The sequence below is a fragment of the Aeromonas enteropelogenes genome, assembly GCF_000819845.1.
Lineage (GTDB): Bacteria > Pseudomonadota > Gammaproteobacteria > Enterobacterales > Aeromonadaceae > Aeromonas > Aeromonas enteropelogenes.
The window spans coordinates 1,079-56,103 of record NZ_CDCG01000032.1 but is presented as its reverse complement, the minus strand read 5'-3'; the positions used below and the strand labels follow the sequence as shown (position 1 = coordinate 56,103).

Below are 55,025 nucleotides of genomic sequence, written 5' to 3'. Positions count from 1 at the left end.
TTCTGGGTATCAGCACCATTTTCAAGTTAGTTTTAAAAGATTTTGCCTGGCGGCCATAGCGCCGTGGAACCACCTGATCCCATGCCGAACTCAGAAGTGAAACGCGGTAGCGCCGATGGTAGTGTGGCATTCGCCATGCGAGAGTAGGACACTGCCAGGCACCTATTCAGAAGAGGCCTCCCAATCGGGAGGCCTTTTTGCATTTCCGGCTCGCAAAAATCACAATCCGCCACCGACATTTTAGTAAAAATGCTGGGCTATCAAGGAATTGCTCGTTACTCTTTAGCCGTTGTCGATTAACAGTTGATGCTGCCAGAGAGGTATTGATGGCCACGTTGAAGGAAATTGCACAGGAGGCGGGAGTCTCTCTCGCCACGGTATCCCGGGTATTGAACGAGGATCCCAGCCTGAGCGTCAAGGAAGAGACCAAGCAGCGGATCTTCGAGATTGCCGAGCGGCTGGAGTACAAGACCAGCAGCGCCCGCAAGGGCGTCCACAAGAGCAAGCTGCACTTCCTGGTGGTCTATGCCTATCCCCAGAGTACCGAGGTCAATGACCCTTACTATCTCGCCATCCGTTATGGTATCGAGACCCAGAGTGCCCGCCTCAACATCGAGCTGACCCATCTCTACAACTGTGCTGAAGGACGCGATCTGACCGCTGTAGATGGCATCCTTGTAGTGGGAAGTCTCACTCCCGAGCGCCTGGCTCAGTTGCAGCAGTGCTCAAGCCAGTTGGTCTTCATCGATTGTCGCTCCCAGGGGGAGTTTGACTCGGTCGACGTGGATCTGGCCCTGATCAGCCAGCAGGTCGTTGACTACTTCATCGCGCAGGGGCACAAGCGCATCGGCTATATCGGGGGCCAGGACGATAGCCCGGATCTGCGCGAGCTCGCCTTTCTCGATTACGGTCAGCGGTTGGGGGTCGTGCAAGAGGGCGATCTCCATCGTGGGGATTTCTCCAGTGCCTCCGGCTATCGGCTGGCGAAGGAGATGCTGGCCGGGGATTGGCCCAAAGCGCTGTTCGTCGCCTCCGACTCCATTGCCATCGGCGTGTTGCGGGCCATTCACGAGAAGGGGTTGGCCATTCCCCAGCAGATCGAGCTTATCAGCGTCAACGATATCCCGACCGCCAAGTTCACCTTCCCACCCCTCTCCACGGTGCGCATTCACTCCGAGCTGATGGGGTCCCAGGGGGTCAACCTGCTGGTTGAGCGGCTGCGTGACGAGCGGGATATTCCATTGCGGGTGTTGGTGCCGAGCCGGTTGACCCTGCGTGGTACAACACGCTAATTTTAGTAAAATATATTTTTGTTTTAGTCGCGTCATACCCTTATGGCGCGACAACATCGATCCCTTCAGATCTTTCTCCATTTAAGGATGATTCATATCTCTGTTTTATAGAGATATAGTTCATTCCCTTGATTTTCATATCAACATCCATGCCATTCGGATGGACTAGTTCATCCTTTCTCCGCCACATCTGATCTCGCTCACAAAACAGACTCTTCTGTGTGATCGGGTTAAAACTTTACCGATCTCAAACTGATATTTAGTAAATGTTTATCTAAAGTTTACCCAGTCTATGTTGTCTTGTTCCGGGAGGACATGTGAATAACTGGGAAAACGTCCACTTCGTTGGTGAAAACAGGCTGGCCCCGCGCGCCTACTTCTTCTCTTATTCCGACCACGCGCTGGCGGCCACCATGCAGCGCGAGCTGAGCCGCCGTTTTCTGAGCCTGAGCGGCCAGTGGCAGTTCCACTACTTCGACCACCCCCTGCAGGTGCCGGAGGCCTTCTATCACAGCCTCATGAGCGAGTGGGGCCAGATCACCGTGCCCAACATGTGGCAGATGGAAGGGCATGGCCAGCTGCAGTACACCGACGAAGGTTTTCCCTTCCCCATCGACGTGCCCTTCGTGCCGACCAACAACCCCACCGGCGCCTATCAGCGCAGCTTCGTGCTGAGCCCGGCCTGGGACGGCGAGCAGGTGATCATCAAGTTTGACGGGGTGGAGACCTACTTCGAGGTCTATGTAAACGGCCACTACGTTGGCTTCAGCAAGGGGAGCCGCCTCACCGCTGAATTCGACATCAGCGCCTATGCCAAAACCGGCGAGAACCTGCTCTCGGTGCGGGTGATGCAGTGGGCCGACTCCACTTACATCGAAGATCAGGACATGTGGTGGATGGCGGGGATCTTCCGCGACGTCTACCTGGTGGGCAAACCGGCGGTCCATGTGCAGGACTTCTTCATCCAGACCGCGCTGGCTGACGACAACCAGAGCGCTACCCTGAGCTGCGATATCCAGCTCGAAAACCTGGGCGAGTCGGCCCGAGATCACCGTCTGGTCTGGTCGCTGCTGGATCAGGGCAGCGAGATCGCCAGCGGCTCTCTCGACCATCTCGCCATCGACGGCAAGTGTGATTGCCGCTTCACGCTGGATCTGGCCAACCCCCATCTGTGGAGCGCCGAGGATCCCTACCTCTATCAGTTGATGCTCTCCCTCTACAGCGGTCAGGGCGAGCTGCTGGAGGTGATCCCGCAGCGGGTCGGGGTGCGCGAGATCAAGGTCAAGGACGGCCTCTTCTACGTCAACGGCCGCTATCTCAAGCTGCACGGGGTGAACCGTCACGACAACGACCACCTCAAGAGCCGCGCCGTCGGCATGGACCGGGTGGAGCGTGACATCGTGCTGATGAAGCAGCACAACCTCAACTCGGTGCGCACCGCCCACTACCCGAACGACCCGCGCTTCTACGAGCTGTGCGACCAGTACGGTCTGTTCGTGATGGCGGAGACTGACGTGGAGACTCACGGCTTTGCCAACGTCGGCGACCTCAGCCGCATCACCGACGATCCCTTCTGGGAGCCGGTGTTCGTGGATCGCATCGAACGCCACGTTCATGCCCAGAAGAACCACCCCTCCATCATCATCTGGTCGCTGGGCAACGAGTCCGGCTACGGCTGCAACATCAGGGCCATGTACCGGCGCTGCAAGGCGATCGACCCGACCCGTCTGGTGCACTACGAAGAGGATCGCGATGCCGAGGTGGTGGATGTGGTGAGCACCATGTACTCCCGCGTCTCCCAGATGAACTGCTTCGGCGAGTTCCCTATGACCAAGCCGCGCATCCTCTGCGAATACGCCCACGCCATGGGCAACGGCCCGGGTGGCCTCAGCGAATATCAGCAGGTGTTCGACCACCATCCCCATATTCAGGGCCATTACATCTGGGAGTGGTGCGATCACGGCATCCTGGATCAGGACGAGCAGGGACGCCCCGTCTACAAGTACGGCGGCGACTACGGCGACTATCCCAACAACTACAACTTCTGCATGGATGGCCTCATCTACCCGGATCAGACTCCGGGTCCTGGCCTGCGCGAATACAAGCAGGTGCTCTGCCCGGTCAAGGTGCGTGCTCTGGATCTGGCGAGCGGCCGGCTTGAGCTGGAAAACCGCTACTGGTTCTCCAACCTGGACGACATCCGCCTGCTGGTCGAGGTGAAGGCGGAAGGCGAACTGCTGGCGAGCCAGCAACTGCGGGTGGAGGGTATTGCCCCCGGCGCCACCGCAGAGTTGCAACTGGCGCTGCCGACCCTCGATGGGCGGGAAACTTTCGTCCAGCTGCGGATCATCAAGGCCAGCGCGACCCGCTACAGCGCGGCGGAGCACGAGCTGGGCCAGTACCAGTTCCAGCTCAAAGAGTCGACCCGTCAGCTGCAACCCTTTGCCAATCCCAACGCCACACCGTTGCAGATCGCCGACGAGCGGCTCGCGCTGACCTTGAGCGGTAGCGGCTTTGCCCTGCGCTTCTCGCGCCTCGACGGCAAGCTGGTGAGCTGGCAGCAGGATGGCATCGAGCTCATCGAGCGGGCGCCGCGCCTCACCTTCTTCAAGCCGATGATCGACAACCACAAGCAGGAGTACGAGAGCCTGTGGCACCCGAACCACCTGCAGATCATGCAGGAGCACTTCCGTACTCTGAGCTGGCGCCAGCTCGGTGAGGCGGTGGAGGTGACGGTGGAAAGCCTGATCGCCCCGCCGGTGTTCGACTTCGGTATGCGTTGCCGCTACGTCTACACCCTGAGCCAGAACGGCCAGCTGCACGTGGCCCTCTCTGGCCAGCCCTACGGCAGCTATGACGACATCATTCCAAAGATCGGTTTCGAGCTGGGTATTCGCCAGGATCTCGATCGGGTGCACTACTACGGTATGGGTCCGGGCGAGAACTATCTGGACAGCCGCCAGAGCAACTGGATCGACTGCTTCCAGAGCACGGTGGGCGAGATGTGGGAGCACTACCCCTTCCCGCAGGACAACGGCAACCGTCAGCAGGTGCGCTGGGCAACCCTGACCAACCGTCACGGCGCCGGTCTCTACGTGCGGCCCGATGCCCCCATCAACCTGAGCGTCTGGCCCTACAGCTGGGAGCACATCCACGCGGCGCAGCACATCAACGAGCTGGAGCCGAGTGGTTATCTCACCCTCAATCTGGATCACAAAGTGCTGGGGCTCGGCTCCAACTCCTGGGGCTCCGAGGTGCTGGACTCCTGGCGGGTACGTTTCGAGCCGTTCAGCTTCGGCCTGACCCTGCTGCCCATCGCCCGTGGCAACCTCAATCCGGCTGCGCTGGCCGGGCTCGATCTCACCATCAACGGCGGGAGGAACCTCGCATGATCACCCTGGACAACCTGACCCTGTTCAAAAACATCTACCGGGAGGGCAAGAAGTGGGGCCGCTGCGTGGAGGCCATCAACAACGTTGGCAACCTCAAGCCGGGGATCTGTCACTCCATCGGTGACTCCCTCACCTACCGCTTGCAGGAGGGGGCCAGCCCGGCCACCTCATTGTTCGAGGGGCAACGTCGTTACTTCGACGTCCACTACTACCTGGAAGGGGAAGAGACGGTGGAGTGGGCTGCCAAGAATGAGCTGCGGGTCGAACAGGCTTACGACGACACCACAGACCGCGAGTGGCTGGCCGGCGAGGTGCGCGAGCGCCAGAAGGTGGGCAACGGCCAGGTGGTGATCTTCGAGAACGATGAGGCCTATCGCTTCGCAGGCGACGCGCCGGTGCGCAAGGTGATCATCAAGGTCACCGTCGAAGGCGGCTACTTCAAAAACAAATAACAAGCCGCTGATTTTGTACTGATAAAAAGCCGGAAGGCGCGGGGCTCACCCTACAGCTCAGGCCCCGCTCTTTCGCAGACAACTACTACAGGTCTGGAGATGCACCATGTCTGATTCCAAACGGAATACGATAGGCAAGTTCGGTTTGCTGTCGCTCACCTTTGCGGCGGTATTCAGTTTCAACAACGTCATCAACAACAACATCGAGATCGGTCTGGCGTCAGCCCCGATGTTCTTTCTGGCCACCATTTTTTACTTCATTCCGTTTTGCCTGATCATTGCGGAATTTGTGTCACTGAATAAGAACTCCGAAGCGGGGGTTTATGCCTGGGTGAAGAGTTCCCTCGGCGGTCGCTGGGCCTTCATCTCCGCCTACACCTACTGGTTCGTGAACCTCTTCTTCTTCACATCCTTGCTGCCGCGGGTCATCGCCTACGCCTCTTACGCCTTCCTGGGTTACGAGTACATCCTCACTCCGCTGGCCACCACGGGCCTGAGCATGATCCTGTTCGCCTTTGCCACCTATGTCTCTACCAACGGCGCCAAAATGCTGGGCCCCATCACCTCGGTGACCTCGTCCCTGATGCTGCTGCTGACACTCTCCTACATTCTGCTGGCGGGCGCGGCCCTGATCGGCGGCGTGCAGCCGGCCGACTCCATCACGGTGGAAGCCATGGTTCCCGATTTCAGCTGGGCCTTCCTGGGTATTACCACCTGGATCTTTATGGCGGCCGGTGGCGCCGAGTCGGTGGCGGTCTACGTCAACGACGTCAAGGGCGGCTCCAAATCCTTCGTGAAGGTGATCATCGTCGCCGGCATCTTCATCGGCGTGCTCTACTCCATCGCCTCCCTGCTGATCAACGTGTTTGTCCCGAGCGATACCCTGAAATACACCGGCGGCTCGGTGCAGGTGTTCGAGGGGCTGGCCTACTACTTCGGTCTGCCTGAAATCCTGGTGAACCGTTTCGTGGGTCTGGTCTCCTTCACCGCCATGTTCGGCTCCCTGCTGATGTGGACTGCCACTCCGGTGAAGATCTTCTTCTCCGAGATCCCGGCCGGCATCTTCGGCAAGAAGACGGTCGAGCTGAACGAGAACGGCGTGCCGGCTCGTGCGGCCTGGATCCAGTACCTGATCGTGCTGCCGTTGATGGTGGTGCCGACCCTGGGCTCCAACACCGCGCAGGATCTGATGAATACCGTGATCAATATGACCGCCGCCGCCTCCATGCTGCCGCCCCTGTTCATCATGCTGGCCTACCTGAATCTGCGCCTGAAGCTGGATCACCTGCCGCGGGACTTCAAGATGGGCTCACGCACCACCGGCATCGCCGTGGTCTCGGTGCTGATCGCCATCTTTGCGGTGGGCTTCCTGGCCTCCACCTTCCCGACCGGCGCCGACATCATGACCATCATCTTCTACAACGTGGGCGGGATTGTGATTTTCCTCGGCTTCGCCTGGTGGAAATACAACAAATACGAAGCCTCCCTGAGTGATGAAGCGCGCGCCAAAGAGGCCCAGCCGGCCGCGCAGGTGTCGCTCCAGGCGTCATGAGCCGCGTCCCTGAACAGACAGGCCCGAGGGGCCAACACAAGCAAAGCGGGTGGCCGATGGCCACCCGTACCCCGTTAAACCCAACAAGAAAAGGAAGAGCACAATGAGCGATGTGATCGAGTTTGCCGAATTCAAGCGAGTCGAGATGAAGGTGGGCAAGGTGCTGGAGGTGGTGCGCCACCCAGGCGCCGACAAGCTCTATATCGTCCAGATCGATGTGGGTGGCGAGCGCCCCCTGCAGACCGTCACCAGCCTGGTGCCCTACTACAGCGAAGCTGAGCTGCTGGGCAGCCAGGTGGTGGTGCTGACCAATCTCAAACCTACCAAGATGCGCGGAGAGCGCTCCGAGTGCATGCTGCTCTGCGCCGAGACCCCGGACGAGAGCCAGAGCGTGCTGCTGCAGCCCCGGGTGCCGATGGCGCCGGGTACCCCGATTGTATGAGTGATTGACGGCGCCGGCGCGACCACTGCGCGCCGGCTTGCCGCAAGGCCGCCACAGACGGCCAGTTTGACCATAACAAGAGAGTAAAGGGCGGGGCCGACAGACCCTTGCCGAACACATTCAGAGTCATCAGCGCCTCACAGAGGAGGCGCGATTCCATTGGAGGACATCATGTCTGAATCCGTACGCGGTACCATAGGCAAGTTTGCCCTGTTGTCGATGACCTTTGCCGCCGTGTTCAACGTGCGCAACATCGTCAACAACAACATCGAGTTGGGGCTGAGCTCCGCGCCCATCTTCCTGCTGGCGACCATCGTCTACTTCATCCCTTTTGTTTTCATCATCGCCGAGTTCGTCTCGGCCAACAAAAACTCCGAGTCGGGGATGTATGACTGGTTGAAAAAGCCGCTCGGCACCCGGATGGCCTATCTGGGCTCGTTTCTCTACTGGTTCGTGAACCTGTTCTGGTTCGTCTCCCTGTTGCCCAACGTCATCGCCTACGCCTCCTACGCCATGCTGGGGTATGAGTACAACTTCTCACCCATGGTCACTTCGATCATCTCCATCGTCCTGTTCGCAGCGGCGACCCACATCTCCACCAAGGGGGCGAGCTGGCTGGGCAAGATTGCCGAGCTGGTAGCCTACGGCGTGTTTGCCCTGTTCGCCATCTATGTGCTGGGGGCCCTGATGGCGCTCGGCGGTGACCATGTGCCGGCCCAGCCCATCACCCTGGAGGCCATGACCCCCACCGTCAACTGGGCAACCCTCGGTATCATGTGCTGGATCTTCCAGGCGGCCGGTGGCGCCGAGACGGCGGCGGCCTACCTCAATGACGTGAAGGGCGGCCAGAAGTCTTTCATCAAGGTGATCATCAGCGCAGGTATCGTGATCGGTGCCATGTATGCCCTCGGTTCCCTTTTGGTGAACGTGTTCGTGCCGCGCGAGAGCCTCACCTATGCCGGCGGCATGGTGGAGATCTTCACCGGCATGGCCCAGTACTTCCAGATCTCCGAGACCCTGGTGGGCCGCTTCGTCGGTGTCGTGCTGTTCATCGCCATGTTCGGTTCCATGATGATGTGGACCTCGGCCCCGGTGAAGATCCACTTCTCCGAGATCCCCAAGGGGGTCTATGGCGAGAAGACCACCGAGCTCAACCAGCACGGGGTGCCGGTGCGCGCCGCCTGGTGGCAGTTTGTCTTCGTGTTCGCGATGCTGGTGGTCAACGGTTTCGGTTCAGAGTCGGTGCAGCAGATGATGAACACCGCCATCAATCTCACTGCAGGGACTGCCATGTTGCCGCCGATTTTCATCATGGTGGCCTACTTCGTGTTCCGCTGGAAACATGACGACACTCCCCGCGAGTTCCGCATGGGATCGCGCAAGTTCGGCATGGGCGTGGTGTCGGTGCTGATCGCCATCTTCGTGGTGAGCATGAGTGCCTCCGCCTTCCCGACCGGGGTGGATCTGGTGCGCGCCTTCTTCATCAACGTCTTCATGACTGCTGTCTTCTCGGCGCTGGCCTACTGGTGGATCTCCCGCTTCGAGAAGCGCCAGGCGAGCAAACTGGCGGCCGGCACTGCCGGCGGCAAGCTGGCCAAGCAGAGTTGAAGCATCGGGCTGGCCGGATCCGGTGGCCAGCCGGGCTTGCTTAATTTCCGGCAGATAAAGGGGCGTCGCTCAACTTTGCGCCTCCCGCTTATCGGGGTAAGCTGGGGATCCGTTTCAACAGGAGCTGTGCCACAGCTCCTGTTGTGTTTCCTGTCGTCCCCGATCACCGGCCCTGCGCGGGGACGGGATCTGCTTTCACCGGAGACCGCTCGTGCGTCTGGATCCCTTTACCTCTGTGCTGATCCTGGTGGTCGCCCTAGCCTCCTTCTTCCCCTGCGAGGGGCAGGTGGCCGTCTGGTTTGGCTGGCTGACCAAGCTGGCGGTAGCGCTGCTCTTCTTCATGCATGGCGCCAAGCTGTCGCGCCAGAACCTGCTGGCGGGGCTGGGCCACTGGCGGCTGCACCTGGTGGTGATGCTCAGCACCTTCCTGCTGTTCCCGCTGCTGGGGCTGCTGCTCACTCCGCTGGTACCCCAATGGCTGAGCCCGGCCATCTACCTCGGCTTCCTTTACCTTTGCACCCTGCCCGCGACTGTGCAGTCGGCCATCGCCTTCACCTCCATGGCGGGGGGCAATGTGGCAGCGGCGGTGTGCAGCGCCTCGGCCTCCAGCATCCTTGGCATCTTCCTCTCCCCCGTGCTGGTGGGGCTGATGATCCAGGTTCAGGGGGAGGGGATCGACACCTGGCACTCGATCCAGGCCATCATGGTGCAGTTGATGCTGCCGTTCGTGGTGGGCCACCTGTCGCGCCCGATCATCGGTCGCTGGGTCGACAGCCACAGGCCGCTCATCGGCAAGCTGGATCAGAGCTCCATCCTGCTGGTGGTTTATGTGGCCTTCAGCGAGGCGGTGGTGCAGGGGATTTGGCATAAAGTAGGTTGGTACGATCTGGCCAGCATAGTGTTGCTGAGCTGTGTGCTGCTGGCGCTGGTGCTGGGCTGGAACGTCTGGATCAGCCGCCGCCTCGGCTTCAACAGGGCGGACGAGATCACCATCGTATTCTGCGGTTCCAAGAAGAGCCTGGCTAACGGGGTGCCCATGGCCAACGTCATGTTCCCGGCTGCCAGCGTCGGGATTATGGTGCTGCCGCTGATGATCTTCCACCAGATCCAGCTGATGGTCTGTGCCGTGCTGGCCCGTCGCTACCACGAGCAGGGCGCCGAGTCCCGGGTCTCACATCAGGCGGGATAAGCCGTTCTGGCAGTGCAAAAGAGAGGGAGGCCAGTGGGCCTCCCTTTTCGTTTGCTGCCGCGTCAGCGTTTGCGCCACACGGTGAGCTGGGCCACCGTGTGCTGGTGCTTGCGGGCGGTCTCGCGGATGACGAAGGGCACCTCTCGCGGCGCAATATGCTCCTCGAACTCCGCCGTCAACAGCCGCTGCAGCGCCTGATAGGTGGTGAGCGCCTCGCCGTTTTCGCGGATGCCGCCGAGCCAGTTGGCCTTGGGGGTGTACTCCGTCAGCCAGGTGTAGGGGCTGGTGAGCACCAGCAGGCCGCCGCTGCGCAGCCTGGGAGCAATGTCCCGCAGGAAGCGGGCGGGTTCCCGCAGCCGGTCGATGAGGTTGGAGGCGAGCACCAGATCGTAGTGGTCATATTTGGGCTTGAGGTTGCAGGCATCCCCCTGGCTGAAGTGGATACGTTCCACCTGCTCGCGGCCCAGATCGTGGCTGGATAGCCGCGCCTCGCAATACTCCACCAGATCCCCCTCCAGCGGCATGGCGTAGCGGAAGCTGTCCTGGCTGGCCAGCGCCAGTGCCACGTCGATGAAGCGGGCCGAGTAGTCCACCCCGTCTACATGCTGGAAGTGGCGGGCCAGCTCGAAGCTGGCGCGGCCGGTGGCGCAGCCGATATCCAGTGCCCGCTGGTGGTTGCTGCATAGCTCACTGGCCAGATCGGCCAGAGTCTTGGCGTAGTTGGCTACCCCGAAGCGGGTCGGCCCGTACTGGAAGTCGAGGTATTGCGCGACGAGGGTGTCGGTTTCGTAAGGGTTCACAATGACGGGTTCCTGATAACGGGAGACCAGATAGCGGAAGCCCGCATGCTGGAAGAAGTGGCGGCGGAAGGCGTAGCGGGAGGACTTGAGCGCCTCGTTGCCGGTGCTGATCCAGCTGCCGCCCTTGATCAGGGTGTGTTTGCCATCGAAGGTGGGGGTGGAGAAGTCGTCGTAGAGTGGGTGCACCTTGAACCCCTCGAAGCCGTCGATGGCGGTGCCGGTCCACTGCCAGACGTTGCCCACCAGATCGAAAAAGTTGCCCTGCGGGCAGGCATCCACCGGACAGGAGGAGGCGAAGCGGGCGAGATTGATATTGCCGGGGGCCTCCACCCAGTCCGGCTGATCCCCAGGCACCCGCTCGCGCAGCAACATCCACTCCGCCTCGCTCGGTAGCTGGACGGGCAGCCCGGTCTGAGCCGCTTTCCAGCGGCAGAAGGCGGCGGCCTCCAGCTGGTTGACCTCCACCGGCCAGTCCCAGGGCATGGCAACCTGTTCCGCCATCAGCCGCAGTTGCAGTTGGCCGGGGTTGGCCGGGTCGCCGACCCAGAAGGTGGGCATGCGGGCCCTGGCATACTGGCACCAGCCCCAACCCTCCTCATCCCACCAGGTTTGTGTGTCATAGCCACCCGCCTGCACGAAGTCGAAATATTCGGCGTTGCTCACCAGCATGCGGCTGGCCTGGAAGGGGGCCAGCTCGATGTGGCGCTCGCCATATTCGTTGTCCCAGCCGTAGGTGGCATCTTGCTTGCCGAGTTTCACCCGGCCGCCAGCCACCGGCAGCAGGCTGTTGGCGGGCACCTCGTTACGGCGATGGCGCGCCTCGGCGCAGACCGGCCAGTGGGGCCGGGGTCGCACCCAGGCCAGCGGCAGCTGGCGGATCAGCACGCTGGAGGTCTCGAGGTGGATGCGCTCGTGCTCTATCCCCATCAGGATGACCCAGGCCGGGCTCTGCCAGTCGATGGGCAGTTCGAGCGGCATCTTCTCGATAAAGTTGACCACCAGGGCCCGCACGCGGGCGCGATAGGTGCGCAGCTCGCCGATAGCAGGCCAGTCGTAGTGGGTCTCGTCGAGATCGTCCCAGCTCATCTCGTCCACTCCGATGGCGACCATGGCCTCGATGCGGGCGTCGAGCCTGCTCTCGATGAGACGGGCCGCCAGCAGCTTGTTGATGAAGAAGGCGGCGGTGTGGCCGTAGTAGAAGATGAGCGGGTGGCGCAGGGGGATCGCCTTGTTGAACCAGGCGCGCTCGTCGGCCAGGTAGTCGAACAGGGAGTCGTAGAGATCGAAGGTCTGGCAGAAGTAGGCGAGCAGCTCGCGGCGCTTGTGCTCGGGATCGCTGCCGGTCAGCAGCGGAGTACGGGTTGGCGCGGGCAGACAGACATCGGTGGAAAACAGGGGGCTGGCTTGGGTCACGCTTTGACTCCTTGTTGGCAGTGAAGACTGACAAGGCGGTGGTAAATCCATTACCGCGCTGGCGAGCTCTGTGGGCACAAAGTATCACTATTGGCTCAACAGACCGGCGCAGCAACCAAAAACTTGCACGGGTCGTCAGCCTCGCGCGTTCCGGCGCCGTGAGTCGGCAGGGCAGTTGCCCGGCGTGATGACAGATGACAAAAGGCCCCGCAGGGGCCTTTTGTCATGTTGGGCTGTCGGGGTCTGCAGCCTTAGGCGAGCGGGATTGCGAGACGCAGATCCGCATTCAGGCGCATCAGCAGCCACTGCATGCCGGCGAGATGCTGATGGTCGTGGCTGACGAGCAGACGTACCAGGCCATCCAGGGTTACCTCGCCATAACCGCCATAGCGGGCGCGCCGCTGCCAGGCCGGGGAGGGCAGGGCCTTAAGCCAGTCGACCGTCTCGCTGCGGGCGCTGCGAAAGCGTGCCAGTTGCACGGCGGGATCCTGCTGCCGGTACTGGTTGTCCTGCGCCAGTTGATAGCCATCGAGGGAGGCAAGCGCAGGCAGGCTCTCCTCCAAAGTGCGGCGAAAGCGCACCTGATAGCCCAGGGTTTCGATGTCCAGCAGGTGGCAGAGGTGCCCCCGGGCGCTGAAGCGCTCGGAGGGGATGCCGGCCCAGTTGGCCGGCTCCCAGTCCAGATGGTCGGCTGGAACTTGTGCCAGCAGTTGCTCAAATTGATCCGGCATGGCCAGCAGGGTAGTGAAGAGAGGTATCCTTGTTTCTCGTTCCTTGTGTATCAGGGCCGCCGAATCACGGCGGCCACTGGGTATGTGTCTAATGGCGAGTCGTCACTCCTGGGCCGGCTCACCCAGATGGCGGGCATGGAAGCGCAGGTGCGCCTCGATAAAGCTCGCCACGAAGTAGTAGCTGTGGTCGTAGCCGGGGTGGCGGTTGAGCTCCAGCGGCCACCCCTTGCCGGCGGCGGCATCGGCTAGGGCATCGATATGCAGCTGCTCGGCCAGGAAGGGATCGTCCAGCCCGACATCGACCCGGGTCGGCAGTGGCTTGACCGGCTCATTGCGCAGCAGCAGGCAGGTATCCCACTCCTGCCACAGCAGGGGGTTGTTGCCGAGGTAGGCGCCGAGTGCCTTCTGGCCCCAGGGGCATCGGCTCGGATGACTGATGGGGCTGAAGGCCGATACAGAGCGGTAGCGGCCAGGCTCGCGCAGGGCGGCGATAAGCGCCCCGTGGCCCCCCATGGAGTGGCCGCTGATGGCGCGTTTCGTCGAGACCGGGAAGTGGGTCTCGATGATTTCGGGCAGCTCGCGGGTGACGTAGTCGTACATCTGGTAGTGATCGCGCCAGGGGGTCTGGCTGGCGTTGACGTAGAAACCGGCACCCATGCCAAGGTCATAACCGGGATCGTCCGCTACCCCTTCGCCGCGAGGACTGGTGTCCGGCGCCACCAGGGCGATGCCGAGCTCGGCGGCGATGCGCTGGGCGCCCGCCTTCTGCATGAAGTTTTCATCGGTGCAGGTGAGGCCGGAGAGCCAGTAGAGCACGGGCACCTTCTGGCCGGTGAGGGCCTGGGGTGGCAGGTAGATGGCAAACTGCATGTCGCAGCCGAGCACGGTGGAGCTGTGGCGGTAGCGCTTGTGCCAGCCATCGAAGCTCTTGTTGCTGCTGATAATGTCCAGATTCATCGAGGTACTCCTGCACCCCGCCCGCAGTGGCGGGCGGGGCGATCATGCTCAGTAGTGGATGACGGTGCGGATGCTCTTGCCTTCGTGCATCAGATCGAACGCCTCGTTGATCTGCTCAAGCGGCATAGTGTGGGTGATGAAGTCGTCCAGCTTGAATTCACCCTGCATGTAGCGCTGCACGTAGCTCGGCAGCTCGCTGCGACCGCGCACTCCGCCGAAGGCGCTGCCGCGCCAGACCCGGCCGGTGACCAGCTGGAACGGACGGGTGCTGATCTCCTGGCCCGCACCGGCCACGCCGATGATGACGGATTCGCCCCAGCCCTTGTGGCAGCACTCCAGCGCCGCGCGCATCACCTTGACGTTGCCGATGCACTCGAACGAGAAGTCGACGCCGCCGTCGGTCATCTCGACGATCACCTCCTGAATCGGCTTGTCGAAGTCGTTCGGGTTGATGCAGTCGGTGGCCCCCAGCTTGCGGGCCAGCTCGAATTTGCTCTCGTTGATGTCGATGGCGATGATGCGGCCGGCCTTGGCCAGGCGAGCGCCGATCACCGCGGAGAGGCCGATGCCGCCCAGCCCGAAGATGGCGACGCTCTCACCTTCCTTGACCTTGGCGGTGTTCATCACGGCGCCGATGCCGGTGGTGACGCCGCAGCCGAGCAGGCAGACCTCTTCCAGCGGGGCGGCCGGGTCCACCTTGGCGATGGAGATCTCGGGCAGGACCGTATATTCGCTGAAGGTGGAGGTGCCCATGTAGTGATAGATGGGCTGGCCATCCTTGGAGAAGCGGGTGGTGCCGTCCGGCATCAGCCCCTTGCCCTGGGTGGCGCGGATCTTCTGGCACAGGTTGGTTTTGCCGGATTTGCAGAACTTGCACTCGCCGCACTCGGGGGTGTAGAGCGGGATCACGTGATCCCCCACCTTGACGCTGGTGACGCCCTCGCCGACCGACTCGACGATGCCGCCCCCCTCGTGACCGAGAATGCAGGGGAAGACCCCTTCCGGATCCTCACCTGAGAGGGTGAAGGCGTCAGTGTGGCAGACGCCGGTGGCGACGATGCGCACTCGTACCTCGCCAGCCTGGGGCGGCATGACCTCGACTTCTTCGATGGAGAGGGGCTGGCCCGGGCCCCAGGCGATGGCGGCCTTACATTTGATGCTTTGAACCTGTGCCATGAATGATGTCCTTATGGTTGAGCAGGGTGAACGGAATTGGGTTCGGACATCCAGTGTAGTTTCCCGTCGATTTAGTGATAATAAGGCGAAATCTCAAATCACTTTTACACATAGGTAATAATGTTCGGCTGGGAAGGGATCTGTGAATTTGTCAGCGTGGCGGAGCAGGGGGGCTTTACCCCGGCCGCTCGCAAGCTGGGGGTGTCGGTTGCTCAGGTCAGCCGCCAGGTGGCGCAGCTGGAAGACAGGCTGCAGGCCAAGCTGCTGCTGCGCACCACCCGTCAGGTGCGACTCACCGAGCTCGGCGAGATCTATTACCGCCACTGCCGCCAGCTGCTGGACAACCTCTACGAGGCGGAGCTGGCGGTGGGGCGCCATCAGGCGGTGCCGAATGGCACCCTGCGCATCACGGCCCCCGTCTCCTACGGCGAGAGTCGGGTCGCGCCGCTGGTGAACGACTTCATGGTGCGTTACCCCCAGCTGGAGGTGACCCTCAACCTCACCAACCAGCTGCTGGACCTGGTGCACGAGGGTTACGATCTGGCACTGCGGCTCGGCCACCTCAAGGACTCCAGCCTGGTGGCGCGCAAGCTGGCGCAGCGGGTGCCCTATGTCTGTGCCTCGCCGGCCTACACAGCCCGCTACGGCATGCCCAACAGTCTCTCGGAGCTTGCCCGTCACACCTGTCTGGTGGGCAACAGCGACGAGTGGTATTTCACCCTGGATGGCCGCTCCCACAGTGTGCGGGTGCACGGCCTGCTGCAGTGCAACAGCGGCCACGCCCTGCTCGATGCGGCGCTCAAGGGGATCGGCATCATCCAGCTGCCGGACTACTACGTCAGCGACCATCTGGCCAGCGGCGAGCTTATCGAGCTGCTGCCCGAGCTGCGAGCGCCGGCGGAGGGGATCTGGGCCCTCTATCCCCACAACCGCCACCTCTCTCCCAAGGTGCGGCTGCTGGTGGACTATCTCGCCGAGCGGCTCGGCGCCCCCCAGCAACCGGCCCTGACCCGGCCGATAGGCTAGGGGGAGGCCGCCAGGAGCTTGCTCTTGGGCCGCGCTGGCCGGACAAATAAAAAGCCCTTGAAATTCAAGGGCTCTCTCACTCGATTACTGCGGCGACAGGCTCGCCTTGCGAGGCATCACTCGATGTTCTGGATCTGCTCGCGCATCTGCTCGATGAGGACCTTCAGCTCGACGGCGGACTGGGTCACTTCGGCGTTGATGGACTTGGAGCCGAGGGTGTTCGATTCGCGGTTGAACTCCTGCATCATGAAGTCGAGACGACGGCCACAGGCGCCACCCTTCTTCATGATCTTGTTGGTCTCGCTGATGTGCATCTCCAGACGATCCAGCTCTTCGGCCACGTCGATCTTCTGGGCCAGCAGCACGATCTCCTGCTCGATGCGAGCCGGATCCAGCTCGACTTTGGCTTCGGCCAGCCGGTCGGTGAGCTTTTGGCGCTGCCACTCGATGATCTGCGGCAGGTGGGCGCGAACCTTGGTCACTTCCACCTGGATGCCGGCCAGACGCTGCTCGATCAGTGCCTTGAGGTTGGCCCCTTCACTGGCGCGGGAGGCGAGGAAGTCGTCCAGGGTCAGGTCGAAACCGCCCATCAGTTCGGTGGCGACCGCATCCATGTCTTGCTCGGCGGCGGCCATCACGCCCGGCCAGCGCAGTACGTCGACTGGGTTGAGCTGGCCCTGGCCTGCTTCTTTCATTACCCAGCTGGCGCTGTCGATGATGAGCTTGGCCAGCTCTTCATTGATATGAAGCTGGCTGGCGGCGGCCTGAGCGGCCTCGAAACGCAGGTTGCACTCCACCTTGCCACGCTGCAGTTTGGCGCGGAAACGCTCACGCAGTACCGGCTCCAGGCTGCGCAGTTGTTCCGGCAGGCGAATGTAGGTTTCCAGATAGCGCTGGTTGACCGAACGAATTTCCCAAACGGCTGTGCCCCAGTCGCCCTTGAATTCCTTGCGGGCGTAGGCGGTCATGCTGTGAATCATTGATTGTTCCGGGCTTGATGAAGTGTGGGGGCAGTATACCCAGCCAGGCTGGTGCCGTCAGCCGCTGCCTTGGTTTTAGCGGCTGATATTTGGGGCAGGATCACTTATACTCCTGCGCCAATTCAGCCAGCCCAGAGGTCCGTCCCATGCCACGTCCCAGCGATCGCACCGCCGCGCAAGTTCGCCCGGTTACCATCACCCGTCATTTCACCAAGCATGCGGAAGGCTCGGTGCTGGTGGAGTTCGGTAATACCCGCGTGCTCTGCACCGCCAGCGTCGACACCAGCGTGCCGCGCTTCCTGAAGGGCAAGGGCCAGGGCTGGGTGACCGCCGAGTACGGTATGCTGCCGCGCTCCACCCACTCCCGGATGAACCGCGAGGCAGCCTCCGGCAAACAGAGTGGCCGCACCCTGGAGATCTCCCGTCTGATCGCCCGCTCCCTGCGCGCCGCCGTGGATCTGACCGCGCTCGGCGAGCACACCATCACGGTGGACTGTGACGTGTTGCAGGCCGATGGCGGCACCCGCACTGCTTCCATTACCGGTGCCTGCGTGGCCCTGGTGGATGCCCTGAACTGGATGGTGGAGAAGGGGCTGATCAAGCAGAGCCCGCTCAAACAGATGATCGCCGCCGTCTCCGTCGGCATGTTCGAAGGGGAAGCCATCTGCGATCTGGAGTACATAGAAGATTCCGCCGCCGAGACCGACATGAACGTGGTAATGACCGAGGATGGTCGCATCATCGAGGTGCAGGGCACTGCGGAGGCCGAGCCATTCACCCATGAGGAGTTGCTGGCCATGCTGGCGCTCGCCAAGGGCGGCATCGAAGAGATTATCGCGCTGCAGAAGCAGTCGCTCTCCTGATTTCTGTTTTGAAAAACGCGGCATTGGCCGCGTTTTTTATACCCGAGACTTACCCCCACATACGCAAGCCAAGCAAGGAGCCAGAATGAAAGCCTACCAGCGTCAATTTATCGAGTTCGCCCTGGAGAAACAGGTCCTCAAATTCGGTGAATTTACCCTGAAATCCGGTCGCAAGAGCCCCTACTTCTTCAACGCCGGCCTGTTCAACAGTGGTCGCGATCTGGCCCGCCTCGGCCGTTTCTACGCCGCCGCCCTGATGGATGCCGGCATCGAGTTCGATGTGCTGTTTGGCCCGGCCTACAAGGGGATCCCCATCGCCTCCGCCACTGCGGTACAACTGGTGGAGCAGCACGACGTGGACGTGCCCTGGTGCTTCAACCGCAAGGAGGCCAAGGATCACGGCGAGGGCGGCAACCTGGTGGGCAGCCCGCTCAAGGGGCGCATCATGCTGGTGGATGACGTCATCACCGCCGGTACCGCCATTCGCGAATCCATGGACCTGATCCAGGCCAACGGCGCTTCCCTGGCTGGCGTGCTGATCGCGCTGGACCGCCAGGAGAAGGGCAAGGGCGAGCTCTCCGCCATTCAGGAGGTGGAGCGTGACTACGGTGCCCACATCATCGCCATCATCCAGATGAGCGATCTCATCGCCTATCTGGAAGAGAAACAGGCAGAGCAGCCGGAACTGGTTACGCAACTGACTGCCATGAAAGCCTATCGCGCCCAGTACGGCATCTGAGCTGCCGTTCATCCCGCGCAATAGCTGAATGTGGCGCCCATTTGCTCCTGGGTAGCAAACGGGCGCCGTTTTTTCATCTGCAAAAAGTGGATCATGTGGCTTGAGTTTACCCTTACAGTAAAGGTTAGGGTTTGGTCATCGGCGCCATTTTGGCCGATTGGTTCCGGGGAGGAACAAGATGACCACTCATATTCAATTACCCATCCATCTGCAGCTGCCGCTCACAGGCATGAGCTGTGCCAATTGTGCCAGCCGCATCTCCGCCGCCCTTAATCAGCTTGAAGGGGTGACGGCTTCCGTCAACTTTGCGCTGGAACAGGCCGCCATCGAGCTGGACGATCCGGGCCGGCTGTCCGCAGTGCTGGAGAGCATCAAGGGGCAGGGCTACGACTACGGCAGTGAATCCTTTACCTTCCAGATCAGCGGCATGACCTGCGCAGGCTGCTCGGCCCGCCTCGAACGGATGCTGACAGCCCTGCCCGGCGTGCTCTCGGCCGAGGTCAATTTCTCCATCGAACAGGCCCGCATCACCCAGGTGCCCGGTATCCAGACCCCAGCCTCCCTGCGCGAGCAGATCGAGGCGCTCGGGTTTGGTGCCCAGCTGGCGCAAGGATCGGCCAGTGCCCGCCGCCAGCAGTTGCTGGAGCGAGAGGCGCAGGAGTCTGCCGCCGCCCACCAGGCTCTGATCCAGGTTATCGTCTCGGCGCTGCTGACCCTGCCGCTGCTGGTGGGCATGCTCGCCATGGCTGGCCTGCTGCCCTGGCATCTGCCCGCCTGGCTGGAGCTGGTGCTCGCCACGCCGGTGCAGTTCTGGGTAGGCAGACGCTTCTATCGTGGCGCCTGGCTCGCCATCAAGAATCGCTCCGCCAATATGGACGTGCTGGTGGCGACCGGTACCAGCGCCGCCTATTTCTACAGCCTCTATCTGTTGCTGACGCTGGGGATGGCCGCCAGCGGCAAGCTCTATTTCGAGGCAAGCGCCATCATCATCACCCTGATCTCCCTCGGAAAATTGCTGGAGGCCAGGGCCAAGCGCAGCACCCGCTCCGCCATTCGCGAGCTGATGGCGCTGCGCCCGGATACTGCTACCGTCTGGCGCGGCGAGAGCTGGCAGAGCGTGGCCATCGATGATGTGCTGCGCGGCGATCGGCTGCGAGTGCTGGTGGGTGAGCGGGTACCGGTGGACGGCAAGATCCTGAGCGGCGAGAGCGAGCTGGATGAGTCGATCCTCACCGGCGAGAGCCTGCCGGTGCCGCGGGGACTGGGGGAGTGCGTGCTGGGCGGGGCCATCAACCGCTCCGGCGTGCTGGAGATCGAAGCCACGACCGTGGGGGAGGACTCCAGCCTCAGCAAGATCATTGCCCTGGTGGAAAATGCCCAGATGGGCAAGGCGCCGCTGCAACAACTGGTGGACAAGGTTTCCGCCGTGTTCGTGCCGGTGGTGATGGCCATCGCCCTGTTCACCCTGCTGGCCTGGTATGCCTATAGCGGTGACTTCGGTCAGGCGCTGCTGGCTGCGGTGGCCGTGCTGGTGATTGCCTGCCCCTGCGCCCTGGGTCTGGCCACGCCGGCGGCCATAGTGACCGGCACCGGGGTGGCAGCGCGCCACGGTATTCTGATAAAAGATGTGGACACCCTGCAGAAGGCTCACGCCATCAAGGCGCTTATCTTCGACAAGACCGGCACGCTTACTCAGGGTCGGCCTGTGTTGGCGAGCTGGAGCGGCACCGATGAGCAGCTGCGCCTGGCCGCGGCCCTGCAGCAGGCGAGCGAGCACCCGCTGGCGCAAGCCATGCGCGAGGCGGTCGGTCAGGACGCCGTGTTGCCCCAACCGGAAGCGGTGGAGGTGCGGGTTGGCGCTGGCATCATGGGTCAGGTGGCGGGCCATACGGTCGCCATCGGCAACACCAGCCTGTTGGCTCAGCTTGGCATTGCACAGCCGCAGCAGGATGAACAGCCCGCTGACGGGGCAACCCGGGTCTGGGTCGCCATCGATGGAGTGGCGGTGGGCATCGCCGCCCTGGCCGATACCCTGCGACCGGAGAGCCCAGCCGCCATCGCCACCTTGCGCCAGCGCGGCATCGCCAGCTGGCTGGTGAGCGGCGATGCGCCGGCGCCGGTGGCCCATATCGCCGCCAAGCTGGGGCTGGACGGGGCGTTTGACTCAGTGCTGCCAGCCGGCAAGGTGGAGAAAGTCGAGGCGCTGCGGGCGCGTACCCAGGGGTTGGTAGCCATGGTGGGGGACGGGGTGAACGATGCCCCAGCGCTGGCCGCGGCGGACGTGGGGATCGCCATGGGCTCCGGCTCCGACGTGGCGATGGAGACTGCCGCCATCACGCTCATGCGAGCTGACCCGCGGCTGGTGGCCGATGCCATCGACATCTCGGCGGCCACCTGGCGCACCATACAGCAGAATCTGTTCTGGGCCTTCGTGTTCAACATCATCGGTATTCCGCTGGCGGCGCTGGGCTACCTCAGCCCCGAGCTGGCGGGGGCTGCCATGGCCCTGAGCAGCATCACGGTATTGAGCAATTCCCTGTTATTGAAACGCTGGCAGCCCAAGGCGGGCAACCATGCTGGCACTCGAACAGACATGTAAGGAGTCATCCATGAACATCAGCAAGGTAGCCAAAGCCACTGGGCTGACCGCCAAGACCATCCGTTACTACGAGAGCATCGGCCTGATTTCGGCGCCGATCCGCAGCGACAACGGCTATCGCAGCTATACCGAGGGATCGCTGCGGGAGCTGCGTTTCGTCAAGCGGGCACGGGAGACCGGGTTCAATCTGGAGGAGTGTCAGGAGCTGCTGGCGCTCTATCGGGATGAGCACAGATCCAGTGCCCAGGTGAAGAAACTGGCCCAGGAGAAGATCGTCGATCTGCGCGCTCGCATTGCCGGGCTGCAGGCCATGCTCAGCTCCCTCGAGGGGCTGGTCGGTTGCTGTCACGGGGATGAAAATCCTGAATGCCCGATCCTCGACGAGCTGGAAAAAGGCTGAAATCCGGCCCGGCAGACGCCGGCGTCATGATGGAAAAAAGAGGGAGACAGGTCGTTTGTGAACGGCTTGCCTCCCTCTTTTTGGTCGGCATCCGGCTGCGGCAAAGTTGACTAACTTCTTAATAAAAGGCGCTTTATTGTTGCTCACTGGGGGGGATGGTAGACTGTTCGGCTCTTGTACAGGAGTACTCAGTTGACCCAGAGTGTCACACACCAGGTGAAGCAGGCCATTATGGTTCAGCTTTATACTCACGCCTTGTTCAGTCTTCCCTGTCTGGGCCTGCTGGCGTTTGGCTGGAGTCTGCTGTTTCATGACTATCTGCCCGTCAGTGAGGCGCTGGGCTGGTTGGCCGCTGTGTTCCTGTTGCTGCTGTTCCGCTATTGGCATCTGCGCTGGCGTCAGCCCGCGTTGCAGCAGACTGCGGTGCCTGTCCTGGAGCGGGAGATGTTCATCGGGGTGACCGTCACCTCCATCATCTGGGCGCTCGGCGTGCTGCTCTACATGGACAAGCTGCCGGATACCTATCGTGCCGCCATGATGATGCTGACCAGCCTGATCCTCACCGGCAGCGCCATCATGCTGTTTGGCTCTCGCCGCATCGTTTATGGCGCCGTGCTGCCGCTGGGGCTCGCCATGCTGTTCGAGCTCGGAGTCGGCAACGAGCAGGAGCGGATCGTTTCCACCATGCTGGCCGGCTACCTGTTCGTCTTTTTGCCGACCCTGCTGCGCCGCCTGCGCCGGGATCAGGTGGCCTCCCTCTATCACCGTTTCTCCAACGCCGATCTGGTGGCCGAATTGAAGGCGGTGTCGGAGCATCTGCGCCTCACCTCCCGTCTCGACGGACTGACCGGTATTGCCAATCGTGCCCATCTTGATGACTGTCTCGAGCGGGCGTGGCGGCGCTGTCATCGTGCCAGGGCGCCGCTCTCGCTGGTCCTGCTGGATGTGGATTATTTCAAACAGTTCAATGACTTCTATGGTCACCAGCTGGGTGATGACTGCCTGCAGCAGGTAGGCAGACTGCTGGCCGGGGTCGAGCGGCGGGAAGATGATCTGGCGGCCCGTTATGGGGGCGAAGAGTTTGCCCTGCTGCTGCCCTGTACCGGCATGCAGGGGGCACTGCAGGTGGCGGACAGGATACGCACCGCACTCAAGGAATTAGGCATTCCCCATCAGAAGTCCCTGGTCTCGAGCCGGGTCACCTGCAGCTTTGGCGTGGCCACCCTGATCCCGGACAACAGCATGAAAATTGCCGATTTGATCCAAAAAGCGGATGCGGCCCTCTATCAGGCCAAGCATAATGGGCGGGATCGAATCGAAGTGGCCTTGATGGGTAAGGTTGCCTGAGTTTAACGTGACAGATTGAAGAGGTTGTCTATGCAATGTCATCGTATCGAAGAGCTGCTGGAGTTGTTGCAGCCTGCCTGGATCAAGGAACAGGATCTCAGCCTGGTGCAGTTTGTTGCCAAACTGGCCAAAGAAGCGGGATTTGAAGGTCCCCTGTCCGAGCTGACCGACGACATGCTGATCTATCACCTCAAGATGCGGGAATCCGACAAGCAGGCGATGATCCCCGGTCTGGCCAAGGATCATGTGCCGGATTTCAAGGAAGCCCTGCTCAAGGCACGCGGCATCAAGTGACCCCGGGCGGTGTGCTGGACACCTGGCCTGGTTTCAGTGGAATCTCTTTAAAGGCGTTTCGTCAATGGGCGAAACGCCTTTTTTGTTACCGAAATTTGCGATCGATCGCCAATATTAGATACATCTAATCCACACAATTAGCAGGTTGTTTAAGATATAATCCGCTCCATAACAAATAAGGGAGCGATGTCTTGCAATGGCCGATCATGAAAAAATCGATATCAAGGATGTCACCGACAAGAGCGTAACCGGGACTTTCAACCCCAACACGTTCAAAGCCAGCGACGACAGATTCAACCCCGGCAACCGCATCTATGTCCGGGCCCAGACCGGGTACTGGCAGCGGGTGCGCAAGGGAATGGGGTGGTTCTTCGTCGCCCTGTTCGTGCTGCTGCCCTGGCTGCGCTACGAAGGGCGCCAGGCGATACTGTTCGACCTCGCTCACCAGCAGTTCCACATCTTCGGTGCCACCATCTGGCCGCAGGACCTGACTCTGCTCGCCTGGATCTTCATGATCGCGGCCTTCGCGCTCTTTTTCGTGACCACCTTCCTTGGCCGGGTCTGGTGTGGCTATCTCTGCCCGCAGACGGTCTGGACCTTCATGTTCATCTGGTTTGAAGAGAAGCTGGAGGGACCTGCCAACAAGCGGCGCAAGCTGGATGCGGCGCCCTGGAGCGGCGAGAAGCTGGCCCGCAAGGGGGCCAAACACCTGGCCTGGCTAGTCATCTCGCTGGCGACCGGCCTTACCTTCGTCGCCTACTTCCAGGATGTGACCAACCTGGTGCCCGACGTTCTGACCCTGCAGGCGGGTGGCTGGGTGATGTTCTGGGTGATCTTCTTCACCATCTGTACCTACGGCAACGCCGGCTGGATGCGCGCCATCATGTGTATCCACATGTGCCCCTATGCCCGCTTCCAGTCTGCCATGTTCGACAAGGACACCTTCATCGTCGGCTATGACACCAAGCGCGGCGAGACCCGCGGTGCCCGTGCCCGCAAGGCGGACCACAAGGCGCTGGGGCTGGGAGACTGCATCGATTGCGATCTGTGCGTGCAGGTCTGTCCGACCGGCATCGACATTCGTGACGGCCTGCAGTACGAGTGCATCAACTGTGGCGCCTGTGTCGACGCCTGCGACCAGACCATGGAGCGGATGGGCTATCCGAAGGGGCTCATCAGCTACACCACCGAGCACAAGCTGGCCAACGACTCCACTCATGTGGCGCGGCCCAAGCTGATTGGTTACGGCCTGGTGATGGCTATCATGCTGGGGGTCTTCGTCTACAACGCCATGTCCATCATGCCGATGGGGCTCGATATCCTGCGGGATCGCAACCAGCTGTTCCGCGAGAACAGCGAAGGGCTTATCGAGAACACCTACACCCTCAAGATCCTCAACAAGACCCTGCAATCCCAGACCTATCAGCTGGACGTGGAGGGGCTGCCGGAGCACGAGTGGTTCGGTCCGCGCGAGGTGACCCTGAAGGCGGGAGAAATTTATACCTTGCCGGTGAGTCTGGCGGTCGACCCCTACAACCTGAAGCGGCCGGCGCTGGACATCCAGTTCGTGCTCAAACGCGAAGGCGCTGCCGACGATGACAGCAAGGGCACCCTGCGTCAGGCCAGCAAGTTTATCAGCCGGCTATAACGGCAGGGGCGGCAGTCAGCACTCATAAAAGTGGTTGCCCGGTTCAGGCATCCATCTCAACGAGTGGTGATAGAATGGGGCGCTACGGCGCCCCTTTCTCATGGTGGATGACATGCGTTTCAACTATTCCGATCTCACACCCGACCTCATCATGGATGCGCTGGATCTCAGCGGTCTGCGGCTCGACTCCGGCCTTATCGAACTCAACAGCTACGAGAACCGGGTCTATCAGTTTCAGGACGAGGATCGTCGTCGCTATGTGGTGAAGTTCTACCGCCCCGGCCGCTGGAGCCGGGCCCAGATCCTGGAGGAGCACGAGTTTGCCGCCCGTCTGGCCGAGGCGGAGATCCCGGTCGCCTCGCCTCTCTCCTTCGCGGGGGAGACCCTGCTGGAGCATCAGGGCTACCTCTTCGCCATCTGGCAGAGCGTCGGTGGCCGCCAGTTCGAGGTGGACAACCTGGATCAGCTGGAGTGGGTGGGGCGCTACCTTGGCCGCATCCACCAGATTGGTGCCAGCAAGCCGTTTCACCATCGCGTCCGGCTGGATGTGGAGAGCATGTTGCACGAGCCGCGGCAGCTGCTGGCGGCCGGCGAGTGGTTGCCGAGCGGGCTGGCCAAACAGTTCTTCGGCGTGCTCGACGAGCTGATCAAGCATGTCGGCGATGCCATGAGCCTGGATGTCTCCCACATCTCCCTGCACGGCGACTGCCACCCGGGTAACATCCTGTGGCGCGATGGCCCCCTGTTCGTCGATCTCGATGATTGCCGCACCGGTCCCGCCATCCAGGATCTCTGGATGATGCTGAGCGGCGAGCGCCACGAGCAGCTGGTCCAGCTCGATACCCTGCTGGCGGGTTACGAGGAGTTCATGGAGTTTGATCCGCGCGAGCTGACGCTCATCGAACCGCTGCGGGCCATGCGCATCGTCCACTACATGGCCTGGCTGGCGCGGCGCTGGGAAGATCCCGCCTTCCCCCGTCACTTCCCCTGGTTCAATACCGAGCATTACTGGCGTCAGCAGATCGCGACCCTGCACGACCAGCTGGAGGCGCTCAAGGCGCCGCCCCTGACTCTGACGCCGGGTTGGTGATCGGGGCGCAACCCGGCTGGTGACGAGCGCGGGAGGAGGGATCCCCGGTCACTTCTTTGCCATTGACGGCGAAGGGGGGACGCAATAGGCTTGGCACTGCTTCGGTTCGCCGGGCGTGCCTCACAGTGATCCCTTAACAGGAAACATCATGAAAAAAATCCTATTTTTCCTCGCTGCCATGCTGATGATGCCCATGGTTCACGCCGCCCCCGAATTCAAGGAAGGCGTTAACTATGACGTGGTCAAGCAGACTGGCACCGCCCAGCCGGAAGTGTTGGAGTTCTTCTCCTACTACTGCCCGCACTGCTCGACGTTCGAACCGATCGTGGAACAGCTGAAGCAGGATCTGCCGCAGGGCGTTCCTCTCAAGAAGAACCCGGTTGCCTTCCTGGGCCGTGAAATGGGCCCGGAGATGCAGCGTGCCTACGCGCTGGCGACCCTGCTGAACGTTGAAGGCAAGCTGACTCCGGCCATCTTCAACAAGATCCATACCCAGCGCAAACCGCCGATGAGCCGCGATGACGTGAAGCAGATCTTCGTGGACAACGGCGTGCCGGCCGAGGAGTTTGACGGTGCCGTCGACAGCTTCGCCGTCTCCGGCATGGTTTCCCAGTTTGACCGCAACACCGAGAGCTACAACATTCGTGGTGTACCGGCCTTCCTGGTCAACGGCAAGTACATGGTGAAAATCGAATCCATTACTTCCCAGGAACAGTTCAACCAGCTGGTGAAATTCCTGCTGGCCAAGAAAGACTGATCCGGAGTGACCCGATGAAAAAAGCCCGCCGGTGCAAACCGGCGGGCTTTTTGTTTATCCGGAGCCTGCGTCAGATCTGGCAATTCTGCTGGGTGGGGGCCGGGCGCGGCAAGCGGGTGCGGCGGCTGATGGCCTCCGCCAGCCAGACCAGCAACAGTATGGCCAGCAGCAGGGTGGCGGTCTGATCGTAGCGAAACAGGCTCAACGATACATAGAGCTGCTGCCCCAGGCCGCCGGCACCGACTACGCCGAGTATGGTGGCGGCCCTCAGGTTCATCTCGCCGCGATAGAGGCTGTAGGCCAGCCACTGGCGCGTCACCAGCGGAAACAGCCCGTACCAGAAACTGGCGATGGGGCCAGCCCCGCTCAACTGCAGGGCGAGGCGAGGGGCGGGATCCGCGTTCTCCAGGGTCTCCACGAAGAGGCGCGCCAGCACGCCCGTGGTGTGCAGGGTCAGCGCCAGTATGCCTGCCACCGGACCCAGTCCGACCGCGATCACCAGCAGGCTGGCGAAGATGAGCTCGGGCACGGAGCGCAGCAGGTTGAACAGCAGGCGCAGCGGCCAGCAGTGACGGGCGAGACAGGCGAGCGGCAGGGCCAGCAGGGCGCTGAAGAGGGTACTCAACAGCGCCATCTGCACCGTATCGAGCAGGCCGCTGGCCACAGTCTTGAGGAAGGGCCATGACCAGTCCGGTCGCAAAAACTCCCCCACGAAGGAACCCAGCCCGCTCAGGGAGAAGCTCAGCATGCGCCAGTCGAGCTGGTAAAGGGCGAGAGCTGCGGCCAGCCCCAGGCAGATCAGCAACAGCAGGCCGGGGGAGCGGCTATGGCGCAGCCAGGCGCTGAGGCCATCCGCCAGGGTCACCAGCAGGATGAAGGCCAGCAGCAGGGTCACCACCTCGCCACCGGCAAACATGCGCAGGGAGAGTTCGAGCTGCTGGCCAAGTCCGCCGGCCCCGACGAAGCCCATGATGACGGAGGCGCGCAGGGCGCACTCCCAGCGATAGACGGTGTAGGAGAGCAGCTCCTGGCGCACCGCAGGCAGCACGCCATACCAGAGTGCCTGCAACCGGCCGCTGCCGCCGAGCAGCAGGGCGCGGGCCGGTTGCAGGGCACCGCTCTCCATGATCTCGTTGTAAACCTTGGCCAGCATGCCGCCGTAGCTGACGGCGATGGCCAGGATGGCGGCCAGCGGCCCGAGCCCGGACAGGCGCACGAACAGCAGCGCCCAGATGAGCTCGGGCAGGCTGCGCAGCACGATGGCGACAAGGCGCGAGAGGGCCCGCAAGGCGCCGCGCAGCGGACTGGGAACCGGACCCAGTTCGGCCAGCGACAGGGCGCGCGAGCCGAGCAGGGCAAAAGGCACGCCGAGCAGCAGGGCACCCGCCAGCCCCAGGGTCGCGACGGCCAGGCTCTCCAGGGTCGCGGTCAGGGTCAGGGCGAGAAAGTCCCGATCGACGCGGGGTGGCCAGCTGGTGGCGAGGAAGTTGCCCATCTGCCGCCAGCTCTGGCCGTCGAACAGGCCGAGCCAGCCATCGGCTTGTTGCCACAGGCTGTAGCCGATCAGCAGCAACAGCCAGGGCAGGGGATGGCGCCAGCGGCTAGTAGTCAAATTGAACACGCCGCCGCCTCGTCATCACCGGCGTAGAGGTCGGCCAGCATGGCCTGGGTAACGGCTGCCGCCGGACAATCGAACTGCACCCGCCCCTCGCGCAAACCGATGATGCGTGGGAAACGGCCGAGCGCCAGCTCGACTGCATGCAGGTTGGCGACAAGGGTGCTGCCCCGGGCTCGGGCCTGGGCCAGCAGGGCATCCAGACTGCTCTGGGCGAGCACGGGGTCGAGGGCGGAGACGGGTTCGTCCGCCAGGATCAGATCCGGCTGTTGATAGAGCACCCGGGCGATGCCGACCCGTTGCAACTGGCCACCGGAGAGCTCGCCGCAGCGTTGCTGCCACTTGTCGGCAAGGCCGAGGCGGGCCAGCTCGGTCCGCGCGCCTTCGGGGTCGCAAGGACGCAGCAGGGAGAGTAAGGAACGGCCGAGAGACCACTGGCCGAGCCGACCGGCCAGCACTGCGGTCACCACCTTCTGGGAGGCGGGCAGCGGCGGTTGCTGCCAGACCATGCCGATCCGGCTGCGCAGCCGCTGGCGGTCCCGGGTAGAGAGGGACCAGGGATCCTGATCCCAGAGGGCGAGCCTGCCTTCGCCGCGCAGCTCGGTGCCGATCAGCCGCAGCAGACTGGTCTTGCCCGCGCCGCTTGGCCCTATGACGGCTACGCACTCGCCCGCCGCAATTTGCAGGCGAAACGGCTGCAGGATGCGGCTCTGGCCGAGCCGCAATCCTTCCCCGTCCAGCGCGACGGCGATCACTTCAGCAGGCCGGCCTGGGTTGCGGCGGCTTCGATGCCCAGGTAGTTCTCGGGCTTGGTCTCGATGAAGCGGCTGGCGCGTTGCAGCTTGAGGATCTCGGCCTGGGCGGGTACCACCGGATCCAGGCTGAGGAAGGCCTGCTTGATCTTCTCTTGCAGGGCCGGATCCATGTCGCCGCGCACGGTCCAGTTGTAGTCAAAGTAGGTGGGGGTGGTCCAGATCACCTTGACCTTGGCGGTGTCGACCTTGCCCTCTTCCACCAGTTTCTCCCACACGGAAGCGTTGAGCGCGCCGGCCGGCACCTTGCCGGAAGCGACCCAGGCGACGGTGGCGTCGTGGGCGCCGGAGAAGGCGACGTGGGCGAAGTCACGCTCCGGGTTGATGCCCTGTTCGGCCAGGAAGTGGCGCGGCATCAGGTGACCCGAGGTGGAGGAGGGGGAGCCGAACGCGAAGTCCTTGCCCTTGGTGTCGGCCAGGGTTTTGATGCCGCTGTCGGCATTGGCGATGAACTTGGAGGTGAACTGGGCATCTTCCTGGCGCTGCACCAGGGGTACCACCTTGTCGGCACGGCGGTGGGCCTGCACATAGGTGAAGCCTCCGAGCCAGGCCATGTCCAGCTTGCCGGCGGCCAGCGCTTCAACCACGGCGGCGTAGTCGTTGACCGGCACGAACACTACTTCACGGCCCGTCTTCTCGGCCAGGTAGTCACCCAGCGGAGCAAACTTGCGCTGCAGCTCGGTGGGGGCTTCGTCCGGGATGGCGGAGACCCGCAGCGGTTCGGCGGCGACGGCGCTCAGGCTGGCGAACAAGGTGGTGAGAGCGAGGATCCATTTACGGGTCATGGTGCATTCCTTTGTGGTCTGTCGTTCGGGTAATAGAAAGGCCCGACACGAGTCGGACCTTATCAGGGGGGTCATGGTAGGGGGCCACCGGCCCCGGGCGCAAGATGCTCCCCGCAAAAATGGGGGCTACACCCCGACGTGGAAGGCCTGCTTGAGGTTGCGGATGAAGTCCGCATCCCGGCACAGAGTCTTGCCCGGACTGTCGGAGATCTTGGCGACCGGGCCACCGTTGCACTCCATCATCTTGAAGACGATGTTCATCGGGGTGACCCCGGGCAGATCGCAGGTGAGCTTGGTGCCGATGCCGAAGCTGGTGTTGATACGACCGCGGAAGTGGCGCATCAGCTGCACCGCCTTGTCGAGATTGAGACCGTCGGAGAAGACCAGGGTCTTCTCGGTGGGGTCGATGCCGAGCCGCTGGTAGTGGCTGATGGCCTTCTCGCCCCACACCACGGGGTCGCCGGAGTCGTGGCGCAGCCCCTGATAGCGGCTGGCCAGCTCGAAGTCGAAGTCGCGCAGGAAGGCATCCATGGTGATGCAGTCGGTCAGGGCTATCCCCAGATGGTCGGTGAACTCGTCCAGCCAGCTGGTGAGGGCGGCGCGCTGGCTGTGCTCGAGCGGGAAGCCGAGCTGCTGGTGGGCCTGGAACCACTCGTGGGCCTGGGTGCCCACCGCCGGCAGCCGGTATTTCTGGGCCAGCTGGTAGTTGCTGGTGCCGCGAAACGCCGGCAGGCGCTCCTTGAGGCGACCCACCACGGCATCCTGCACCGCGTGGGAGAAGCGGCGACGGGTGCCGAAGTCGATGAGGTTGAACTCCTTCATCTCTTCCGGGCTGAGATCCCGCTCCAGCTTGTCGATCTTCTGGTCGAGCCGCTCCAGCGCCTGAGTGACGCCAAACTGGGGATAGCGGAAGCGGTTGCGCATCTCGCTGATGATGGCGAGCACCGGGATCTCCCACAGGATCACGTCCTGCCAGGTGCCTTCGACCCGCACATTGATGCGGCCATCCTGCTCGAACACCTTGAGCAGGGAGGCGTCCAGCGGCTTGCGGCGCAGGTGATCGAGATAATCGGTGGTGAAGAAGGGGCGCTCGGCCAGGAAGTCGAGCTCGGGTCTGGTCAGCCGCAGGGAGCCGGCCAGGCGCAGCTGCTCCTCGATCTGGCCCATCATGGGCAACAGGTCTTCTTCGTTGCGGCTGTGGAATTCGGCCACCACCTCGGCATCCGGATAGCGATGGAACACCGCCTGCTGCATATGCAGCTTGTAGGCATCGGTGTCGAGCAGGCTGTTGAGTATGGGCAGCATATCAGTATCCCCGCAGGCCGGTGAGCCAGATGGCCCACCCCTGCTGCATAGGTAGTTTGCAGACGCCGCTGTCGGGCAGACCCATGAGGGTCGGGGACATATCAGGCGTCCAGCAGGCGTTGTACATCGGTCAGGGTCTGGGCCAGTTCGGCGCCAGCCTCGATCATCTGGGTGCAGGCGCTGGCAACCGTCCCGGCGGCGATGCCACGGCAGGCATCGAGGTGGACGATCACCCGGAAACCGGCGCGACGCAGTTGCAGCACGCTGGTCTTGACGCAGTAGTCGGTGGCCAGGCCGCCGACCAGCAGGGTATCGACCCCGCGGGCTTGCAGGAATTCGATGAGTCCTGTGCTGCGCCGCTCCGCCAAATCGTGGAAACAGGTGCCATAGGGATGCAGATCCGGCTCGACCCCCTTCCAGACGAAGAAGTCGTAATCGACCGGGGCCGGCAGGCCGTCGAGCAGCTCGAAGCCGCGGGTGCCCGGCACGCAGTGCACCGGCCAGGTGAGGTCGGCGTTGGGCAAATCCAGCGGCAGCAGCATGCCGGCGGGATCGGAGACTGCCCAGTCTGCATTGGCGGGGTGGGCGTCCTTGCTGCCGATGCGCAGCGAGGCGAGAGCGGCCTGGGCGTTGAGCGCAGCCACAATATCATCCCCCCCTGCGACGGGCAGTTCATTCGGGCAGAGGGGAGTGAATCCCTTCTGCGCATCAATATCCAGGCTGGCGATGATTCCCATGAGTGGCTCCTGCACATATTATTCGTGTGATATTATCTACCAAACATTAATGGAAGGCGAGCAGGGCGATCGACATGTTGAGAATGAGTCTGGATATGGTGGTGTTGCGACTGCGTGACGAGCGGCTGGAACTGCTGCTGGAGACCCGCGATCGCCCCCCCTTCGCCCACTGCTGGCAACTGCCTGCCCTGCGCATCGACGAGACGCGGGACCGGGATCTGGACGCCGCCCTGCGCCGCCTGCTGACCGAATGGGGGCTGGGCCATTGCTACAGCGAGCAGGTCTGCACCCTCGGCAATCTGGAGCGGGATCCCCGTGGCTGGTCCACCACGCTCGTTTATCTCTGTCTGGCCGAGCCCGATGTCGAGGTGACGCGCGGCTGCTGGCATCCGCTCTCGGCCCTGCCCGGTCTCAGCCTCGCCTTCGACCATCCCCAACTCATCGCCAGAGGGCTGGAGCGGCTGCGGATCAAGAGCCGCTACAGCACACTGCCGCTGCAACTGCTGGGGACGGAATTCACCCTCTCCGAGGTGCAGCGCGCCTTCGAGATCATCCTGCAGACCCCCATGAACACGGCGGCGTTTCGCAAGCGGATCCATCGCGCCGAGATACTGACGGACACCGGCCGCAAACGGACCGGCAAGCAGCGTCCGGCCATCCTCTACCGGCTGGAGAGTCCCTGCTGCGTGATGTTCGATCAGGTGATGCACGGAGCGGAAGCATGAGTGGCGCAGGCGTGCACAAGGTACTGGTGAGCGCTTGCTTGCTGGGTCAGCCAGTGCGTTACGACGGCCAGAGCAAGGGCATCGTCAGCGACTGGCTGCAGACGCTGGGGGCCGAGGGGCGGGTGCTGGCCTTCTGTCCCGAGGTGGCGGGCGGCCTGCCGACCCCGCGCCCACCTGCCGAGCGGCAGGGGGTGCGGGTGGTGACCGAAAGCGGGCTGGATGTGACGGCGGAGTTTGCGCGCGGCGCCGTGCTGGCGCTGGAGGCTTGTCAGCAGCAGGGGATTCGCTTTGCCTTGCTGAAAGAGGGGAGCCCCTCCTGCGGTAGCGGCCGCATCTACAACGGCCGCTTCGAAGGGGTTTCGGTGGCGGGCGAGGGCATGACTACTGCCCTGTTGCGCCGCCACGGCATCGCCGTGTTCAGCGAGGATCAGCTGCCTGAGCTGGCTTCGGCGCTCGCCTTGTCGGCGTCCTGACGGGACTCGGTTGTCATATCATCCTTCTGCCACTGTGCCAGCACGGCGTCCTTCTCCTGCCAGCGCTGGTTCAGCCACTCCTGAAAGCTGCGCTTGAACTGCTTGTCATTGAAGTAATCGCCGATCAGTGCTTCATCGATCGGCTGCTCCTCGATCCGCACCCGGATCCGCTTCATCCGCCCCATCAGGAAGTCTTTGAACGGTGCCTCTGTGTTGTCCGGGTAGCTGATGGTGACGTTGATCAGGCCGTCGAACTGCTCCCCCATGGCCGCCAGAGTAAAGGCCAGCCCGGCCGCCTTGGGCGGCATCAGGTGGCGAAAGCGAGAGCGGGAGGCGTCGCGTTTCTCCTCGGTGAAGCGGGTCCCCTCCACGAAGTTGATGACGGTGGTAGGGATGTGGCGAAACTTCTCGCAGGCGTTGCGGGTGGTCTCGATATCCTTGCCCCGCAGATGCGGATTGCGCAGCAAAAACTCCCGTGAGTAGCGGCGCATAAAGGGCATATCCAGCCCCCAGCAGGCCAACCCCAGCAGCGGGATGTAGATGAGTTCGTGCTTCATGAAGAACTTGGGCACCGGCAACCGGTCGCGAAACAGGTGGCCGAGCACCACGATATCGGTCCAGCTCATGTGGTTGCTGATGATGAGATACCAGCCATCCTTGCGCAGTCGGGTGTCATCCTCGACCTGCCAGTCGATGCGGGTGGTGAGGCGGATCACCAGGGCGTTGCAGCCGAGCCACAGGCGCATGATGCGGTTGTTGAGGTGGCTGCAGGCGCGGCTGAACGGCGCTATGGGCAGCAGTAATTTAGCGAGTGAAATCAGCAGTATGATGCTGGCACACAGGGCAGTGAAGAGAATGGTCAGGCCGGCGCTGATGAGTAGCACCAGCGGGCCGGGAAGCAGGGATAACATGGGTGTTTACTGTGCCTTGGTTGCCAGCAGCTGGGTCAGGGTCTGGTCTTTCTCGCGCCAGATCCCGTTCAGCCACTGTTGAAACTCTTGTTGGAAGTCGGGGTCATTGAAGTAGTCCCCCACCAGCTTGCGGTCGATCGGCAAATAGCGGATCTGGACCTTGATCTCCCCGACCCGGCCGCACATGAAATCCCAGTAGCTGGGAATGCCGTCCGGATAGGCAATGGTCACATCCACCAGTTGATGCAACTGATCACCCATGGCTGCCAGGGTAAAGGCGATGCCACCCGCCCTTGGATGGAGCAGGTGCCGGTAGGGTGACCCCTGCTTCTGATGCTTGGTCGGGGTGAAACGGGTGCCTTCGACAAAATTCATCACACTCACCGGAATGTGGCGGAATCTGGCACAGGCTTTACGCGTCGTTTCAATGTCTTTTCCCTTCAAATGAGGGTTCTTTTTCAGAAATTTTCTGGAATATCGCCGCATGAAGGGGAAATCGAGCGCCCACCAGGCCAGACCGAGAAAAGGCACCCAAATCAGCTCTTTCTTGAGGAAAAACTTCAGGAAGGGGATTTTTTGATTAAAAACCCGCTGCAGTACCAGTATGTCGACCCAGGACTGATGGTTGGCAATCACCATATACCACTCATTCCGGCGCCCTTTGTCCACTCCGACCACATCGAAAGGGGTTTTGATGATGGTTTTCTGGATCAGGTTGTTGAAACCGATCCAGCAGCCGGCACTGCCATCTAGCAGCCAGTTGCAGAAGGTTCGCCAGCCCCTGACGGGCAGCAACAGCTTGAGCAGACCCAGGGAGAGCACGGGGATAAACCAGAACAGGGTATTGAAAAAGTAGAGCAGGGTGGAGAGGCTGCCGCGCAGTCGCTCTATCAGCTTGTTGGGCATGATTTGGGTCCGTCTTGCAGTCTGTAGCGACGCATCAAGTGGTCAGATCTGTGGCCATAATATCAGCCGACGCTTCCCAAGACCACGGACAGGCCCTTGGTGAGACGCTTCCTCAGCTCAGCCGCTGCGCAGCCTGGAGAGCAGGCGGTCCATGGCACGATAGCCGAGCGCCTCGATCAGGTGCTCCTTGCCGATGGCAGGCTGGCCCGCCAGATCGGCGATGGTGCGCGACACCCGCAGGATGCGGTGCCAGGCCCGGATGCTGAGCCCGAGCTTCTGGATGGCGTTCTCCAGAAATTCGGCATCCTGTGGTGATAATCGGCAAATGTCTTCGATTTCACGGCTATCAAGCAGGTTGTTGAGCTTGCCATTGCGACTCAGCATGCGCTCGCGCGCCGCCAGCACCCGCTCGCGGATCTGTTGGCTCGACTCCCCCCGCCCCGCCTTGCCGGTCAGGCTCCCCTTGGGCAAGAGCGGCACCTCCACCGTCAGGTCGAAGCGGTCGAGGAAGGGGCCGGAGAGCTTGCCTAGGTAGCGCAGGATCTGATCCGGGCTGGAGCGGGTCTGACCGTCGCCATAGTGGCCACAGGGGCTGGGGTTCATGGCGCCGACCAGCTGGAAACGGGCGGGAAAGTCCACCTGACGGGCGGCGCGACTGATGGTGATATGGCCCGTCTCCAACGGCTCACGCAGGGAGTCGAGCACCTTGCGCTCGAACTCGGGCAGCTCGTCGAGGAACAGCACCCCGTTGTGGGCCAGCGAGATCTCGCCGGGCCTCGGGTGGCTGCCACCGCCTACCAGTGCCACCGCCGAGGCGCTGTGGTGGGGCGTACGATAGGGCCTGTGGTGCCAGTGACCGGCGCGCGGGGTGAGGCCGCCGATGGAGTGGATGGCGGCGGTCTGCTGCGCCTCCTGCTCGCTCAGCGGCGGCAGAATGCCGGGCAGGCGGCTGGCCAGCATGCTCTTGCCGGTACCGGGCGGGCCAATGAACAGCAGGTTGTGGCTGCCGGCGGCAGCGATCTCCAGCGCCCGCTTGGCCTGGGACTGGCCGATCACGTCCTGCAGGTCCGGCACGTCGGGCAGGCTCTCCGTGCTCTGGGGATCCGGCAGCGGCAGCTCGTACTGGCCCGCCAGCCAGGCGGTGACGGCCAGCAGCTGGTGGGCGGTGCGCACCTCGGCGTCCTGGATCAGCGAGGCCTCGGGGCCGTTCTCCCGCGGAACCAGCAGGGTGCGTCCGGCATCCCGGCAGGCGAGCACGGCGGGCAGCACCCCGAGCACGGGACGGATCTCGCCGGTCAGGGCCAGCTCGCCCAAAAATTCGTAATCGAGCAGGTATTTTGCAGGTATCTGCTTGGAAGCTGCGAGAATACCGATGGCGATGGCCAGGTCGAAACGGCCCCCCTCCTTGGGCAGATCGGCGGGGGCCAGATTGACCGTGATGTGCTTGGACGGAAACTCGAAATTGCCGTTGAGCAGGGCACTGCGCACCCGATCCCGCGACTCCTTCACCGAGGTTTCCGGCAATCCCACCATGTTGAAGGCGGGCAGGCCGTTGGAGAGGTGAACTTCCACCGTGACTTGCGGTGCCGCGACACCTAAGCTGGCACGGCTATAAACCACAGCTAATGACATAAATCTCGTCCTTGAGTTGGTATATGTTCTGGTTAACTGCTCTTTGATGGTTTTTTATCCCAATCTGTCGGCTGCTAAATAGCCAAAATTAGAGGGTTGTCATCTAAAAAAACGCTTGCCCAATAAAAATCACCGTGCTAGTTCTAATAGCCATTCGCGGCATAAACCGCCCCAATTTCACAGGATTTCCGGTTGTAACTATGAACATGGCCTCCCGTTTCGTCAGCATTATTGTGGTCCTAGTGGTGATTATTATCTCACCGCTCGGGGCTCGTTTAGCTGCACGGAACAAGGGATAGACCCACCACCGGACAGAACGAAACAAGCGACCCCCGAGCCTCACGGCCCGGGGGTTTTTTTTCGACCAAAGGACAGGATTTTCCAGATGAACGGTGCGCAGTTTTTGGTACAGGCTCTCAAGAAACAGGGTGTGACCCAGGTGTTTGGTTACCCGGGCGGGGCCATCATGCCGGTCTACGATGCCCTGTATGACGGCGGTCTGGCGCACCAGCTCTGCCGCCACGAGCAGGGGGCCGCCATGGCTGCGGTGGGGTATGCCCGCGCCTCCGGTCAAGTGGGGGTCTGCATCGCCACCTCGGGTCCGGGTGCCACTAACCTGGTGACTGGCCTCGCGGAGGCGCTGCTCGACTCGGTGCCGCTGGTGGCCATCAGCGGTCAGGTGCCCTGCGCCGCCGTGGGCACAGATGCGTTTCAGGAGGTGGACGTGCTCGGCATGTCTCTCTCCTGCACCAAACACTCCTTTATGGTGACTGACGTGGCGGATTTGCCTCAGGTCATCGCCGAGGCCTTCGCCATCGCCAGCGAGGGGCGCCCCGGCCCGGTATTGATCGATCTGCCCAAGGACGTGCAACTGGCCGCGGTGCCGGCCCAGAGTCCGCTGTTTGCGGTGGCGGAGCCCGAGCATCTCAATCCAGCCGAGCTGACGGCCGCTCGCACCCTGCTGGCCGCCGCTGAGCGCCCGGTGCTCTACGTTGGTGGCGGGGTGGGTATGGCCAATGCCGAACAGCAACTGCGCAAATTCGCCGCCGCCACCGGCATGCCTGCGGTCACCACCCTCAAGGGGATAGGTGCGCTCGACCCCGACAGCCCCGTTTATCTGGGCATGCTCGGCATGCACGGCACCAAGGCTGCCAACCTGGCGGTGCAGCAGTGCGACCTGCTGGTGGTGGTGGGCGCCCGTTTCGATGATCGGGTGACCGGCAAGCTGGAGGAGTTCGCCCCCGAGGCCAAGGTGATCCACCTGGACGTGGACGCCGCCGAGTTTGGCAAGCGCCGCGCCGCCGAGGTGGGCATCACCACGGATCTCAAGCGGGTGCTGCCGGCCCTCGCCATGGCGCTGGCCATCGAGCCCTGGCGCGAGCACTGCGCCACCATGGCCCGCGAGTACGCCTTCCGCTACGACCATCCGGGTCAGGCCATCTACGCCCCGGCCCTGCTCAAGGAGCTTTCAAGCCGGCTGCCTGACACCAGCGTGGTGGCCTGCGACGTGGGTCAACACCAGATGTGGGTGGCCCAGCACATGCGTTTCACCAGCCCGCGCAATCACCTCTCCAGCGCCGGTCTCGGCACCATGGGCTTCGGGCTGCCGGCCGCCATCGGCGCCAAGATGTCGCGCCCCGAAGATGAAGTGGTGCTGGTGAGCGGTGACGGCTCTTTCATGATGAACGTGCAGGAGCTCGGCACCATCCGCCGGGCCCAGCTCAAGGTGAAGATGGTGCTGCTGGACAACCAGCGCCTCGGCATGGTGCGCCAGTGGCAGGAGCTGTTCTTCGACGGCCGCTACAGCGAGACCATCCTCTCCGACAACCCCGATTTCGTCGCTCTGGCCGCCGCCTTCGGCATTCCGGGCGAGACCATCACATGCAAGGAGGAGATAGCCCCGGCCCTCGACCGCCTGCTGGCGAGTGAGAGCGCCTATCTGCTGCATGTGGCCATTTCAGAGGAAGAAAACGTCTGGCCCCTGGTTCCGCCAGGAGTCGCCAACCACCAGATGATGGAGCAACGCCCATGAGTCAGTTCAATACCTTGCAAATCCATGCCCAGCCCAGACCCGAAGTAATGGAGCGGGTGCTGCGGGTGGTGCGTCACCGCGGTTTCAACCTCTGCGCTCTCAACATGGAGCAGGATTGCCAACAACTGCGGATCACGGTTACTGTCGAGTCGGTGCGTCCCATCCAGCAGTTGTGGAGCCAGCTGGTCAAGCTGGTGGACGTCTCCCGGGTCGATGCACTGGAACAGCAACCCCGGATCAGAGCTTAAGGAGCCAAGCCAATGTCACAGCCTTCCCAATCCGCCACTCATCCCCAATACATCTGGTTCAACGGCAAACTGGTGCCCTGGCAGGATGCCCAGGTGCACGTGATGAGCCACGCCCTGCACTACGGTTCCTCGGTGTTTGAGGGGGTTCGCGCCTACCACACCCCAAAGGGGACCTGCATCTTCCGTCTGCAGGAGCATACCCGCCGCCTGTTCGACTCCGCCAAGATCTACTGGATGGAGGTTCCCTACAACGAGGCCGAGATCAACGATGCCTGCCGCACCGTGGTGCGCGAGAACGGCCTGAAAAGCGGCTACCTGCGCCCGCTGGCTTTCATCGGTAACGTGGGCCTTGGCCTGCATCCTCCCAAGGATGCCAAGGCCGACGTGATCGTTGCGGCCATTCCCTGGGGTGCCTATCTCGGCGAAGAGGGGCTGAAGAACGGGGTGGATGTGTGCGTCACCTCCTGGAACCGGCTCGCCCCCAACACCATCCCCACCGGCGCCAAGGCGGGTGGCAACTATTTGTCCTCCCAGCTGATCAGTCGCGAGGCCAAGCGCAACGGCTTCGCCGAGGGGCTGGCGCTGGACGTGAACGGTTACCTGAGCGAAGGGGCGGGAGAGAACCTGTTCCTGGTGAAGAACGGCGTGCTGTTTACCCCGCCCGCCACCGCCGCCATCCTGCCCGGCATCACCCGTGACACCATCATGACGCTGGCGCGGGATCTGGGTTACGAGGTGCGCGAGCAGGCGCTGCCTCGCGAGGCGCTCTACGTCGCAGACGAGATCTTCATGACCGGCACGGCGGCCGAGGTGACCCCGGTGCGCTCCGTCGATCGCATGAAGGTGGGCGCCGGTTGCCGTGGCCCGGTGACCGAGCAGCTGCAGAACGCCTTCTTCGGCCTGTTCAACGGCCAGACCGAAGACAAGTGGGGCTGGTTGACGCCGGTGGCTGACTGACAAATGAGGGGAGGCGATGTGCCTCCCCGAGTCGCTTCCGGTGAGGCACCCGGCGGTGCCCTCACCAGGATCGATTCCCGATCCGAGAGTCACTTTTTCATTTCCAAAGATAATGAGCCCGCTGGGCATTCAGGGAGTAGAGACAATGCCGAAGTTGAGATCCGCCACCACCACCCACGGACGTAACATGGCCGGGGCCCGCGCCCTCTGGCGTGCCACCGGCATGACCGATCAGGATTTCGGCAAGCCCATCATCGCCGTGGTCAACTCCTTCACCCAGTTCGTGCCGGGCCACGTCCACCTCAAGGATCTGGGTCAGCTGGTGGCGCGCGAGATTGAGGCCGCCGGCGGGGTCGCCAAGGAGTTCAACACCATCGCCGTGGATGACGGCATCGCCATGGGCCACGGAGGCATGCTTTACTCCCTGCCGTCGCGCGAGCTGATTGCCGACTCGGTGGAGTACATGGTCAACGCCCACTGTGCCGATGCCATGGTCTGCATCTCCAACTGCGACAAGATCACCCCGGGGATGCTGATGGCCGCCCTGCGCATCAACATCCCGGTGATCTTCGTCTCCGGCGGCCCGATGGAAGCGGGCAAGACCAAGCTCTCCGATCAGATCATCAAGCTGGATCTGGTGGACGCCATGATCCAGGGCGCCGACCCCAAGGTCTCCGATGCCCAGAGCGAACAGGTTGAGCGCAGTGCCTGCCCCACCTGCGGCTCCTGCTCCGGCATGTTCACCGCCAACTCCATGAACTGTCTGACCGAGGCGCTGGGTCTCTCCCAGCCGGGCAACGGCTCGCTGCTGGCGACCCACAGCGACCGCGAGCAGCTGTTCAAGCTGGCGGGCCAGCGCATCGTCACTCTGGCCAAGCGCTGGTACGAGCAGGACGATGCGTCGGCACTGCCGCGCAATATCGCCACCAAGGCGGCGTTCGAGAACGCCATGGCGCTCGACATCGCCATGGGCGGCTCCACCAATACCGTGTTGCACCTGCTGGCGGCAGCCCAGGAGGCGGGTGTCGACTTCACCATGGCCGACATCGACCGCATGTCCCGCAAGGTGCCCCAGCTGTGCAAGGTGGCTCCCTCCACCCAGAAGTATCATATGGAAGACGTGCACCGCGCCGGCGGCGTCATCGCCATCCTGGGCCAGCTGGAGAAGGCGGGTCTGGTGCACGGCGATGCCCGCAACGTGCTGGGCACCTCGCTGGTGGAGCTGCTGGCCGAGTATGACGTCAGCCGTCAGCCGAGCAGCGAGGTGGTGGACTTCTACCGCGCCGGCCCGGCCGGGATCCGCACCACCAAGGCGTTCAGCCAGGACTGCCGCTGGCCCGAGCTGGATCTGGACCGCGCCGAGGGGTGCATCCGCTCCTTCGAACACGCCTACAGCCAGGAGGGGGGCCTCGCCGTGCTCGCCGGCAACCTCGCCCTCAACGGGGCCATCGTCAAGACCGCCGGGGTGGACGAGGAGAACCTCACCTTCCGCGGCCCGGCCCGGGTATTCGAGAGCCAGGAGAGCGCCGTGACTGGCATCCTGGACGGCACTGTGAAAGCGGGTGAAGTGGTGGTGATCCGCTACGAAGGGCCGAAAGGGGGCCCGGGCATGCAGGAGATGCTCTACCCCACCACCTATCTGAAATCCATGGGCCTCGGCAAGGCGTGCGCGCTGATTACCGACGGGCGCTTCTCCGGCGGCACCTCGGGCCTCTCCATCGGCCACGTCTCCCCGGAGGCGGCCTCCGGCGGCACCATTGGGCTGGTGGAGGATGGGGACATCATCAACATCGACATCCCGGCCCGCAGCATGGTGCTGGAAGTGGCCGACAGCGTGCTGGCCGCCCGCCGCGTTGCGGTGGAGGCCCGTGGCTGGAAGCCGGTCGATCGCCAGCGCCAGGTCTCCTTTGCCCTGCGCGCCTACGCCATGTTCGCCACCAGCGCAGATAAAGGCGCTGTGCGTGATCGTTCGATGCTGGGGGAATAAACCATGGTCTCTGCGGCGGATTATCTACGCAAGGTGCTGCTCTCCCCCGTCTACGAGGCGGCGCGGGTCACCCCCTTGCAAACCCTGAAGAAATTGTCCGACAGGCTCGGCAACCACGTGGCCCTGAAGCGGGAGGATCTGCAACCGGTCCACTCCTTCAAGCTGCGCGGCGCCTACCACAAGATCGCCACCCTGACCCAGGAGCAGAAGGATCGCGGCGTCATCGCCGCCTCCGCCGGCAACCACGCGCAAGGGGTAGCCCTGTCGGCCGCCAAGCTCGGCATCAAGGCGATCATCGTGATGCCCCAGACCACGCCGGACATCAAGATCGACGCGGTGCGCCGCCAGGGCGGCAACGTGCTGCTGTTTGGCAACAGCTTCGACGAGGCCTACGGCGAGAGCCGCCGCCTCGCCGAGCTGGAGGGCTACACCCTGATCCCGCCGTTTGACGACGTCGAGGTGATCGCGGGCCAGGGCACCATCGGCAAGGAGCTGCTGGAGCAGGACACCCACCTCACCCACGTCTTCGTGCCGGTGGGGGGCGGCGGCCTGGCCGCCGGGGTGGCGGTCTACATCAAGCAGCTGCTGCCGGACGTCAAGGTGATCGGGGTGGAGGCGGAGGGATCCGCCTGCCTCAAGGCGGCCATGGAGGCCGGCACGCCGGTCAACCTGGAACGGGTCTCCCTGTTTGCGGACGGGGTGGCGGTCAAGCGCATCGGTGAGGAGACCTTTCGCCTCTGCAACCAGTATCTGGACGAAGTGGTGACCGTCTCCAACGACCAAATCTGCGCCGCGTTGAAAGACATCTTCGACGACTGCCGTGCCATCGCCGAGCCGTCGGGGGCCCTGTCGCTGGCCGGCCTCAAGGCCTACAGCGAACGAGAGCAGGTGAGGGGGGGCCGGATGGCGGCCATTCTGTCCGGCGCCAACGTCAACTTCCACAGCCTGCGCTATGTGTCGGAGCGCTGCGAGATCGGCGAGAAGCGCGAGGGCATGCTGGCGGTGACCATCCCCGAGCGCAAGGGGGCTTTCCTCGACTTCTGCCGTCAGCTTGGGCCGCGCATGGTGACCGAGTTCAACTACCGTTACGCCGATGCCGAGCAGGCGTCGCTGTTCGTCTCGGTGCGCCTCAGCGGCGGTGACGAGGAGCTGGGCCAGATCATCGATCAGCTCGGCGGCAACGGCTATCCGGTGGTCAACATGACCGAGAGCGAGCTGGCCAAGAATCACGTGCGTTACATGATTGGCGGCCGCCCGGCCCGGCCCCTCGGTGAACGTCTCTACAGCTTCAAGTTTCCGGAGCAGCCTGGCGCCCTGATGCGTTTCCTCGAGACCCTCGGCTGTCGCTGGAACATCAGCCTGTTCCACTACCGCAACCACGGCGCTGACTACGGCCGGGTGCTCTGCGCCTTCGAGCTGCCGGATGAGGACGTGGCGGCCTTTCACGACTACCTGCACGAGATTGGCTACGGCTGGAAAGAGGTGAGCGACGACCCCGCCTACCGGCTGTTTCTGGCTAGCTGACGGCAGAGCAAAACAGAGGGAGGCGCCAGCCTCCCTTTTTCATTCAGGATGTTTGCGGGCCAGGCCGCCTGAGCCACTGAAAACCGTAGGCCAGCGCCATCAGCAGCAGGGTGCCGGGCAACACAGTCTGCCACAGGAAGGGCAGGTCCAGTCCCGTCATCAGGATCAGCAGGGGGTTGGCGCCTGCCGGAGGGTGGATGATATCCAGCTGCTGCATCAGGGCGATGGCCAGCCCCACCCCCAATGCCATCTGCAGCTCCACCGGCAACGGCAGCCAGGAGACGGCCAGACCGACACAAGCCGCCAGCAGGTGGCCGCCCAGCACGTTCTTCGGGCGAGCGAGAGGGCTGTGGGGCAGTGAAAACAGCAGCACGCAGCTTGCCCCGAAAGGCGCCATCACCAGCGCCGCATGCCAGCTGAGGTTCATCCAGCCCAACAGGCCGATCGCCAACGCCGCCCCGCTTCCCGCCCATAGTGAGCCATACCATCTTGTCATTGCAGTTCCCTCTTGGTTTGTCAGTCGTGATTAGGCACATTAGGTAGACAGATCGGTGTACTTCAAGAGGCAATCATGAGTGAAAAGCGTCAGCAACTGGTGGAGACGGCCTATCGCCTGTTCAACCGCCATGGCTTTCATGCCACCGGTGTGGATCGCATCTGGGCCGAAGCAGGCAGCACCAAGCGCACCCTCTATCGCCACTTTCCCACCAAGGACGCGCTGATCGAGGAGGTGCTGATCTCCCGTGACCGGGAGTTCTTCGCCCTGCTCGACCAGAGGCTGGCCGGGCTAACGGGGCGCGAGGCTCGCCTGCAGGCGCTGTTCGACGGCTTCGGGGAGTGGTTCGGCCGCAGCGATTTCTATGGCTGCAACTTCATCAACGCCAGCGCCGAGTTTGCCGACCCGCGCCATCCGGTGCGCAAGCTGGTGGTGGCCCACAAGCAGGCGCTGCTGAACTGGGTGATGCACCGGCTCGACTGCAACCTGGCGCAGGCCACCGGGCTTTGCCTGCTGTTGGAGGGGGCCATAGTGATGGCTCACAGCTATCAGCAGCCGCCGGCGCTGGAGCAGGCTCGTGCGCTGGCACAGGCCATTTTGGTTGACGATGCGGCGATAATGCAGCCAAGTTCACACTCCTGACTTGCTGGTCATTTGAGGCTTCTTCGGGATGGGATACCCTGAGTGGCGGCGAGGCCGCCTGACGGCTTCACACAGGGAGAGTGCGCACTCAGGCGCCCATAACGACTTATTGCAGAGGCTAAAAATGAAAAAATCGATGCTTGCCGTTCTGGTCAGTGGTTTGCTGGCAACGGGGGCGGTACAGGCTGCCGCTCAGGACAACACCTGGTATGTCGGTGGCAAGGCCGGTTGGTCCAATTTCTATGGTGTGGATTATGACCAGCAGGTTAAGGACGTGCTGGATTTGGTTGATCCCGGCCAGAAGGATAACGATCTTGGCCTTGGTGCCTTTGCCGGCTATCAGCTGAACCAGAATGTGGCGTTCGAATTTGGTTACGATTGGCTTGGCAAATACAAGCTGGACAAGACGGCTGCTCGGGGGACCGAGTCAGCGGCTTTCAATGGCGAAGCTAAAGCCCAGATGCTGCAAGCGACTATGAAGATTGGCTTCCCGGCTACCTCGGCGCTGGATATCTACGGCCGTCTGGGGGGCGCTTATGCCTGGACCGAAAGCGACGTCTCTGTCTGGTATCGCGATTCGGCCAATCCTGGCAATAATCTGTCTGCCGAGAGCAAGGGCAACAAGTATCACGGTGCCGCCTTTGTCGGGGCGCTGGGTATCGAATACGCCATCGACAAGGATTGGGCCGCCCGCCTCGAGTACCAGTACACCACGCCGCTTGGCAAGACCTCGCTGGATGAGTCCGGCATCGAGCTGGACAACGGCCTGCTCTCCGTCGGCATGCTCTATCGCTTCGGTCAGGTCGGCGATACGGTCGCCGCGCCGGCACCGGCCCCCGTGGTTGCCGAACCCGCTCCCGTGGTGGCGCCCAAGACTTTCAGCCTGAGCTCTGACGTATTGTTCGAGTTCAACAAGGCAACCCTGAAGCCGGAAGCCAACCAGGCGCTGGACAACCTGTTCAGCCAGATAGTGGCGGCCAATCCGAAAGACGGGGAGGCCACCGTGGTGGGCTATACGGATCGCATCGGTTCCGACACCTACAACCTCTCCCTCTCCGAACAGCGTGCAAGAAGCGTGGCCAACTATCTGGTCAGCAAGGGTCTGTATGCCGACAAGGTGCGGGTCGAGGGGCGTGGCAAGGCCAATCCGGTGACCGGTGACAGCTGTGCCAGCCAGTCCCGGCAGCAGCTGATCGCCTGTCTGGCGCCGGATCGCCGGGTAGAAATCCATCTGGAAGGCGTCTCCCAGCCGGCGCAGTAACAGCCGTAGAGACGACAACGGGAGGCCTGGCCTCCCGTTTTTTATGGTGTTTCGTGTGGCAGATCAGAGCCCGAACAGCGGCCGCAGGCGGATGCCGATCAGGCTGCCGGCGAGGGCCATCAGCATCCAGACCCAGCCGTGCAGGCTACCGGAGGCGGTGCCATCGAAGAAGCCGCCCAGGTTGCAGGCGCTGTACATGGCCCCCATGCCCATCAGCAGGCCGCCGAGAATGGCCGCCAGGCTGTTGCCAAGCCGCATCGGGGCGAATTGGCCGCCACCGCTGATGCAGCGCGCCAGCATGGCCCCCAGGATCCCCAGCCAGAACATGCCGACCATGGGGTTGATGAAGAGCGGCTGGGCCAGCTTGGGGTGCCCCTCGAACAGACCGAACAGGGAGGCACCGCGCAGCGCCATGTCATAGACGGCGCCAGTGATGGTCCAGGCCGAGCCGTGCAGGGCGACCACGCTGGAGTTGAGCACGGCGATGATGATGCCGCCGGTCAGCACGGTGAAGCGGCCATCGCGCCAGAACAGGTTGCCGCCGCTGAAGAGGGGCTTGAGCTCACCGGTGCGCTTGAGCTCGCTCTTGCGAAACAGCAGGAACAGCGCGGCGACCAGCGCCAGGTTGAGCAGCATGCCGCTCCAGATATTGCCGGTCAGGTCTTTTGCCAGCACCACATGGCTGGAGAAGGTGGCCTCCAGCTCGGGGCGGAACTGGTTGCTGATCAGGGTGCCGATGCCGTAGCAGAGCAGCACCAGCCAGAAGCGGGGTTGCCCCTCGCCGCAGCAGTAAAGGGTGCCGGTGGCGCAGACGCCCGCCAGCTGCATGCCGATGCCGAACAAGAAGGCACCGACGATAAAGGGAATGCCGATGGCCATCACGTTGCCCACCATGGCATCGCCAAACAGGGCGTGGCTAAAGGAGAGGAAGCAGGTGAACAGCAGAATTTCGATGGCGATGGTGAGCAGGTGAACCCGCACGTAGTAGCTGTTGCGCTTGGTCAGCATCTCGCGCCAACCGAACACGATGCCGAAGCGGCTGAAGGAGAGGGTGAAGCCGAAGCCGAATCCGATCAGGGCCATCAGCGCCCATTTCATACCAAAGGTGTTGCCGAGCCAGAGTAACGCTCCCCCCGCGATTGCCACGATGGGGAGCGACCATTTTCGATTCATGATGTTGTTTCCTGTGTGTCATGGAAGATAGCCGAGCATCCTATTCCTCCACGACAAACGGGACCAGTTCTGATTGGCTCTTCGCGTCGAAAGTGAAATGAAAACCCCATCCAGATCAATTTACTGTGCGGCTTGCTCACAGGGTGAACAGCAGAGTGGGGCTAGTCTGCCGACATGGTGCACAACAGGGGCCAGCACGACAGGGGGCGACGCTTCACTGATCAGGAGAAGGCGCGGGAGAGTTCGCCCAGCATGCCACCCAGGATGGAGAGGCTGACGGCGCCAAACAGCAGGCCGGTCACCAGGTTGAGGGGGCGCTGAACCCGGCCGAGCAGGCGTTGTGCCCGGACGGTGGAGAGGCTCCAGGCCAGGGCTCCGAACCAGAAGAGCGACAGCAGGAACAGCTCCAGCACCAGCAGTCCCCGGGTCAGGCCGTCCACCTGGGGCGTCACCATGGCGGCCAGCAGTCCCATGAAGAACAACAGCGCCTTGGGATTGAGCAAGTTGGTGGCCAGGCCGCTCTGCACCCCCTTGCGCCAACCGGCGCGCTCGCCGCCGGCCTTGAAAGCCTGCTCACCCGCCCCTTGCCAGGCGGCCATCAGCGCCCCCCAGCCGAGCCAGCCGAGATAGAGGGCGCCGACCATTTTCACCACCATGAACAACCAGTGATGTTCGGCGATCAGCAAGCTGATGCCGGTCAGGCTCAGGGTGGCGTGCAGCAAGATGGCGAGCGCTATGCCCAGCGCCGCGCCAAGGGCAGTGGGCCTGTGCAGGCTGGTGCGCAGGATCAGTGCGAAGTCGGGGCCCGGGCTCGCCAGGGCAACGAGATGGATGAGACCTATGGTCAGAAACAGGCTGGTAAACATGGGCATAACCTCAACGACATGATGAGGTCACAGGATGAAGGAGGCGGGGCCGGTTTGATTGTAAAAGATTGCACCGATCGTCGCGGATTCGTCCGTGCCAGTGGCCGTCATCTGTCCGGTACGGCTGAGACAGGGCGCATCTGCTGGCGATATTCGGCGGGAGTGAGGCCGAAGGCCTGCCGGAACCCGTGGTGAAAGTGGCTCTGATCGAAGAAGCCGACCGCGAGCGCTACCTCGCTCACCGGCAGGCCGCTGCCGAGCAGGCGCTTGCTTCGTTCCAGCCGCAGCCGCTTGAGCCAGGCGTAGGGGGTCATGCCAGTCTTCTTCTTGAACTGGCGCAAGAAGGCGAAGCGATCCAGCCCGAACAGGGCGGCCAGATCCTCCAGGCTGTGGCGCTCGTCGAGCCGGGCCAGCAGATGGTCGCGCAGGTATCTGAGCTGGGTATCGGCCAGGGCGTGGCGTTCGGGGGCGAGATGCAGCAGCTCGCCGAGCAGGGCCAGCAGCTGGCTCTCCGCCAGCAGGCCGTCAGGTTCGGGAGCCTCGCCCAGATACATGTGCAGGCGGGCGAAACCCAGATAGAGGTCGGGACGGCTTTGCAGTCCCTTGTCGAAGAAGGGTTCAGGGCTGTCCGGCAGCCAGATGGCCAGTTGTTCGGGAGCGATGGCGAACACCCGCACCTCGTACCCTTCCGGCAGCAGGCTCAGGCCATCGTGCATCTCGTCCGGGTTGACGGTGGAGAGCTCGCCGCGCACCAGGTTGTGGCTGCTGCCCTTGTGGATGAACTTCTGGCCGCCCTGCTGCACCAGACCGATGTGGTAGTCCAGGTGAACGTGGCGGCCATAGCTGAACTCCCTGTGGTGGGAGTGGGAGAGTTCAACCCCCGGCAACAGCCGGGATTGCCAGTAGTGGATGCGGGAGTGGGGTGTGCTCATCGTCTATTGATAACCTGAAAGCCGGCTCAAGGCTTGTAGATTATTGCAGCGCGATGAGCCACACCGTCAATCCTGCTGTGTCACCGGCCGGCGGCTGCCGCTGCGCAGCCCGTCCAGACTGAACAGCACCAGGGCGCTCCAGATGAAGGCGAAGGTGACCATCTTGTCCAGCGCCAGTGCCTCGCCGTACAGGGTGACCGCCAGGATGAACATCAGGCTGGGACCTATGTACTGGAAGAAGCCCAGGGTGGAGAGCTTGAGCCGGGTCGCGGCGGCGGTGAAGCAGAGCAGGGGGGCCGTGGTGACCACGCCGGCGGCGATCAGCAGCAGATTCAGGTGCCAGCTGTTTTCTGTCATGTGGCTGGTGGGGCTGTCGGCAATGCCCCACAGATAGAAGGCGGCCGGCGGCAGCATGATCAGGGTCTCGATCAAGAGGCCGGTGAGGGCGTCGAGGGCCAGTTTCTTGCGAATGAGGCCGTAGATGGCGAAGCTCGCCGCCAGCACCAGGGCGATCCAGGGCAGGGAGCCGAACGCGATGATCTGGATGGCGACGCCGATCGCCGCTAGCCCGACCGCCCACCACTGCAGGCGACGCAGCCTCTCGCTCAGGAACAGCATGCCGAGCAGCACGTTGAACAAGGGGTTGATGTAGTAGCCGAGGCTGGCATCCAGCATGTGGCCGTTGTTGATGGCCCAGATGAACAGCAGCCAGTTGCCGCCAACGGTCACCGAGGTGAAGGCCAGGGTGAGCAACACTTTGGGCTGGCGCAGCACTGCCTGTACCTTGTGCCACTGGCGGCCGAGCAGGGTCAGCACCAGCAGCAGGGCGCAGGACCAGATCATGCGGTGGGTCAGGATCTCGGCGGCCGGTACGGCCGAAATCGTCTTGAAGTAGATGGGGGCCAGGCCCCAAAGGGTGTAGGCGCACAAGGCGTAGATGACGCCCTGGCGCTGAATTTGTTGCTGCATGCGGATAACCTTCACTGGAGAGTCGGATGCGAGAACGCATCGCAAAAAACCAGTGTAGCGATCCTTTAGGAGGGACAGAAGCGAATAAATGGGGAAAGATGGATGGTGACGATATGTTTTACCGTCTAGCGGCCACCGCGCCGGATCTTGTCGACGTCCCGCAGCAGCCACAGCATCAGGGCGATGGCCGAGATCCAGGGGCCCCAGGTCACGTAGGCTTCACCATGCCCCAGTGCGAAAAACAGCAGGGGTAGGCCGATCACCAGAAACAGTACACTTCCCAGAAAAAATAACATTTTTATCTTAATATTTAACGACTTGCCTGTTTGATAATTATATCGATTGAGACGTGCGATGAAAGGGGAAAAATGAAAAAGGGGGTTTTAACCCCCTTTTGCGAAGATGGAAGCTGTTTCTGCGATTATTCCAGCTGGATCCAGGTACTTTTCAGCTCGGTATATTTCTCCAGCGCATGCAATGACTTGTCGCGCCCGTTGCCGGACTGCTTGAAGCCGCCGAACGGCATGGTCATGTCGCCGCCATCCCAGTTGTTGACGAACACAGTGCCTGCGCGCAGGGCGCGGGAGCCCTTGACCGCCTTGTTGAGATCCGCCGTCCAGATCGCCGCGGCCAGGCCGTAGTCGGTGTCGTTGCCAAGGGCGATCGCCTCCTCCAGGGTATCGAAGCCGGTCACCGCCAGCACAGGGCCGAAGATCTCCTCGCGGAAGATGCGCATCTCTGGGGTCACCTCGTCGAAGATGGTGGGCTCGATGTAGAAGCCGCCGCTCTCCTCGTTGGTGCGCTTGCCTCCCAGCAGTAGTTTGGCCCCCTCTTGCTGGCCGATATCGATATAGCGCAGCACCTGCGCCATCTGGATGTCGTCCACCATGGCACCGATGCGGGTGGTGGGGTCGAGGGGGTTGGCGGAGATCCACTCCCGGGCGTGGGCCAGCAGTCGCTCCATGAATTGCGGCTTGATGCTGTTTTGCACCAGCAGGCGGGAGGCGGCGGTGCACACCTCGCCCTGGTTGTAGAAGATGGCGCCGGCGGCGCTTCGGGCGGCGGCGTCCAGATCCGGCGCGTCCGCCAGTATGATGTTGGGGCTCTTGCCGCCGCACTCCATAAAGGCGCGCTTGAGGTTGGACTTGCCGGAACACTCCACCAGATGCTTGCCGATTTTGGTGGAGCCGGTGAAGGTGATGCAGTCCACGTCCATGTGCATGGCCAGCGCCTCGCCTACCGTGTGGCCAAAGCCCGGCAGTACGTTGAAGACCCCGTCCGGAATGCCCGCCTCTTTGGCAATACCCGCGATGCGCAGGGCGGTGAGGGGGGATTTTTCGGAGGGTTTCAGGATCACCGAGTTGCCGGTAGCCAGCGCCGGACCCAGCTTCCAGCAGGCCATCACCAGCGGGAAGTTCCAGGGCACGATGGCGGCCACGACGCCGAGGGCCTCGCGGGTCACCAGTGCCAGCGCGGACTCCTCCACCGGGGCGACCTGATCGTAGATCTTGTCGATGGCCTCGGCGTTCCAGGCGATGCAGTTGGCGGCGGCAGGGGCATCGTAACCCATGGCATCACCGATGGGCTTGCCCATGTCCAGCGACTCCAGCAGGGCCAGTTCCACCAGATTGAGGCGCATCAGCTCGGCGAAACGCTGCAGGATCTGCTTGCGCTGTTTCGGTGACAGGCCGCTCCAGCGCTTGTCATTGAAGGCAGTGCGGGCAGCCTGCACCGCCAGTTCGGCGTCGGCGGCGTCGCAGGCTGCAACCTTGGTCAGCAGCTGGCCGTTGGCCGGATTGATGCAGTCAAAGGTGGCGCCATTGATGGCGTCCCGGTAGCTGCCGTCGATGAAGGCTTGCGAGGGCAGGGTCAGGTGGGCGGCCTTGTGTTGCCACTGGGCCAGGGTCAGGTCACTCATGTTCACTCCTTGAACCGGTCTTAAGTCAGTTCCCGCGTATCAATATGCTAAACAACCCGCCACTTGTAAATCAATCTTGTAACAATTTCTTAAACACTGTTCCCTGCCGAGGAGGCCGTCGTTTAGAAGCTGGCGGGGGTGTTGGCCGAGATCAGCACGCACTCCTGCTCGCCCACGTTGCGAAACCGGTGCGGGGTGCGGCTGTCGAAGTAGTAGCCATCCCCGGCCGCCAGCAAGTAGATCTGCTCGCCCACCGTGACCTCGACTTCACCGCGGATGATGATGCCGCACTCTTCCCCTTCGTGGCTCAGCATGTCGTCACCGGTGTCGGCGCCCGGCGGCAGTATCTCCTGCAGCATGCCGATGGCGCGGTTGGCACGGCTGTGGCCCACCAGGCGGTAGCTGATGGGATGAGTGCCGAGGTCCGGCATGTCGGCGGCGCGGAAGATCACCTCGGAGTCCATCTCCGTCTCATCGGTGAAGAAGGTGGCCAGGGACATGGGAATGCCTTCCAGCACCTTGCGCAGGGAAGCGACCGAGGGGCTCACCTGATTTTTCTCGATCTGGGAGATAAAGCCGTTGGTCACGCCCGAACGTTTGGCCAGCTCCCGCTGGGAGAGGGCGGCCTTGGTGCGAACCGCCTTGAGACGGTGACCGATATCCATCGATAGACACTCCTTGCTGTTTACTATTATTAAATTTGTGTTAAATATCTTATACCACCCTGCTCATGCCATCTAGCCGGGGTGACACCGGACAGGGCAATAATGAGCCCTTTTTTAGGAATTCAGGTGTTTAATTTAATAGGCGATAGCCGATAGTTGCTAAACACCTTAAGGATGAGGTGACCATGAAACCGATCAGCGACATCAATACCCCCTCCGACATGTCCGCCTTCTGGATGCCGTTCACCGCCAACCAGCAGTTCAAGGCGGCGCCGCGCATCCTGAAGTCGGCAGAGGGGATGTATTATCACTCAGAGGATGGCCGCAAGATACTGGATGGCACGGCCGGGCTCTGGTGTTGCAACGCGGGTCATGGTCGCCGCGAGATCGCCGAAGCGGTCTCCCAGCAGATTTCCCACCTCGATTTTGCTCCCACGTTCCAGATGGGCCACCCCCTGCCGTTCGAGCTGGCCAACCGGTTGGTGGAGATAGCTCCCAAGGGATTCGGCCACGTCTTCTATACCAACTCCGGGTCCGAATCCGTCGATACGGCGCTGAAAATCGCACTGGCCTGGCAGCGTGCCCGGGGTCAGGGGACCCGCACCCGGCTCATCGGCCGCGAGCGCGGCTACCATGGTGTCGGCTTTGGCGGCATCTCGGTGGGTGGCATTCCCGGCAACCGCAAATGGTTCGGTTCCCTGCTGACCGGGGTGGATCATCTGCCCCACACCCTCAACATCGCCAAAAACGCCTTCACCAAGAGACTGCCTGACGAGGATGTCACCCTGGCCGACGAGCTGGAGAAGATCGTTTTCTTGCATGACGCCAGCAATATTGCTGCAGTCATCGTCGAGCCCATCGCCGGCAGTACAGGCGTCATCATGCCGCCCAAGGGTTATCTCAAGCGCCTGCGGGAGATCTGCACCAAACACGGCATCCTGCTCATCTTCGACGAGGTGATCACCGGTTTCGGCCGCCTCGGCTCCCCGTTTGCTGCCCAGGAGTTCGACGTCATCCCCGACATGATCACCTGTGCCAAGGGGCTCACCAACGGCGCCATCCCCATGGGGGCCGTGCTGGTACAGAACCACATCTATGACGACATGATGGCGGCGGGCAAGGGGGCCATCGAGCTGTTCCACGGCTATACCTATTCGGGTCATCCGGTGGCGGCGGCCGCGGGCCTGGCGACCCTCGAGATCTACCGCAACGAAAACCTGCTCAGCCGCGCCGCCGATCTGGCGGGCTACTGGGAAGAGGCAGCCCATTCGCTGAAGGGCTGCAAGCACGTGAAGGATGTGCGCAACTATGGTCTGGTGGCGGGTATCGAGCTCGAATCCATGCCCGATGCGCCGGGCAAGCGTGCCTACGAGGTGTTTGTGCGCTGCTTCGAGAAGGGGGCCCTGATCCGGGTCACCGGCGACATCATCGCCCTGTCGCCGCCCCTCATCATAGAGCGCAGCCAGATCGACGATCTCTTTACCCTGCTGCAGGATGTCCTGCAGGCCCAGCCCTGATCCCGCCAATGGCCCCGCTTCGGCGGGGCCTTGAGCAGGTCGGGTGCACCCAGCCATTACCCATCACGGAGGATACATGACATACAGGGTCAGCAATTTTATCAACGGCGTACGTCAGGATAGTCGCAGCGAACGCCAGGGGGCCATCTTCAATCCGGCCTGTGGCAAGCAGCAGGGAAGCGTGGGGCTGTCGAGCGCGGCGGAGTGCCAGGAGGCCATCGCTGTGGCCCAGCAGGCCTTTGCCGAGTGGTCGCAGACCCCGCCGCTGGTGCGGGCGCGGGTGCTGTTTCGCTTCAAGGAGCTGATGGAGCAACACAGGGACGAGCTGGCGGAGCTTATCAGCCGCGAGCACGGCAAGGTCTTCTCCGACGCTCAGGGCGAGCTGACCCGCGGTCTGGAGGTAGTGGAGTTCGCCTGTGGCATTCCCCATCTGCTCAAGGGGGAGCACTCCCTCAACGTGGGGCGCGGAGTGGACAGCTACTCCATGATGCAACCGGTCGGGGTGTGCGCCGGCATCACCCCGTTCAACTTCCCGGCCATGGTGCCGCTGTGGATGTTCCCGGTGGCCATTGCCTGCGGCAACACCTTTATCCTCAAACCGTCCGAGAAGGATCCGTCCCTCTCCCTGCGCATGGCCGAGCTGCTCAAGGAGGCCGGCCTGCCGGATGGCGTGGTCAACGTGGTGAACGGCGACAAGGAGGTGGTGGACGTGCTGCTGACCGACCCGAGAGTCGGCGCCGTGTCGTTTGTCGGCTCCACCCCCATCGCCGAGTACATCTACTCGACCGCTTCGGCCCACGGCAAGCGGGTGCAGGCGTTGGGCGGCGCCAAGAACCACATGGTGGTGATGCCGGATGCAGACCTCGAGCAGGCAGTTTCCGCCCTGATGGGGGCAGCCTACGGGGCGGCCGGGGAGCGCTGTATGGCCATCTCGGTAGCCGTGGTGGTAGGGGATGAAACCGCCGATGCGCTGGTGGCACGCCTCGCGCCGCTGGTGGAGAAACTGCGGGTCGGCCCGGGGCTGGGGCAGGCACAAGAGAACGAAATGGGCCCCCTCATCAGCCGCGAGCATCTGGCCAAGGTGCGCGGTTATGTGGATCAGGGGGTGGCCGAAGGGGCTCAACTGCGGGTCGATGGTCGTGGCTTGCAACATGAAGAGGGCTACTTCATCGGTGGCTGCCTGTTCGATC

Annotated in this window: 49 protein-coding genes and 1 rRNA gene; 29 read left to right on the top strand and 21 right to left on the bottom strand. The window is 62.7% G+C overall.

Going from position 1 to position 55,025, the window contains the following annotated elements:
- Window positions 1-45 precede the first annotated feature (45 nt).
- The 8 genes from rrf to BN1123_RS11690 all read left to right on the top strand — a co-directional run bounded on the left by rrf (window position 46) and on the right by BN1123_RS11690 (window position 9,927).
- Window positions 46-160: ribosomal RNA gene (rrf, locus tag BN1123_RS11725) — 5S ribosomal RNA — on the top strand.
- 166 nt (window positions 161-326) lie between these two features.
- Entirely contained in the window at window positions 327-1,292 is a 966-nt protein-coding gene (gene ebgR, locus BN1123_RS11720) for a transcriptional regulator EbgR (RefSeq protein ID WP_042027179.1), read from the top strand.
- A gap of 317 nt (window positions 1,293-1,609) precedes the next feature.
- Window positions 1,610-4,684 (top strand): beta-galactosidase subunit alpha, encoded by a 3,075-nt coding sequence (gene ebgA / locus BN1123_RS11715; RefSeq protein WP_042027177.1) that lies wholly within the window; start codon window positions 1,610-1,612, stop codon window positions 4,682-4,684.
- Window positions 4,681-5,136: a beta-galactosidase subunit beta gene (locus tag BN1123_RS11710; RefSeq protein WP_042027176.1), complete on the top strand. Its 456-nt coding sequence runs from the start codon at window positions 4,681-4,683 to the stop codon at window positions 5,134-5,136. The genes ebgA and BN1123_RS11710 overlap by 4 nt, the downstream gene beginning before the upstream one ends.
- Window positions 5,137-5,242: 106 nt before the next feature.
- The gene (locus BN1123_RS11705; protein WP_042027175.1) at window positions 5,243-6,688 is read left to right on the top strand and encodes an amino acid permease; all 1,446 of its coding nucleotides are present in this window, start codon (window positions 5,243-5,245) and stop codon (window positions 6,686-6,688) included.
- A 103-nt stretch (window positions 6,689-6,791) separates the two neighbouring features.
- Window positions 6,792-7,130 (top strand): tRNA-binding protein, encoded by a 339-nt coding sequence (locus BN1123_RS11700; protein ID WP_042027174.1) that lies wholly within the window; start codon window positions 6,792-6,794, stop codon window positions 7,128-7,130.
- A gap of 171 nt (window positions 7,131-7,301) precedes the next feature.
- Window positions 7,302-8,738: an amino acid permease gene (locus tag BN1123_RS11695; protein ID WP_042027182.1), complete on the top strand. Its 1,437-nt coding sequence runs from the start codon at window positions 7,302-7,304 to the stop codon at window positions 8,736-8,738.
- Between the two features lie 211 nt (window positions 8,739-8,949).
- Complete coding sequence (locus tag BN1123_RS11690) at window positions 8,950-9,927, top strand: bile acid:sodium symporter family protein (protein WP_042027171.1); 978 nt, start codon at window positions 8,950-8,952, stop codon at window positions 9,925-9,927.
- Between the two features lie 62 nt (window positions 9,928-9,989).
- Here the strand turns inward: BN1123_RS11690 and ovoA are convergent, their stop codons facing one another.
- From ovoA to BN1123_RS11670, 4 genes are all read right to left on the bottom strand, one after another.
- On the bottom strand, window positions 9,990-12,140 hold the full coding sequence (gene ovoA, locus BN1123_RS11685) for a 5-histidylcysteine sulfoxide synthase (protein WP_042027169.1): 2,151 nt from the start codon (window positions 12,138-12,140) through the stop codon (window positions 9,990-9,992).
- 251 nt (window positions 12,141-12,391) lie between these two features.
- Window positions 12,392-12,871: a DinB family protein gene (locus tag BN1123_RS11680; RefSeq protein ID WP_042027168.1), complete on the bottom strand. Its 480-nt coding sequence runs from the start codon at window positions 12,869-12,871 to the stop codon at window positions 12,392-12,394.
- A 102-nt stretch (window positions 12,872-12,973) separates the two neighbouring features.
- A complete protein-coding gene (gene fghA, locus BN1123_RS11675; protein WP_042027167.1) occupies window positions 12,974-13,828 on the bottom strand; it encodes an S-formylglutathione hydrolase in 855 nt (284 codons plus the stop codon).
- Window positions 13,829-13,876: 48 nt separating this feature from the next.
- Window positions 13,877-15,004: an S-(hydroxymethyl)glutathione dehydrogenase/class III alcohol dehydrogenase gene (locus tag BN1123_RS11670; RefSeq protein WP_042027166.1), complete on the bottom strand. Its 1,128-nt coding sequence runs from the start codon at window positions 15,002-15,004 to the stop codon at window positions 13,877-13,879.
- A 120-nt stretch (window positions 15,005-15,124) separates the two neighbouring features.
- Here BN1123_RS11670 and BN1123_RS11665 point away from each other — a divergent pair, with 120 nt between their 5' ends.
- The gene (locus tag BN1123_RS11665; protein WP_042027165.1) at window positions 15,125-16,030 is read left to right on the top strand and encodes a LysR substrate-binding domain-containing protein; all 906 of its coding nucleotides are present in this window, start codon (window positions 15,125-15,127) and stop codon (window positions 16,028-16,030) included.
- Window positions 16,031-16,146: 116 nt separating this feature from the next.
- Here BN1123_RS11665 and BN1123_RS11660 read toward each other — a convergent pair whose 3' ends face one another.
- Complete coding sequence (locus BN1123_RS11660) at window positions 16,147-17,010, bottom strand: YicC/YloC family endoribonuclease (RefSeq protein ID WP_026457168.1); 864 nt, start codon at window positions 17,008-17,010, stop codon at window positions 16,147-16,149.
- A gap of 146 nt (window positions 17,011-17,156) precedes the next feature.
- Here BN1123_RS11660 and rph point away from each other — a divergent pair, with 146 nt between their 5' ends.
- The 9 genes from rph to BN1123_RS11615 all read left to right on the top strand — a co-directional run bounded on the left by rph (window position 17,157) and on the right by BN1123_RS11615 (window position 26,747).
- Window positions 17,157-17,873 (top strand): ribonuclease PH, encoded by a 717-nt coding sequence (gene rph, locus BN1123_RS11655; RefSeq protein WP_042027162.1) that lies wholly within the window; start codon window positions 17,157-17,159, stop codon window positions 17,871-17,873.
- An 85-nt stretch (window positions 17,874-17,958) separates the two neighbouring features.
- On the top strand, window positions 17,959-18,612 hold the full coding sequence (pyrE, locus tag BN1123_RS11650) for an orotate phosphoribosyltransferase (RefSeq protein ID WP_042027160.1): 654 nt from the start codon (window positions 17,959-17,961) through the stop codon (window positions 18,610-18,612).
- Window positions 18,613-18,790: 178 nt separating this feature from the next.
- A complete protein-coding gene (locus BN1123_RS11645) occupies window positions 18,791-21,211 on the top strand; it encodes a heavy metal translocating P-type ATPase (RefSeq protein ID WP_042027159.1) in 2,421 nt (806 codons plus the stop codon).
- Window positions 21,212-21,221: 10 nt separating this feature from the next.
- Entirely contained in the window at window positions 21,222-21,611 is a 390-nt protein-coding gene (cueR, locus tag BN1123_RS11640; RefSeq protein ID WP_026457258.1) for a Cu(I)-responsive transcriptional regulator, read from the top strand.
- A 192-nt stretch (window positions 21,612-21,803) separates the two neighbouring features.
- A complete protein-coding gene (locus tag BN1123_RS11635) occupies window positions 21,804-22,958 on the top strand; it encodes a GGDEF domain-containing protein (RefSeq protein WP_042027158.1) in 1,155 nt (384 codons plus the stop codon).
- Window positions 22,959-22,988: 30 nt separating this feature from the next.
- Window positions 22,989-23,252, top strand: coding sequence for a YihD family protein (locus tag BN1123_RS11630; protein WP_026457260.1), 264 nt, complete (start codon window positions 22,989-22,991; stop codon window positions 23,250-23,252).
- 196 nt (window positions 23,253-23,448) lie between these two features.
- Window positions 23,449-24,900 (top strand): cytochrome c oxidase accessory protein CcoG, encoded by a 1,452-nt coding sequence (ccoG, locus tag BN1123_RS11625; RefSeq protein ID WP_042027157.1) that lies wholly within the window; start codon window positions 23,449-23,451, stop codon window positions 24,898-24,900.
- Window positions 24,901-25,000: 100 nt separating this feature from the next.
- Window positions 25,001-25,990: a serine/threonine protein kinase gene (locus BN1123_RS11620; RefSeq protein WP_042027155.1), complete on the top strand. Its 990-nt coding sequence runs from the start codon at window positions 25,001-25,003 to the stop codon at window positions 25,988-25,990.
- A gap of 148 nt (window positions 25,991-26,138) precedes the next feature.
- Complete coding sequence (locus BN1123_RS11615; RefSeq protein WP_042027154.1) at window positions 26,139-26,747, top strand: thiol:disulfide interchange protein DsbA/DsbL; 609 nt, start codon at window positions 26,139-26,141, stop codon at window positions 26,745-26,747.
- Window positions 26,748-26,817: 70 nt separating this feature from the next.
- Here BN1123_RS11615 and phnE read toward each other — a convergent pair whose 3' ends face one another.
- The 5 genes from phnE to BN1123_RS11590 form a co-directional block, all read right to left on the bottom strand.
- The gene (gene phnE, locus BN1123_RS11610) at window positions 26,818-28,368 is read right to left on the bottom strand and encodes a phosphonate ABC transporter, permease protein PhnE (protein ID WP_052449258.1); all 1,551 of its coding nucleotides are present in this window, start codon (window positions 28,366-28,368) and stop codon (window positions 26,818-26,820) included.
- Window positions 28,356-29,117, bottom strand: a complete 762-nt coding sequence (locus tag BN1123_RS11605; protein ID WP_042027153.1) for a phosphonate ABC transporter ATP-binding protein — start codon at window positions 29,115-29,117, stop codon at window positions 28,356-28,358. Before BN1123_RS11605 ends, phnE begins: the two co-directional genes overlap by 13 nt.
- Complete coding sequence (locus BN1123_RS11600) at window positions 29,114-29,959, bottom strand: putative selenate ABC transporter substrate-binding protein (RefSeq protein WP_042027152.1); 846 nt, start codon at window positions 29,957-29,959, stop codon at window positions 29,114-29,116. The genes BN1123_RS11605 and BN1123_RS11600 overlap by 4 nt, the downstream gene beginning before the upstream one ends.
- 126 nt (window positions 29,960-30,085) lie before the next feature.
- Complete coding sequence (gene pncB / locus BN1123_RS11595; protein WP_026457333.1) at window positions 30,086-31,264, bottom strand: nicotinate phosphoribosyltransferase; 1,179 nt, start codon at window positions 31,262-31,264, stop codon at window positions 30,086-30,088.
- Between the two features lie 101 nt (window positions 31,265-31,365).
- Window positions 31,366-32,001, bottom strand: a complete 636-nt coding sequence (locus tag BN1123_RS11590; RefSeq protein WP_042027151.1) for a nicotinamidase — start codon at window positions 31,999-32,001, stop codon at window positions 31,366-31,368.
- A 74-nt stretch (window positions 32,002-32,075) separates the two neighbouring features.
- Between BN1123_RS11590 and BN1123_RS11585 the strand changes: the two genes are divergently transcribed.
- Both BN1123_RS11585 and BN1123_RS11580 read left to right on the top strand, forming a co-directional pair.
- Window positions 32,076-32,726, top strand: coding sequence for an NUDIX hydrolase (locus BN1123_RS11585; RefSeq protein ID WP_042027149.1), 651 nt, complete (start codon window positions 32,076-32,078; stop codon window positions 32,724-32,726).
- On the top strand, window positions 32,723-33,199 hold the full coding sequence (locus tag BN1123_RS11580; protein ID WP_042027147.1) for a 2-thiouracil desulfurase family protein: 477 nt from the start codon (window positions 32,723-32,725) through the stop codon (window positions 33,197-33,199). The genes BN1123_RS11585 and BN1123_RS11580 overlap by 4 nt, the downstream gene beginning before the upstream one ends.
- Here the strand turns inward: BN1123_RS11580 and BN1123_RS11575 are convergent.
- The 3 genes from BN1123_RS11575 to BN1123_RS11565 form a co-directional block, all read right to left on the bottom strand.
- Complete coding sequence (locus BN1123_RS11575) at window positions 33,154-34,110, bottom strand: acyltransferase (RefSeq protein ID WP_042027145.1); 957 nt, start codon at window positions 34,108-34,110, stop codon at window positions 33,154-33,156. The genes BN1123_RS11580 and BN1123_RS11575 overlap by 46 nt on opposite strands.
- A gap of 6 nt (window positions 34,111-34,116) precedes the next feature.
- The gene (locus tag BN1123_RS11570) at window positions 34,117-35,016 is read right to left on the bottom strand and encodes an acyltransferase (RefSeq protein ID WP_042027142.1); all 900 of its coding nucleotides are present in this window, start codon (window positions 35,014-35,016) and stop codon (window positions 34,117-34,119) included.
- A gap of 117 nt (window positions 35,017-35,133) precedes the next feature.
- A complete protein-coding gene (locus BN1123_RS11565) occupies window positions 35,134-36,648 on the bottom strand; it encodes a YifB family Mg chelatase-like AAA ATPase (protein ID WP_042027141.1) in 1,515 nt (504 codons plus the stop codon).
- A gap of 385 nt (window positions 36,649-37,033) precedes the next feature.
- Between BN1123_RS11565 and ilvG the strand changes: the two genes are divergently transcribed.
- From ilvG to ilvA, 5 genes are all read left to right on the top strand, one after another.
- A complete protein-coding gene (gene ilvG / locus BN1123_RS11560; RefSeq protein ID WP_042027140.1) occupies window positions 37,034-38,680 on the top strand; it encodes an acetolactate synthase 2 catalytic subunit in 1,647 nt (548 codons plus the stop codon).
- Window positions 38,677-38,928 (top strand): acetolactate synthase 2 small subunit, encoded by a 252-nt coding sequence (gene ilvM, locus BN1123_RS11555; RefSeq protein ID WP_005306810.1) that lies wholly within the window; start codon window positions 38,677-38,679, stop codon window positions 38,926-38,928. Before ilvG ends, ilvM begins: the two co-directional genes overlap by 4 nt.
- Window positions 38,929-38,940: 12 nt before the next feature.
- Window positions 38,941-39,885, top strand: coding sequence for a branched-chain amino acid transaminase (locus tag BN1123_RS11550; protein WP_042027139.1), 945 nt, complete (start codon window positions 38,941-38,943; stop codon window positions 39,883-39,885).
- 145 nt (window positions 39,886-40,030) lie between these two features.
- The gene (ilvD, locus tag BN1123_RS11545) at window positions 40,031-41,872 is read left to right on the top strand and encodes a dihydroxy-acid dehydratase (protein WP_042027137.1); all 1,842 of its coding nucleotides are present in this window, start codon (window positions 40,031-40,033) and stop codon (window positions 41,870-41,872) included.
- A gap of 3 nt (window positions 41,873-41,875) precedes the next feature.
- Window positions 41,876-43,396, top strand: coding sequence for a threonine ammonia-lyase, biosynthetic (gene ilvA, locus BN1123_RS11540; RefSeq protein WP_042027136.1), 1,521 nt, complete (start codon window positions 41,876-41,878; stop codon window positions 43,394-43,396).
- Between the two features lie 43 nt (window positions 43,397-43,439).
- Here ilvA and BN1123_RS11535 read toward each other — a convergent pair whose 3' ends face one another.
- Entirely contained in the window at window positions 43,440-43,892 is a 453-nt protein-coding gene (locus tag BN1123_RS11535; protein WP_042027135.1) for an HPP family protein, read from the bottom strand.
- Between the two features lie 75 nt (window positions 43,893-43,967).
- On the opposite strand from BN1123_RS11535, the gene BN1123_RS11530 reads away from it, so the two are divergent.
- Window positions 43,968-44,534 carry a TetR/AcrR family transcriptional regulator gene (locus tag BN1123_RS11530; protein ID WP_042027134.1) on the top strand — a complete coding sequence of 189 codons (567 nt, stop codon included), beginning with the start codon at window positions 43,968-43,970 and terminating at the stop codon, window positions 44,532-44,534.
- Between the two features lie 124 nt (window positions 44,535-44,658).
- Window positions 44,659-45,795, top strand: coding sequence for a porin OmpA (gene ompA / locus BN1123_RS11525; protein WP_042027132.1), 1,137 nt, complete (start codon window positions 44,659-44,661; stop codon window positions 45,793-45,795).
- Window positions 45,796-45,858: 63 nt separating this feature from the next.
- Here ompA and BN1123_RS11520 read toward each other — a convergent pair whose 3' ends face one another.
- The 7 genes from BN1123_RS11520 to BN1123_RS11495 form a co-directional block, all read right to left on the bottom strand.
- Window positions 45,859-46,968, bottom strand: coding sequence for a YeeE/YedE thiosulfate transporter family protein (locus tag BN1123_RS11520; protein ID WP_197064505.1), 1,110 nt, complete (start codon window positions 46,966-46,968; stop codon window positions 45,859-45,861).
- 221 nt (window positions 46,969-47,189) lie between these two features.
- Window positions 47,190-47,834: a LysE family translocator gene (locus tag BN1123_RS11515; protein WP_042027128.1), complete on the bottom strand. Its 645-nt coding sequence runs from the start codon at window positions 47,832-47,834 to the stop codon at window positions 47,190-47,192.
- A gap of 107 nt (window positions 47,835-47,941) precedes the next feature.
- Window positions 47,942-48,766 (bottom strand): AraC family transcriptional regulator, encoded by an 825-nt coding sequence (locus BN1123_RS11510; protein WP_042027127.1) that lies wholly within the window; start codon window positions 48,764-48,766, stop codon window positions 47,942-47,944.
- Between the two features lie 66 nt (window positions 48,767-48,832).
- A complete protein-coding gene (gene rarD, locus BN1123_RS11505) occupies window positions 48,833-49,735 on the bottom strand; it encodes an EamA family transporter RarD (RefSeq protein ID WP_042027126.1) in 903 nt (300 codons plus the stop codon).
- A 125-nt stretch (window positions 49,736-49,860) separates the two neighbouring features.
- The gene (locus tag BN1123_RS21395) at window positions 49,861-50,031 is read right to left on the bottom strand and encodes a hypothetical protein (RefSeq protein ID WP_167335337.1); all 171 of its coding nucleotides are present in this window, start codon (window positions 50,029-50,031) and stop codon (window positions 49,861-49,863) included.
- Window positions 50,032-50,156: 125 nt separating this feature from the next.
- Complete coding sequence (locus tag BN1123_RS11500) at window positions 50,157-51,653, bottom strand: aldehyde dehydrogenase (RefSeq protein ID WP_042027124.1); 1,497 nt, start codon at window positions 51,651-51,653, stop codon at window positions 50,157-50,159.
- A gap of 122 nt (window positions 51,654-51,775) precedes the next feature.
- The gene (locus tag BN1123_RS11495) at window positions 51,776-52,318 is read right to left on the bottom strand and encodes a cupin domain-containing protein (RefSeq protein ID WP_042027122.1); all 543 of its coding nucleotides are present in this window, start codon (window positions 52,316-52,318) and stop codon (window positions 51,776-51,778) included.
- Window positions 52,319-52,503: 185 nt separating this feature from the next.
- On the opposite strand from BN1123_RS11495, the gene aptA reads away from it, so the two are divergent.
- Together aptA and mmsA are read left to right on the top strand one after the other, a co-directional pair.
- Window positions 52,504-53,835, top strand: a complete 1,332-nt coding sequence (gene aptA, locus BN1123_RS11490) for an omega-aminotransferase AptA (protein ID WP_042027120.1) — start codon at window positions 52,504-52,506, stop codon at window positions 53,833-53,835.
- Window positions 53,836-53,911: 76 nt separating this feature from the next.
- The coding region (mmsA, locus tag BN1123_RS11485; protein ID WP_042027119.1) for a CoA-acylating methylmalonate-semialdehyde dehydrogenase at window positions 53,912-55,025 on the top strand (1,114 nt) is incomplete at its 3' end.

What these genes read in the sequence shown, in the direction of transcription:
- ebgR (WP_042027179.1), top strand. Translation starts at nt 327, where the DNA reads ATGGCCACGTTGAAGGAAATTGCACAGGAGGCGGGAGTCTCTCTCGCC.
- BN1123_RS11710 (WP_042027176.1), top strand. Translation starts at nt 4,681, where the DNA reads ATGATCACCCTGGACAACCTGACCCTGTTCAAAAACATCTACCGGGAG.
- BN1123_RS11705 (WP_042027175.1), top strand. Translation starts at nt 5,243, where the DNA reads ATGTCTGATTCCAAACGGAATACGATAGGCAAGTTCGGTTTGCTGTCG.
- BN1123_RS11700 (WP_042027174.1), top strand. Translation starts at nt 6,792, where the DNA reads ATGAGCGATGTGATCGAGTTTGCCGAATTCAAGCGAGTCGAGATGAAG.
- BN1123_RS11695 (WP_042027182.1), top strand. Translation starts at nt 7,302, where the DNA reads ATGTCTGAATCCGTACGCGGTACCATAGGCAAGTTTGCCCTGTTGTCG.
- BN1123_RS11680 (WP_042027168.1), bottom strand. Translation starts at nt 12,871, where the DNA reads ATGCCGGATCAATTTGAGCAACTGCTGGCACAAGTTCCAGCCGACCAT.
- fghA (WP_042027167.1), bottom strand. Translation starts at nt 13,828, where the DNA reads ATGAATCTGGACATTATCAGCAGCAACAAGAGCTTCGATGGCTGGCAC.
- BN1123_RS11670 (WP_042027166.1), bottom strand. Translation starts at nt 15,004, where the DNA reads ATGGCACAGGTTCAAAGCATCAAATGTAAGGCCGCCATCGCCTGGGGC.
- BN1123_RS11665 (WP_042027165.1), top strand. Translation starts at nt 15,125, where the DNA reads ATGTTCGGCTGGGAAGGGATCTGTGAATTTGTCAGCGTGGCGGAGCAG.
- BN1123_RS11660 (WP_026457168.1), bottom strand. Translation starts at nt 17,010, where the DNA reads ATGATTCACAGCATGACCGCCTACGCCCGCAAGGAATTCAAGGGCGAC.
- rph (WP_042027162.1), top strand. Translation starts at nt 17,157, where the DNA reads ATGCCACGTCCCAGCGATCGCACCGCCGCGCAAGTTCGCCCGGTTACC.
- pyrE (WP_042027160.1), top strand. Translation starts at nt 17,959, where the DNA reads ATGAAAGCCTACCAGCGTCAATTTATCGAGTTCGCCCTGGAGAAACAG.
- BN1123_RS11645 (WP_042027159.1), top strand. Translation starts at nt 18,791, where the DNA reads ATGACCACTCATATTCAATTACCCATCCATCTGCAGCTGCCGCTCACA.
- cueR (WP_026457258.1), top strand. Translation starts at nt 21,222, where the DNA reads ATGAACATCAGCAAGGTAGCCAAAGCCACTGGGCTGACCGCCAAGACC.
- BN1123_RS11630 (WP_026457260.1), top strand. Translation starts at nt 22,989, where the DNA reads ATGCAATGTCATCGTATCGAAGAGCTGCTGGAGTTGTTGCAGCCTGCC.
- ccoG (WP_042027157.1), top strand. Translation starts at nt 23,449, where the DNA reads ATGGCCGATCATGAAAAAATCGATATCAAGGATGTCACCGACAAGAGC.
- BN1123_RS11620 (WP_042027155.1), top strand. Translation starts at nt 25,001, where the DNA reads ATGGTGGATGACATGCGTTTCAACTATTCCGATCTCACACCCGACCTC.
- BN1123_RS11615 (WP_042027154.1), top strand. Translation starts at nt 26,139, where the DNA reads ATGAAAAAAATCCTATTTTTCCTCGCTGCCATGCTGATGATGCCCATG.
- BN1123_RS11600 (WP_042027152.1), bottom strand. Translation starts at nt 29,959, where the DNA reads ATGACCCGTAAATGGATCCTCGCTCTCACCACCTTGTTCGCCAGCCTG.
- pncB (WP_026457333.1), bottom strand. Translation starts at nt 31,264, where the DNA reads ATGCTGCCCATACTCAACAGCCTGCTCGACACCGATGCCTACAAGCTG.
- BN1123_RS11590 (WP_042027151.1), bottom strand. Translation starts at nt 32,001, where the DNA reads ATGGGAATCATCGCCAGCCTGGATATTGATGCGCAGAAGGGATTCACT.
- BN1123_RS11585 (WP_042027149.1), top strand. Translation starts at nt 32,076, where the DNA reads ATGTTGAGAATGAGTCTGGATATGGTGGTGTTGCGACTGCGTGACGAG.
- BN1123_RS11580 (WP_042027147.1), top strand. Translation starts at nt 32,723, where the DNA reads ATGAGTGGCGCAGGCGTGCACAAGGTACTGGTGAGCGCTTGCTTGCTG.
- BN1123_RS11575 (WP_042027145.1), bottom strand. Translation starts at nt 34,110, where the DNA reads ATGTTATCCCTGCTTCCCGGCCCGCTGGTGCTACTCATCAGCGCCGGC.
- BN1123_RS11570 (WP_042027142.1), bottom strand. Translation starts at nt 35,016, where the DNA reads ATGCCCAACAAGCTGATAGAGCGACTGCGCGGCAGCCTCTCCACCCTG.
- BN1123_RS11565 (WP_042027141.1), bottom strand. Translation starts at nt 36,648, where the DNA reads ATGTCATTAGCTGTGGTTTATAGCCGTGCCAGCTTAGGTGTCGCGGCA.
- ilvG (WP_042027140.1), top strand. Translation starts at nt 37,034, where the DNA reads ATGAACGGTGCGCAGTTTTTGGTACAGGCTCTCAAGAAACAGGGTGTG.
- ilvM (WP_005306810.1), top strand. Translation starts at nt 38,677, where the DNA reads ATGAGTCAGTTCAATACCTTGCAAATCCATGCCCAGCCCAGACCCGAA.
- BN1123_RS11550 (WP_042027139.1), top strand. Translation starts at nt 38,941, where the DNA reads ATGTCACAGCCTTCCCAATCCGCCACTCATCCCCAATACATCTGGTTC.
- ilvD (WP_042027137.1), top strand. Translation starts at nt 40,031, where the DNA reads ATGCCGAAGTTGAGATCCGCCACCACCACCCACGGACGTAACATGGCC.
- ilvA (WP_042027136.1), top strand. Translation starts at nt 41,876, where the DNA reads ATGGTCTCTGCGGCGGATTATCTACGCAAGGTGCTGCTCTCCCCCGTC.
- BN1123_RS11535 (WP_042027135.1), bottom strand. Translation starts at nt 43,892, where the DNA reads ATGACAAGATGGTATGGCTCACTATGGGCGGGAAGCGGGGCGGCGTTG.
- BN1123_RS11530 (WP_042027134.1), top strand. Translation starts at nt 43,968, where the DNA reads ATGAGTGAAAAGCGTCAGCAACTGGTGGAGACGGCCTATCGCCTGTTC.
- ompA (WP_042027132.1), top strand. Translation starts at nt 44,659, where the DNA reads ATGAAAAAATCGATGCTTGCCGTTCTGGTCAGTGGTTTGCTGGCAACG.
- BN1123_RS11520 (WP_197064505.1), bottom strand. Translation starts at nt 46,968, where the DNA reads ATGAATCGAAAATGGTCGCTCCCCATCGTGGCAATCGCGGGGGGAGCG.
- BN1123_RS11515 (WP_042027128.1), bottom strand. Translation starts at nt 47,834, where the DNA reads ATGTTTACCAGCCTGTTTCTGACCATAGGTCTCATCCATCTCGTTGCC.
- BN1123_RS11510 (WP_042027127.1), bottom strand. Translation starts at nt 48,766, where the DNA reads ATGAGCACACCCCACTCCCGCATCCACTACTGGCAATCCCGGCTGTTG.
- rarD (WP_042027126.1), bottom strand. Translation starts at nt 49,735, where the DNA reads ATGCAGCAACAAATTCAGCGCCAGGGCGTCATCTACGCCTTGTGCGCC.
- BN1123_RS21395 (WP_167335337.1), bottom strand. Translation starts at nt 50,031, where the DNA reads ATGTTATTTTTTCTGGGAAGTGTACTGTTTCTGGTGATCGGCCTACCC.
- BN1123_RS11500 (WP_042027124.1), bottom strand. Translation starts at nt 51,653, where the DNA reads ATGAGTGACCTGACCCTGGCCCAGTGGCAACACAAGGCCGCCCACCTG.
- BN1123_RS11495 (WP_042027122.1), bottom strand. Translation starts at nt 52,318, where the DNA reads ATGGATATCGGTCACCGTCTCAAGGCGGTTCGCACCAAGGCCGCCCTC.
- aptA (WP_042027120.1), top strand. Translation starts at nt 52,504, where the DNA reads ATGAAACCGATCAGCGACATCAATACCCCCTCCGACATGTCCGCCTTC.